This is a genomic window from Rhodococcus sp. HM1 (assembly GCF_023218075.1).
Classification (GTDB): Bacteria; Actinomycetota; Actinomycetes; order Mycobacteriales; family Mycobacteriaceae; genus Rhodococcus.
On the sequence record NZ_JALPTB010000028.1, the window covers coordinates 1 to 54,509 of the forward strand.

Here is a 54,509-nt window from a genome sequence, read left to right on the forward strand (position 1 = left end):
CGAACAGCTTGCGGATCTCGTAGAGCTCCTTGCTCGAGCACTGCAGGATGTCCGTGCCGTCGATGACGATCGATCCCTGCTCCGGGCGGAGCAGGCCGATCAGCGACTTCAGGAACACCGACTTACCCGTACCGGACGGGCCCAGCAGCGCACTGACCTCACCCGCGGGCAGCGTCAGCGTGACGTCCTGCCAGATCCTCTGTGAGCCGAACGACTTGGTGAGCCCCTCGACCGCTACCTCAACTCCCACCGTTACCTCCACACCTCTCCGACACGGTCCCCACCTGTGGGTCGCGTCACTCTATCGCATCGGAGTGGTACCTGTGACACCGGATCCTACCCAAGAGTAAGAAAGGTGGTCAACGCCGGCGACATACCCTGACTTATGTTGTGACCTGCGCTGATGCGACGCACGTCACTCGGTTCGTCGCCAACATAGCGCCACGGGTTCGATCCCGCAGGCCAACCCGCCGGAGAGCCGGAAAACACGAAAAAGGGCCGTTTCCCGCGGACCTCACGGTCCGGGGAAACGACCCTGTTCACACTCGAACGCCGGTCACCCGGCGAGCAGCGCAGGAACAGCCGTCTTACTTGACGGTGACCTTGGCGCCTGCCTCCTCGAGCTTCGCCTTGGCAGCGTCGGCAGCGTCCTTGGCGACCTTCTCCAGGATCGGCTTCGGAGCACCCTCGACGAGGTCCTTGGCTTCCTTCAGGCCCAGGCCGGAGACGATCTCGCGGACGACCTTGATGACCTGGATCTTCTTGTCGCCGGCACCCTCGAGGATGACGTCGAACTCGTCCTGCTCGGACTCGGCCTCGGCAGCGGCGGCCGGAGCGCCGGCAGCGGCAACGGCGACCGGAGCAGCAGCGGTGACCTCGAAGGTCTCCTCGAATGCCTTCACGAACTCCGAGAGCTCGAGCAGGGTCAGTTCCTTGAACGCGTCGAGCAGCTCTTCGGTGGTGAGCTTCGCCATGATGGCGGTCCTTCCTGTAAGTCCCTCGTCGCTGATCCGCGACCGTGGGATGGTGCGTGCCGGAGCACGCGTGGATGTGTCAGTGATTCGCGGTGACGCGGATCAGCTTCAGGCGGCCTCTTCGGCCTTCTTCTCCTGCAGGGCGGCCGCCAGGCGAGCCACCTGCGAAGCAGGAGCGTTGAACAGGCCTGCGGCCTTTGCCAGGTTGCCCTTCATCGCGCCTGCGAGCTTGGCCAACAGCACCTCGCGGGACTCGAGGTCCGCGATCTTGTTGACCTCGTCCACGGACAGCACAGCGCCGTCCATGTACCCGCCCTTGACGACGAGTGCCTTGTTGTCCTTCGCGAAGTTCTTCAGAGCCTTCGCGGCGTCGACGGGCTCACCGGCGATGAACGCGATCGCGGTGGGTCCGACGAACAGATCGTCAAGGCCCTCGACGCCTGCCTCAGCGGCAGCACGCTTGACGAGGGTGTTCTTGGCGACGGAGTAGGTGGCACCCTCTCCGAGAGCGCGTCGCAGCTGGGTAAGACTTCCGACCGACAGACCGCGGTACTCCGTGATCACGGCGGCCGTCGAGTTCTTGAACTGCTCGGTGATCTCCGCAACCGCGGAAACCTTCTCGGGCTTTGCCATACTTCGCCTCCTCTCAGTAACAGTCGTTTTCCCGTCCGTCCCGTGCGGGACGTCCCACTTACGAAAACCGCACGGCCGGAAACGACGAACGCCCCGGTGCAGGACACACGGGGCGCAGAAGGAGAAGGCTCACACGATTCGCGCGTCGCCGCGCGATATGTCCACATCTCCCCTTACCTCGTTCACCTGCGTGGGCCGCCGGACGATTCTCCGGACCTTCAACCGAATCCGCACGCGGACCCGGTAACCAACGGTCTTGGGTAGAACATGATCGGGGTGAAGATCGGCACAATGCCGAACTACGCAGGAAAGAGTACCGGACTCCGTCCCGGGAATGCAAAACGGGCCCCGGACGCCCCCTGCAATGCGAACGGCCGGCCCGGACGCGAGGTCCGGGCCGGCCGTTCGTGCTTCGAGAGCGTGTCGTCGACCTTACTGGTCGGCGTCCTCGAGGAGGTTACGCGTACGCGCCGGATCCACCGGGATGCCCGGGCCGGTGGTCGTCGCGATCGTGACCTTCTTGAGGTAGCGACCCTTCGCGGAGGACGGCTTGGCCCGCAGGACCTCGTCCAGCGCAGCCGCGTAGTTCTCCACCAGCTTGGCGTCGTCGAACGAGGCCTTGCCGATCACGAAGTGCAGGTTCGCATTCTTGTCGACGCGGAAGTTGATCTTGCCGCCCTTGATGTCGGTGACAGCCTTCGCGACATCCGGGGTGACCGTGCCGGTCTTCGGGTTCGGCATCAGACCACGCGGGCCGAGGACACGCGCGATGCGGCCGACCTTGGCCATCTGGTCCGGGGTGGCGATCGCGGCGTCGAAATCGAGCCAGCCGCCCTGGATCCGCTCGATCAGGTCCTCGGCACCGACGACATCGGCGCCGGCGGCCTCGGCCTCGGCGGCCTTCTCGCCGACCGCGAACACGATGACGCGGGCGGTCTTACCCGTGCCGTGCGGCAGGTTGACCGTGCCGCGCACCATCTGGTCGGCCTTGCGGGGGTCCACACCGAGACGCATCGCGACCTCGACGGTGGCGTCGTAGTTCTTCGACGACGTCTCCTTGGCCAGCTTCGCAGCCGCGAGCGGGCTGTAGAGGGTGGAGGCGTCGATCTTCTCAGCGGCGGCGAGGTACGCCTTGCTGCGCTTTGCCATGTTCTGTCCTAACTTCTCACCGTACGGTGAATGGTTCGGTCGTGGTAACGGGCCTGGCAGGCCCTCCCACGGGTTCCTGCTGTGGGCGTCAGCCCTCGACCGTGATGCCCATCGAGCGCGCGGTGCCGGCGATGATCTTCGCGGCGGCCTCGATGTCGTTGGCGTTCAGGTCTTCCTGCTTGGTCTTGGCGATCTCGCGCACCTGGTCCATGGTGACCTTGGCGACCTTGGTCTTGTGCGGCTCGCCGGAGCCCTTCTGCACACCCGCAGCCTTGAGCAGCAGCTTCGCCGCCGGCGGGGTCTTCAGCTTGAAGTCGAACGAACGGTCCTCGTAGACCGTGATCTCGACCGGCACGACGTTGCCGCGCTGCGACTCGGTCGCGGCGTTGTAGGCCTTGCAGAACTCCATGATGTTGACGCCGTGCTGACCCAGCGCGGGGCCGACCGGCGGAGCCGGGTTGGCCTGACCGGCCTGGATCTGGAGCTTGATGAGCCCGGCAATCTTCTTCTTCTTCGGGGGCATCTCTATTCCTAGTTTCTTGCTCGGTGTGGTTCTTGCGTATTGCTACTGCAAGTTCTGTGGGGTCCGATCCCGGAGCAGGTCAGATCTTGGAGACCTGGTTGAACGACAGCTCCACGGGGGTTTCGCGACCGAAGATCGACACCAGGACCTTGAGCTTCTGCTGCTCGGCGTTGACCTCGCTGATCGACGCGGGCAGCGTCGCGAACGGCCCGTCCATCACGGTCACGGACTCGCCGACCTCGAAGTCCACCTCGATCGTGGGCTTGGCGGCGGCCGCGGTGGCCTCGCCGGTCGTCGCCGCGCCGGCGGCCGGCTTCTTCTTCGACTGCTGCGGCAGTAGGAACTTGACGACCTCCTTGATCGTCAGCGGCGACGGACGCGAGGTCGCGCCGACGAAGCCGGTGACGCCGGGGGTGTTGCGCACCGCGCCCCACGACTCGTCGTTCAGTTCCATGCGCACCAGGATGTAGCCGGGCAGCACCTTGCGGTTGACCTGCTTGCGCTGGCCGTTCTTGATCTCGGTGACCTCTTCCGTCGGCACCTCGACCTGGAAGATGTACTCCGCGAGGTCCAGGTTCTGCACGCGGGTCTCGAGGTTGGCCTTCACCTTGTTCTCGTAACCGGCGTACGAATGCACGACGTACCAGTCGCCGGGCTCGAGGCGCAGCTGCTTCTCGAGAGCCTCGGCGGGATCCACCTCGGCCTCGGCTTCGGCCGCTTCTTCGACGGTCTCGATGCCCGCCTCTGCCGACTCCTCGGCCGCTTCCGCGGTCGCGGTGTCGTCGACAAAGACCTCGTCCGAAACGCTCTCCTCGGCCGAAGGCTCGTATGAGTCGTTCTCGGGGGTGCTCACCGGGGCACTTTCCTCTCGTCGATCACAATTCGCCGGCACGCGTACGCGCTAGCCGAACAACCAGCTGACGCCCTTCACGAACGCCAGATCAATTCCAAAGATGAATGCGGTCATGACCGTCACGAAGACCACGACGACCGTCGTGTAGGTGACGAGCTGCTTGCGATTGGGCCAGATGACCTTCCGCAGCTCGGCGATGACCTCGCGGAAGAAGCGCCGCAGACGCTTGAAGATGTTCTCGGGCTTCTTCGCGCCGGATTTTCCGGACTTTCCGGCGGGGGCCTTCGTGGCGACCGCGGTAGCCGAACGTCCCGACCCGGCGGCAGCGCGCGGGGAATCGGGGGAACGTCGACCGGAACGCTTGCCGCTCGGCCGGGAGGACGGAGAGGAAACGCCGGGGGTTGCGTCGGTTGCAGTCCGGCCGTCGCGGGGATCGGTGATCCCGGCGGTGTTGCCGTCGCGCGTACCGCGCTCCTCGCTCACATCGTTCCTCTCGGTCGCTGGCCGTCCGGGTGCAGGGGCGACAGGACTTGAACCTGCAACCTGCGGTTTTGGAGACCGCTGCTCTGCCAGTTGAGCTACGCCCCTTTGGTCGACCTCACCGGAGAACCGGCGTCTTCGGTCGACCCATCCGTGACCACATGACACGCGCGCCACCCAATCGGTCTGTACAAGCACCGAAGAGCAGCGCGCTGCGCTATGCGATCCCAGAAGCCTTAGTGTACTTCATAGCCCCGGAACAAACCCAATCCGCCCGGCACTCAGGCCAGACGAACCGTTGCGGTGGCCCGTCCGAAGATCTTACGCCCCTCGGACTTGGCCACGATCGCGACCACTGCTGTCTTGCTGGCTTCGTCCACCGACCTGATCTTGCCGGTGAACTCCACCTCGGCGGCCTTGTCGGCCTCCACGTAGACCGGGCTGGTGAAACGGACGTTGTATTCCGTTACCGCACCCGGATCTCCGAGCCACTCTGTCACGAAGCCGGCCGCGATGCCCATGGAGAGCATGCCGTGACCGACGACTCCGCGCAACCCGGCAAGTTCTGCAACCTTGTCGCTCCAGTGGATCGGGTTGGGATCACCCGACACACCCGCGTAGTTGACGAGGTTGCCGCGGGTCAGCGTGACGACCCGCGGGGGCAGCTCGTCTCCGACCGAAACGTCCTCGAACCTACGAAGCGACATGCATCATCACATCCTTGACCGCGTGGGCGATGTTGGCGTCCACCTCGCCGCCGGTGCGACCGACCAGCGTCGTCCATGTGGTCAGCACGAGGTTGTCGTGCTGGTCCGTGATGATGTTCTTGGTGGTGATGATGTCACTGCCGGCAGCCTGACGGAAATCGTCGAGGTGCACATCGCAGAACAGTCGATCACCGACCTGGATCGGGCGATGGAACACGATCCGTTGATCGGTCTGCATGATCTGGCTCAAGTCGTAGCCGACGACGATCTCTTCGAACAACTTGCGCTGGGCGATCATGCCGATGATCGAGACGAAGGTCAGCGGGGCGATGAGACCGTCGTAACCGAGGCCCTTCGCTGCTTCCTCGTCGTAGTGTGCCGGATTGGGATCCAGCACGGCGCGTGCATACTCGCGCACCTTCTCCCGGCCGACCTCGTAGAAGTCCTCGACCCGGTAGTGGTGACCGACCATGGACGCAGCGTGAGCCGCGACATCGAACGGGATCCCGGCCTGTTCGGTCACGTCCACGATGTTCTCTTCACTCACCAGTGTGTCCGTCATACGAAAAACCCCCCGCAAATCCACCCTGACGTCTGTGACGTGGGCAGTTCTGCGGAGAGCTCACGCGTCGACGTCGACCTGTTGACTACTTCGACTCGCGGTGCGCCTGGTGGCTGCCGCAGTTCGGGCAGAACTTCTTCAGTTCCAGCCGGTCGGGGTCGTTGCGACGGTTCTTCTTGGTGATGTAGTTGCGGTGCTTGCACACCTCGCAGGCCAGAGTGATCTTCGGCCGAACGTCAGTTGAGGAGGCCACGGGATGCCTTCTTTCGCGTAAATCCGATCTTCGTCAGATCAGGGTGGTTCATTCTACTTTGGTAGCGGTGACCGGACTTGAACCGGCGACGCAACGATTATGAGTCGTTTGCTCTACCAACTGAGCTACACCGCCTCGGTGTCGAGTGTCGCGCGAAATAGGGCGGCACCACAATCCAGCGAGCCCCCTGACGGAATCGAACCGTCGACCTTTTCCTTACCATGGAAACGCTCTGCCGACTGAGCTAAGGGGGCGTGGCCGCCGTTCGCATCTCTGCTCCCTGCGGCCTCCAAAAGATTACACACACTCGCCCCCAGTACAAAATCAGCAGGTCAGAGCGCATAAATCGGGCATTCGACCACCCTGTCCGATGTGCCCGTACGAAGCTTCGTGCGTCCGTCCGGCAGCCCGGCGTGCCGGCTGCACCGCACTCACCCACCACCGGTGCTCACCACCGGTCCACCGCCGCCCGATCGTCGTCCCCGATGCGCCCGGCGCGGGCCGGAGAGGTGGCAGGCGGGGATGCAGGAGTCGGGGCGACGCACCGGCTCGGAAAGACGGAGTTCGGGATACGGAAACGACCCGGAAATGCAGAACGGCCCCGATCCGTGAAGATCGGGGCCGTTCCGGTGGCAGGTGTAGGATTCGAACCTACGTAGGCGTAAGCCGACGGATTTACAGTCCGCTCCCATTGGCCGCTCGGGCAACCTGCCTGGTGTGCGATCCGGGACCGTGTCCCTGACGCGTTGGAAGAATACAACGCACACCCCCCTGGAATGCAAACCGGGTGGATACGGGGGGTTACGACCCGATAGCGTCGGCATGGAACCTGTACAGAACTCGATCCGAAGTGGAGTGCCTCGTGGCTGATTCGTCGTTCGATGTGGTGAGCAAGGTCGACCGGCAGGAGGTGGACAACGCGCTGAACCAGGCCGCGAAGGAACTCGCGACCCGCTTCGACTTCCGCAACACCGATGCCTCGATCGAATGGTCCGGTGACGAGTCCATCACTCTCACCGCGAACACCGAGGACCGTTTGCTCGCCGCCCTCGACGTCTTCAAGGAGAAACTGATCCGCCGCGACCTGTCGCTCAAGTCGTTCGACGCGGGCGAGCCGTCCCAGTCCGGCAAGGTCTACAAGCTGACCGGCACCCTCGTGCAGGGCATCAGCCAGGAGAACGCGAAGAAGATCTCCAAGCTGATCCGCGACGAGGGCCCGAAGGGCATCAAGGCGCAGATCCAGGGCGACGAACTGCGCGTCTCCGGCAAGAAGCGCGACGACCTGCAGGCCGTGATCGCGCTGCTCAAGAACGCCGACCTGGACGTGGCCCTGCAGTTCGTCAACTACCGCTAGGCCCTGTACCGGGCACACAGACCGCCCGGGCGCCGTTCGCGGCCTGCGCTGACCCCGACCGTCAGCGCAGGCCGGCCAGGCGCTCGAGACGCTCGATCCGGTCCGCCATCGGCGGATGCGTCGAGAACAACTGGCCGACCTTGTCGCCCGCCCGGAACGGGTTGGCGATCATCATGTGCGACTGCGCCGCGATGCGCGGTTCCGGCGGCAGCGGAGCCGCCTGCGTGCCGCGCTCGAGCTTGCGCAGGGCCGACGCCAACGCCAGTGGATCGCCGGTCAGCTCGGCGCCCGACTGATCGGCCTGATACTCCCGCGACCGGGACACCGCCAGCTTGACCACCGTCGCCGCGATCGGACCCAGCAGCGACACCAGCAGCAACGCAAAGGGATTCGCGCCGTCCCGGTTCCCGCCGAAGGCGCCCGCGAACATCGCGAAGTTCGCCAGACCGGAGATCACCGCGGCCATCGCCCCCGCCACCGACGAGATCAGGATGTCCCGGTTGTAGACGTGGGAGAGCTCGTGCCCGAGCACCGCCCGCAACTCCCGCTCGTTGAGGATGTCCAGGATCCCGCTCGTGCAGCACACGGCCGCATGCCGCGGATTGCGGCCGGTCGCAAAGGCATTGGGCGCGTTGGTGGGGCTGACATACAGGCGCGGCATCGGCTGGTGCGCCGTCGTCGCGAGTTCCCGCACGATCCGGTAGATCACCGGGGCCTGCACCTCGGTGATCGGCTGCGCGTGCATCGCCTTGAGCGCCAGCTTGTCGCTGTTGAAGTAGGCGTACGCGTTCATGCCCACGGCGAAGACGATGGACAGGATCAGGATCGTCGGATTCCGGAACAGGGAGCCGATGAACACGATCAGCGCCGACATGCCGATCAACAGCACGGCCGTCTTCATACCGTTCGCATACCCGTGCACCTGGCACCCCTTCCCGATCCCACAGAGCCCTGTGCCGTTCAACGACCCTGTGTCGTTCAACGAACCGGGGCACGCACCGGGTTCCCGGGGAGTGGACCCCGCCGAATTATCCGACCCGGGCGATCGTGTAGTCCACCAAACGAGACAAAGCGTCGTTCGCCGGACCCTGCGGGAGCGCCGCCAGTTCGGCGTGCGCGCGATCCGCGTACTCCTTCAGCGTGCGCTTGGCCGCCGCCATGCCCGGTGAACGCACGAGCAGCTCGAGAGCCTCGGCGACGAGATCCTCGTCGCTCACGGGTCCGACGAGAATCTCACGCAGACGATCGGCATCCGGCCCGGACTCCCGCAGCGCGTACAGCACCGGCAGGGTGTGCACGCCCTCGCGCAGGTCGGTTCCCGGAGTCTTCCCGGATTCGGTGGACACCGACGCGATGTCGATGATGTCGTCGGCGATCTGGAAGGCCGTGCCGACCGCGTCCCCCAGCCGCTCGAGCCTGGCGATGTGCTCGGCGTCGGCACCGGAGAAGGTTCCCCCGAAGCGACCGCACGCCGCGATGAGCGAACCCGTCTTCTCCCACACCACCCGCAGGTAGTGCTCGATCGGGTCCTGTTCCTGCCGCGCCCCGATCGTCTCGCGCATCTGACCCGTCACCAGCTCGGCGAACGTCTCGGCGATGATCTGCACGGCGGATGGCCCCAGCGTCGACACCAGCCGCGAGGCGTGCGCGAACAGGTAGTCGCCCGCGAGAATCGCGATGCTGTTGCCCCAGCGGGCATTCGCGCTCGGCGCGCCCCGGCGCATCGCCGCCTCGTCCATCACGTCGTCGTGGTACAGCGTCGCCAGGTGCACGAGCTCCACGACCGTCGCCGCCGTCACCAGCGACGGATCCGTCGGATTCGGCCCGAGCTGACCGGTCAGCACCGTGAACAGCGGGCGGAAACGCTTACCTCCCGCCTTCGCCAGATGCAGTGCTGCCTCGGTCAGGAAGTCTTCGCCGTCGGACAGTTCCTGCACGAGCAGTTCCTCGACCCGGACGAGTCCGTCCCGCACGGTGGCCGCCAGGTCCGGATCGCCGAGATCGACCCCGGCCACCACGGTTCCCGACACCGAGCCGGACGAACCGGCGGTCTGCGCCGCCCCCTCAGTGCTCACGATGAAGTACCCATCCTGTTCTGTCGCCTCGGCTCCACCGTAGTGAACCTAGCCGTTCCCCCGGTCGGCCACCTCGTCGAGGCACCGAACCTACACCTGACAAGATGGGCACGTGGTGGAACAACCCTCCGCGCGCGCGTCGCGCCAGGCCGACAATGCCCTGCCCGAAACCACCGATGTCCTCGTCATCGGTGCTGGTCCCGCCGGTTCGTCCGCCGCGGCCTGGGCCGCCCGGAAGGGACACGACGTATTGCTCGTCGACGCGGCGACCTTCCCGCGCGACAAGACGTGCGGCGACGGCCTGACCCCGCGTGCCGTCGCTGAACTCGACCGCCTCGGGCTCGGCGACTGGCTGCGCACCCACACCGTCAACCGCGGCCTGCGCCTCGAAGGTTTCGGGCAGCGCCTCGAACTGCCGTGGCCCGACGGCTCGTTCCCCACCCAGGGCAGCGCGGTCCCGCGCACCGAACTCGACGACCGCCTCCGCCGCGCCGCCGTCGACGCCGGGGCACACATGGTCGACGGCGCGAAGGCCGTCTCGGTCGACCGCGACGGCGACCGCATCACCGCCGTGACGATGCGCACGTCCGCCGGACTCCGGACCGTCGCATGCCGGCGCCTCGTCGTCGCGGACGGCGTCCGCTCCCCGCTGGGCAAGATCCTCGGCCGGACCTGGCACCGCGACACCGCCTACGGCGTCGCGGCCCGCGCCTACGCCGCCTCCCCGCGTAGCGACGACCCGTGGATCACCTCGCACCTCGAACTGCGCGATCCCTCCGGCGCGCTGCAGCCCGGATACGGCTGGGTCTTCCCGCTCGGAACCGGCGAGGTGAACATCGGCGTCGGAACCCTCGCGACGTCCGCCCGTCCGGCGTCGGGGTCGCTGCGCCCGCTCATCGACCTGTACGCCTCGCAGCGCCGCCCCGAATGGGGACTCGGCGAGGTGACCCGGGTGGCGTCCGCGCTGCTGCCGATGGGTGGTGCCGTCAGTGGGATCGCCGGACGCAACTGGGCCCTCATCGGCGACGCCGCCGCGTGCGTGAACCCGCTCAACGGCGAAGGCATCGACTACGGACTCGAAGGCGGCCGTCTCGTCGCCCGGGTCCTCGACTCCGACGACCTCACCCACCTGTGGCCGGCGCTCCTGCGGGAACGCTACGGACGCGCATTCTCGGCGGCCCGGCGGCTCGCGGGCCTGCTCACCATCCCGCAGTTCCTGCCCGCGACCGGGCCGATCGCGATGCGCTCGCGGGCACTCATGACGGTCGCGGTACGGGTCATGGGCAACCTCGTCACCGACGCCGACGCCGACCTCGTCGCCCGCGCGTGGCGGACGGGTGGGCGCACCTCGATGTACTGGGACCGGCGGCCCCTGTTCGCCTGAAGCGCTCTACCCGAGCGCCGTGCAGCTCTATCGGACTGCGCTGTGCAGCGCTCTATCGGACTGCGCTGTGCAGCGCGACGATCCCACCGGTGAGATTGCGCCACCGCACCGACTTCCACCCGGCCGCCTCGATCCGCAGCGCCAGTTCCCGCTGGTCCGGCCAGGCGCGGATGGACTCGGCCAGGTAGACGTACGCATCCGGGTTGCTGCTCACCGCGCGGGCGACGCGCGGCAACGCCCGCATGAGGTACTCCATGTACACCGTGCGCACCGGCTCACGGACCGGCGTGGAGAACTCGGACACCACGAGCCGTCCACCCGGCTTGGTGACCCGCGCGATCTCGCGGAGCCCGGCATCGAAGTCGGAGACGTTCCGCAGCCCGAACGAGATGGTGGCGGCGTCGAAGACGGCGTCGGCGAACGGCAGCTTCATGGCGTCCCCGGCGACCATCGGCACCTGACGGAAACTGCCGGCCTTCAGCATGCCGATCGAGAAATCGGTGGCGACGACCCACGCTCCGGAGCGTCCCAGTTCGACGGTCGACACGCCGGTGCCGGCGGCGAGATCGAGGACCCTCTCCCCCGGCTTCAGATCCAGCGCCGCGCGCGTCGCCCGGCGCCATCCGCGGTCCTGCCCGAACGACAGCACCGTGTTGGTCAGGTCGTATCGCTCGGCGACACCGTCGAACATGGACGCGACCTCGCGCGGATCCTTGTCGAGGGATGCACGTGATCCGTGAGTAGTTGCCACGGCCGAAACGTTACCCGCTATGCCCGACGGCGCAGGTACAGCAGTACCGGCGTCGCGATCAGCCAGGTGACGACGATCACGGACCCGGCGGGCACGATCGCGACGCGCGCGTCCCGGCCGGTGACACGGACCAGGTCCGGTTCGCTGCGGGCGTATTCGACGGCGATGCGCTGCCCGACCGTGAGGCCGGTCGGATAGAGCACCCCGAGTTCCGGGTTGTGGGTGACGCCGTCCGGTGTGACGAAGCTGATCGCCGAGCGCAGGGAACCGGCCGAGAGCACCTCGGCGGTCGCCGTTCCGGTGTCGGCGCCGATGATCCGGTCGTTGCGCCACGCGCCGAGCACGAGGATCACGGCGAGCACCGAGACGGCGATCGCGACGGCGAGCACCGCACGGCGGGCCCGCACGTCGGCGGTCGGGCCGGGCACGGCGGCGGCTGGGGTGGCGGTCACGCCCGCGACCTCACAGCTGCGCCCGCACGGCCGCGTGGAGTTCACGCAGGCCGGCGCGGTCGGTCGCGACCTCGAGCACGCGGATGCCACCGGCGGGAACCGTCGGGTCGGCGAGCGCGGCGGTCAGTCCGGGCAGATCGACGCGGGTGTGCGGGACGCGGTAGGCGGCGCACAGCGCGGCCAGGTCCATGCCGTGCGGGGTGCCGAAGACGCGTTCGAACACCCCCGCGTACTGGGGGTCACCCTGTTCGAGCAGCTCGAAGATGCCGCCACCGTCGTCGTTCGCGACCACGATCGTCAGATCGCGGGGACGCGGTTCGGCGGTGCCGATCAGCAGACCGGACGCGTCGTGCAGGAATGTCAGGTCGCCGAGCAGCGCGACCGTGCGGCCGTCCTCGTAGGCGAGGGCGGCACCGACCGCGGTGGAGACGGTGCCGTCGATTCCGGCGACCCCGCGGTTCGACAGCACGGTCACGCCCTGCTTGGGGTAGCTCACGAGCGCGGCGTCGCGTACCGGATTCGACGCGCCGAGCAGGAGCTGGTCGCCGGGGCGCAGCGCGTCGGTGACGGCCGCGGCGACGTGCAGGCCGGTCGCTTTCGGATGCCGGTCCAGCTGGGTGCGCACCGCCTTGTCGGTGTGCGCGGTCAGCCGCCGGCAGCGGTCGAGCCATGCCGGATCGGGGGTGCCGGTGACGACCGCACGGGTGCCGGTGGCCAGCACGTTGCCGGACACGTCGGGCCAGCGCGGCCCGGTGGTGAGTGCGTACACCTGCACGGACGGGTCCGCGAGCAGCTTCGACACGGGCCGGTGCAGCGTCGGCCGGCCGGTGACGACGGCCTGGCGGGGCTGAAGCTGCGGCAGGGCCATCGGGTGGACGGGGATGCCGTGCATCGGCGCGGTGGGTTCGGCGACGGTGGGCAGCCCCGCCAGTTCCGGCCGGTATGCCGAACCGTGCCCGGAGATCACGACGGTGTCGTCGGTGACGTCGAGTTCGAGCGGCACGTCGAGGGTGGCGTGCGTCGTGGTGGTCCAGGCGCTGCCGTCGGCGCGACCTTCCGGCACCGGCCCCTGCGCGTGCACGTCGGGGACGAGCGGTTCACGCAGCGGAATGTCGAAGTGCACGGGACCCGCGTTGCCGGAGCGGGTGCCGCGCGCGGCGGCGAGGACGCGGCTGACGGCCGACCGCCACTGGCTGTTCTGTTCGAGACCCTCGGCCAGGCCCAGGCTGATCGTCGCCCTGACCTGGCTGCCGAACAGTCCGAGCTGCTCCACGGTCTGGTTGGCGCCGGAACCGAGCAGCTCGTACGGCCGGTTCGCGCTGAGCACGACGAGCGGCACGCGGGCGTAGTTCGCTTCGAGGACGGCCGGCCCGAGGTTCGCGACCGCGGTGCCGGAGGTCATGACGACCGGCACGGGCCGGCCGGACGAGAGCGAGAGGCCGATGGCGAGGAACCCGGCGGTGCGCTCGTCGATGCGCATGTGCAGCCGCAGCCGGCCGGCCGTGTCTGCCGCCTGCAACGCGAACGCGAGCGGCGCGTTGCGCGAGCCCGGGCACAGGACCACGTCGCGAACACCGCCTCGGGCGAGTTCGTCGACGACTGCGGTGGCCTGGGCGGTGGACGGATTCACGGCGTCCAGCGTAGTTCGGCGTTCGCTGCGGACAGCCGTCCCCCGGCCGATCGGGAGGGGTGTCACAGTACGAATGTGCGCGGAGCCCGGCGAGAATGGGCGCATGCGCACAGTCTTCGAGCCCGCCGAGCTCAGCCCCGGTCGCTTCTACCGGCTTCTCACGGCGACGATCGTCCCGCGTCCGATCGCGTGGGTGTCGACGGTCTCGGCCGACGGTGTGGCCAACGTCGCGCCCTACAGTTTCTTCACGGTCGCGAGCGTCGCGCCGCCGGTGGTGCAGTTCACGTCGGTGGGCCGCAAGGACAGTGTCCGCAACATCGAGGAGACCGGCGAGTTCGTGATCAACATCGCGACCGTGCCGTTGATGGAGCAGGTCAACGAGACCTCGGCCGGGTTCGCGCACGACGTCGACGAGTTCGCGCAGGTGGGTCTGCGGGCCGAATGCAGCGAGCGGGTGCATCCGCCGCGGGTCGCCGAGTCCCCGGCTTCGATCGAGTGCACGCTGCACCGGATCATCGAGGTCGGTGACTGTTTCGTGGTGATGGGTGACGTGGTGGCGGTCACGGTACGGCCCGACGTGCTCGCCGAGGACGGGGCGCCGGATTTCGCCGCGCTCGCCCCGGCCAGCCGTCTCGGGCGCACCGAATGGGGATTGACACCACAGGTCCGCACGCTCGAGCGTCCCGAGTTCTGAGCGTCCCGGCTGGCACACTCCGGTCGTGGACAGTCGCGTCGTACTCGGTTTCATCGCAATCTTCGCCGGCCTGATCGCCGGTGCGGCGCTGTTCGTGCCATTCGTCGCGGTGAGCTATCGCCGCCGGGGCAGGGTCTCGGTCGGGCGGCTGGCGGTGTGGGTGGCTGCCCTCGTCTATTTCTGGGCGCTCTGGGCCTACACCCTGCTGCCGTTGCCCGATCCGCAGACGCTGATGTGTGCCGGGACCAACACGGACCTCTTCGCGTCGGTCGACGATCTGAGGGGCGCGTGGTCGAATGCCGGGGGCCGTCCCACCGCCCTTCTCGGTGACGCGGCATTTCTTCAGCTGGCTCTGAACGTCCTGTTGTTCGTTCCCCTCGGTTTCCTTGTCCGGATACTCGGGGGCCGCGGACTCGCGGTGGCGGCCGCGCTCGGGTTCGCGACGTCGCTGTTCGTCGAACTCACCCAGCTGACCGGGATGTGGGGCGCGTACGACTGCGCGTACCGGGTGTTCGACGTCGACGATCTGCTCACGAACACCGTCGGTGCGGTGCTGGGCTCGCTGCTGGCTCTCGCGGTTCCGCGCGGGCTCGCGGGCCGCTCCGGCGACGCCGACCCGGGGGAACCGCGGCCGGTCACCGTGCCGCGCCGGTTGCTGGCGATGGCGTGCGACTGGATCGGCTACGTGCTGACGACGTTCACGGTGGCGGTCGCGGTGAGGGCCTACCTGATCTATCTGGCCGACGATCGCGCGACCGCGGTCGACGGGCCGGTGTCGACGATCGTCGGCGGTGGCGTCGCGCTCGCGGCGTGGTTGCTCGCCACCCTCGTCACCGGCGCCTCTCCCGGCGATCACGTGGTGCGGCTGCGGTACACGGGCGGGTCGATGCCCGTGGCGTTCTCGCGGCTGCTGCGGTTCCTCGGCGGCATCGGCGGGTACGGCCTGTTCGACCTGCTCCCCGAGCGGTGGAACGGCCTGGTCACCGCGTTCGCGTGCGTCGCGGTCCTGGCGGCGGTGTTCACCCGCAACGGCCGTGGTCTGCCGGGTGTGCTGACCGGGCAGGAACTCGTGGACAGTCGCGCACCCGAACGGACACCGGTCGACATAGGTTAGGCTCGGCTGACCTCAGGAGGTGGACATGGCCGATCGAGCCCGGACCGCGGCGCGCAGGACCTCGAAGTTCCTCAAACCGGCCACGCGCGAACTCGTGCGCGCCCGGGTGCTGGCGTCCGAGCGGATCAGCCCCTCCTTCGTCCGCCTCACCGTCGGCGGGGAACGCCTCTCGAGCATCGCCCCGATGGGGTTCGACCAGTGGTTCCGCATGCTGTTCCCGGACGCCGGGCAGAGCGAACTGCATCTGCCGATCGCGGACGACGACCAGTGGTGGCCGGGGCTCCAGGCCATGCCCGCCGACATCCGCCCGGTGCTGCGCAACTACACGATCCGCCGCTACCGCCCGGCCGGCGCGGGACGGTTCGGGGACACCGCGGAGATCGACATCGACTTCGCCTCGCACGGCGATCCGGGCCCGGCGTCGGTGTGGGCCGACACCGTCCGGCCCGGCGACGAGCTGGCGCTGCTCGACGAGGGCATCATCTATCAGCCGGTTCCCGAGGCGCGGTGGCAACTTCTCGTCGGCGACGAGAGCGCCCTGCCCGCGCTGGCGGGGATCCTGGATTCGGCGGAGTTCGACATGCCGGTCGAGGTGTTCGTGGAGGTCGCCGATCCGGACGACGTCACGGCGCAGAATCTGCAGACCGCGCCCCACGTGCGGGTGCACACGGTCGTGCGGCCGGATCCGGACACACGCCCGGGCACCGCGGTGATCGAGGCGGTGCGGGCGGCGGATCTGCCGGACGGGCCGGGTTATGCGTTCGTGGCCGGTGAATCCGAGCTGGCCACGGGTGTGCGGCGGCACCTCGTGCGCGACCGCGGACTACCGAAGTCGGCGGTGACCTTCACCGGGTACTGGAACCACGGCGCGGCCGCCTACTGAGCCGACGACGAAAGAGGTGATGCCTTCCCGGACCCGTCCCCGCCCCGAGACCGGAAAGGCATCTACTGCTCAGCTCAGCCGGCGTGCTTCTGGATGAGCGCACCCAGGCGCGGCAGCGCCTCGGCGACGTGCTTCTGTGCCGACCCGCGCAGCGAGTCGTACACCTTCTTGACGGCGGTCTTGGACGAGCCGGCGATGCGCTCGTCCGTCACGCCCAGGAGCGCGTTCGAGACCTCGTCCTCGCGGGCGACGAGGAAGTCGGCGAACGATCCGTTGCCGCCGAACTCGTTCCAGAACGGCTGGATCTTCTCGACGAACTCGGGCAACAGCCCTTCGATCGCACCCGGCACGATCGACGGTCCCACCTTCTTCACCGCGGCGTATCCACCCTTGAGGGCGAGACCCGAGGCGCCCTTCTTGTCCGAGACCTCAGCATCGATCAGAGCCTCGACATCGGCGATGACTGCCGGGAACTTGTCGGCGCCGAGCAGAGCATCACCCAGAGCTGCAACCACTTTCACTGCCTCCATACATGGGACTTGTGTGACCATTGGGACGCCCGAACGATATACGACGCCGCAGCTGCAACATACTCCCGAGTTATCCGAGCAGCGCGTGGCAGCGCCGGAGCCGGTCCGTCCACCACCGGACCCGCTCGCCGGAAGCCCTCACCTCGGCAAGCCTGGCCGGATCGGGCGCGATCGCGCCGACCGGGATCACCCCGTCGGCCATCGCCCTCACCGGTGCCACATCGGCTGTGAAGAAGTTACCGGTGCCCAGGCCACAGGCGTACGGCAGGTCCGGCAGTGCTGCAGCGGCGGCCAGTCCCGAGCCCATGCCGACCGCGGAATCGAGCGCGCTCGACACCACGACGGGCACCCCGTGCTCGGCCAGCTCGGCAGCGAGGGCCAGGAGCCGCCGGGCCCCACCGAGAGGTGCGACCTTGACCACAGCGACGTCGGCACCACCCGCGCGGACCACCCGCAACGGATCCTCTGCCCGCCGGATGCTCTCGTCCGCCGCAACCGGCACGTCCGGCAGCCGGCGTCGCAGCTCGACGAGTTCGGGCACGGTGGCGCACGGCTGCTCCGCGTACTCGAGAGGCGCGTCCGCGGTGAGGGCGGTCAGCGCGGTCACGGCCTCGTCGACCTCCCAGCCGCCGTTCGCGTCGACGCGCACGTTGTCGATCAGCTCGCGGACCGCCCGCACCCGCGCAATGTCCTGCGCGAGGTCCTGCCCCTTCTCGGCGACCTTCACCTTCGCGGTCCGTGCCCCGGGGAACCTGGCCAGGATCTCGGGCACGCGGTCCGGGTCGACCGCGGGAACGGTCGCGTTGACCGGCACCGCCGTGCGGCGCGGTTCGGGATCGCCGAGCCAGGCGGATTCGATCGCCGACCGCAGCCAGTGCGCGGCCTCGTCGTCACCGTATTCGGGGAACGGACCGAACTCGCCCCAGCCGGCCGGGCCCTGGATCAGCACGACCTCGCGGGTGGTGATCCCCCGGAACCGCACCCGCATGGGCAGCGACACGACGACCGCGCCGGCGAGGAGCTCGTCGAGCGGGGGCAGGTCGAGCGGAGGCAACACCGGATCGGTCACGGCTGGCCGGGCAGCAACTGGATCATGAGGGCTTCGCAGTCGCACAGCAGCGTGCCGTCGGGTGTGCGCAGCTCCGCGGAGCAGAAGATCTTGCGGCCCTCCACCCGGTCCACCCGGCCCTCGACGACCAACTCGCTTCCGATCGGGGTGATCTTGCGGTAGTTGACGTGCAGATAGCCGGTGCGGGAGATCGGATGTCCGGAAGCGTGCACGACCATGCCGAACAGATCGTCGAACAGCAGCGGGATGACGCCGCCGTGCACGGCGTTGTTCCCCCCGCGATGGAACAGGCGGAACGTGCCGCGCTCGCGGACGCCCTCGGCGTCGAACTTCTCGATGAGCCACGGCGGCTGCAGCAGGCTTCCGCGGCCGGGCAGCTCCGGATTGAACCCGGCCGGCGATTTGCCTTCCGGAACCTGATGCGGCTCGAGGAGGTCGCCGAGGGCCTCGGCCTGCGCGATCGCCTGCTCGACCACGTCGTCCGGAGGGTTGGTCGAGACCGCGAGATCCTGCAGGCGCCGCAGTGCTTCGACGAGCCGCCCGTAGTTCGGACCGGCCTTGACGGGCGTGTACACGGGGAACCCGCCGTGGTGTTCGTGTTCCGTGTCCACCGACCGGTCCGTTTGTTCGCTCATACCGAGCACGTTATCGGCCGCCGAGGATCGGGTCGTGGCGAACCCCACCCTCTAAGGTGACGACGTGACCTTCAATCCTGAGTTGTGGCGCCCGGTCCCGGGCTTCGAGAACCTCACCGACATCACGTACCACCGGCACATCACGCAGGGCACCGTCCGCGTCGCGTTCGACCGGCCCGAGGTGCGCAATGCGTTCCGCCCGCACACCGTCGACGAGCTGTACCGGACGCTCGACCACGCGCGCATGACGTCGGATGTCGGTGCGGTTCTGCTCACGGGCAACGGTCCGAGCCCGAAGGACGGCGGCTGGGCATTCTGCTCGGGCGGCGACCAGCGCATCCGTGGCCGCAGCGGCTACCAGTACGCGAGCGGCGAGACCGCCGACACCGTGGACAAGGCGCGGGCCGGGCGGCTGCACATCCTCGAGGTGCAGCGGCTGATCCGGTTCATGCCGAAGGTCGTGATCGCACTCGTCAACGGCTGGGCCGCCGGCGGCGGGCACAGCCTGCACGTCACGTGCGACCTGACCCTCGCCTCCCGCGAGCACGCCCGCTTCAAGCAGACCGACGCCGACGTGGGCAGCTTCGACGGGGGGTACGGCAGCGCTTACCTCGCGAAGCTGGTCGGGCAGAAGTTCGCCCGCGAGATCTTCTTCCTCGGCGACACCTACACCGCCGAGGAGATGCACCAGATGGGCGCGGTGAACCGGGTCGTCGACCACGACGAGCTCGAGAACGTCGCGCTCGAGTGGGCGGCCAAGATCAACGGCAAGTCCCCGCAGGCGCAGCGCATGCTCAAGTACGCGTTCAACCTGCAGGACGACGGACTCGTCGGGCAGCAGTTGTTCGCGGGTGAGGCCACCCGCCTGGCGTACATGACGGACGAGGCCGTCGAAGGTCGCGACAGCTTCCTCGAGAAGCGCGACCCGGATTGGTCGCCGTTCCCCTGGTACTTCTGACCTCCTCTCCGGTTGCTCGTCTCCGGGCGAGCAACCGGAGAAAGCCGGGCGTTTCGTTCGGCGAATCGGTCGCGAATCCCGGCCGGTCCGGCACACTGTGGTCCATGACCGACCGCGAGCGCCCGGCACCCGAACACACCCGGCCGGACGGAGTCGACGACGCGACGATCGAGGCAGTGGGCAAGCTGTCCGAGGCGCTCGAAACCATCGAACAGGCCCGCGGTCACCTCTATGCCTTCCATCAGCTCATGGGCCGCGGTGATCTGCAGGCCGGCGACGCCGCCGATCTCCTCGAGGCCGCCGGGCACACCGAACTCGCCGAGAAGGTGCGCACCGAACTCGTCGGCCGCAACGTCATCGAGGGGCGGTGGAGTTTCCAGCTCGTCGAGGAGTTCGACGACGGCTACTGGTCGGAGTTCCGGGCTCTGGACTCGGACGTGCGCAGCAAACTGGTCGACGGTCGCCGGCACCTGTTCGAGGCCGAGATGAAAGAGGAACGACGGACCCACGGCCGGCGAGGTCACGAATCGTGCCCCGGCACGCACGAGTAGAGGAAGGAACCCGGAACGTGGAGGTGCTGAGCAGCCGGACGATCCTGCGTCCGCGCGACTACGACGCCGCGCTCGAGTTCTACGGGAAGACGCTCGGTCTCGCGATCTCCCGTGAGTACCCGGGCGGCACGGTGTTCTTCGCCGGGCAGGGGCTGATCGAGATCGCGGGGCACGGCGCGTCCGACGAACCGACCCACTTCGCCGGCGCCCTCTGGCTGCAGGTGCGGGACGTGTACGACGCCGAGGCGGAACTCGTTCTCGCCGGCGTCGAGATCGTGCGGGAGGCCAAGCAGGAACCGTGGGGGTTGCACGAACTGTGGATCGCGGACCCCGACGGCATCCCCATCGTGCTCGTGCAGATTCCCCCGGACCACCCGATCCGCCGCGACACCCGGTAGCGCGGGCGGTGCCGGGAAACCGGGCCGAGGACCGGTCCGGGGCACCCGGGAAAGTAACGATGAGAACAAGATCACATCGCTCGGCGAGTGACTCCTCCCACACGCTGCGACCGGCACCCTCCCGCGACCTCGTGTAACACGTTCGAAACGCTTCGACGTCATCAGAGCTTCGCTGTACTTTTACCTCCCCGCTACAGCAGAATCATGAGATGTGACCGCTGAGCTTGTTGTCCTCCTGGTAGTGGTCGTCACTGCCCTCGCATTCGACTTCACCAACGGATTCCACGACACCGGCAACGCAATGGCCACATCCATCGCCACGGGTGCACTGAAGCCGAAGGTCGCGGTCGCGCTCTCCGCCACCCTCAACCTGGTGGGTGCATTCCTGTCCGTCGAGGTCGCCGCGACCGTCGCGAAGGGCGTCGTCGATCTGGACAGCACCAGCGGTGAGGAACTCCTCATCATCGTCTTCGCAGGCCTCGTCGGCGGCATCCTCTGGAATCTCGCGACCTGGCTGTTCGGCCTGCCCTCCAGCTCGTCGCACGCCCTGTTCGGCGGCCTGATCGGATCGGCACTCGCGGCCATCGGCATCAACGGCGTCGTGTGGGACGGCGTGCTCGGCAAGGTGATCATCCCCGCGTTGCTCGCGCCGGTGGTCGCGGCCCTCGTCGCAACGGTCGGCACCTGGGCGGTGCATCGGCTCACCCACGACATTCCCGAGGATCACCGCACCCGCGGCTTCCGCATCGGGCAGGTCGGGACCGCGTCACTCGTGTCGCTGGCTCACGGCACCAACGACGCCCAGAAGACGATGGGCGTCATCTTCCTCGCGCTGGTGGCCCACGGCACCATCACCGCCGACGCCGAGATGCCGTTCTGGGTCAAGCTCGCCTGCGCGGTCGCGATCGCGCTGGGCACCTACCTCGGTGGCTGGCGGATCATCCGCACCCTCGGCAAGGGCCTCGTCGAGATCTCCCCGCCGCAGGGCATGGCCGCGGAGTCCTCGTCGGCCGCCATCATCCTCACGTCCAGCCATTTCGGTCTGCCGCTGTCGACCACGCACGTCGCGACCGGCTCGATCCTCGGCACCGGACTCGGCACCAAATCGGCCGACGTCCGCTGGGGTGTCGCCGGGCGCATGGCCGTGGCCTGGCTGATCACGCTGCCGTCGGCCGCGCTGGTCGGCGCGATCTGCTGGGGCATCGCAAACCTGATCGGTGGCCTCCCCGGTGTCCTGGTGGTGTTCGCGATCCTCTGCGCTCTGGCACTGTTCATGTATCTGCGGTCGCGTAAGCAGCCGATCGACGCCTCCAACGTCACCGCCGAGTGGGAGGGCGGAAACAAAGGCACCGCCTCCGGCGCCCACACCGTGTCGACGGATCCCGACGCGCGGCCGGCCGGGTCGAAGGGGCGCCTGTGAATCTCCTGGTCCACACCCTGAGTTCCCTCTGGCAGGTCGTGCTGGTCGGACTGATCTTCGGTGCCGGTCTTCCGGCACTGTTCGCCCTCGGAATGCGGTCGCTGGCGTCGGGCGGTACCGATGAGAACGCCGGTCCCACCCTCATCGGCAAGGCCGGTGCAATTGTCTGCTTCGCTGTGGTTGTGATTGCCATCATTGCGGGAATACTGCTGTTGACTGCCGACTTCCTGTCCAGCAGTTTCGGCATCAACCTGTTCTGATCGCACACCACGAAAGAAGCCCAGTGTCCAAGTATTCGCTCCGCTCGGTCCTCGACTGGCTGCGCGCCGGCTACCCGGAAGGCATTCCGGCAAAGGACCACTTCGCGCTGCTCGCGGTGCTTCGGAGACGGCTGACCGACGAAGAGATCGCCCAGGTCGTCGAACTGTCCATCGCTACTGCGCACGAACGTCCCGATCGTCACGTCGACTACGACACCCTCAAACAAATCATCGCGGGGGTCCTGCACGAGGAGCCCACGGAGGAGGATGTCGAGCGGGTCACCGCACGTCTCGCCGAAGGCGGATGGCCGGTGACGTCCGGCGAGGACGCCGCCTCTGCCGAGGACACCGCCTCTGCCGAGAACACCTCTTCCACCGAGGGCACCGCCACCGGCGGAGCGGCCCCCGCTCCCGACACCGCCGTGGCCGACGAACCCGCCCCGGGCGACGACCCGGCCTCCGACGACACGACCCGGAACGACACCGCCCGGAACGACACGACCGGGAACCACACGAGCGGGAACCACAGGACCGAGGACGAAACGGCCCAGGACGGCACGGCCGAGAAGGAAGAAGCCGCCCACGGACCGGCGCGAGGGGCGCCGTGATCTTGCCTCCGTTCCTCTCCTCGATCATCGAATGGCTCCGCGCCGGCTACCCCGAAGGAGTGCCGGAGCAGGACTACGTTCCGCTGCTGGCGTTGCTCACCCGCCGCCTGTCCGAGGACGAGGTGGACCAGGTCGCCGATGCGCTGATCGAGGCCGGCGACCTGCCGATAACCAAGACCGACATCGCGGTGCTCATCACGAAGGTGACCAACGAGATGCCGCTCGACCAGGACGTGGACCGGGTCCGGAAGCACCTGGAGGCCGGGGGCTGGCCCCTCACCGGCCGCGACCTGTGAGTGACGTCCTCGAAGTCCTGCCCGTCCCGCCGGGGCGGGACGTCGTCGCGATACTTCCCGCGCTGCGCCGCATGCTCGACGGTGACGGTCCCGCTCTGCTGCCCGTGCCCGCCGCGGACGAGCGCGAGACCCGCCGCCTGACCGACGCGCTGCGCCCCGGCGAGCCGATCGACGACGGCATCGGGCTGGTGATGGCGACGTCCGGCACCACCGGAACCCCGAAGGGCGCCGAGCTGACGGCGGCGGCCCTACGTGCCAGCGGGGACGCCACGCACGAGCGGATCGGTGGAACCGGATCGTGGCTCCTCGCGCTGCCCGCTCACCACATCGCAGGAATGCAGGTGCTGCTGCGCAGCCTGCTGTCGGGCACCGATCCGGTCGTGGTGGACGTCGCGAACGGATTCGATCCGGCAGCGCTTCCCGCGGCGGTCGCCGCGATGGACGGGCCGCGGCGGTATTCGTCGATGGTGCCGACCCAGCTGATCAAGACCCTCGAGCATCCGGAGGCCACGCGCGCCGCGGCCCGACTCGACGCGATCCTGCTCGGCGGTGCCGCGACCCCGGCGCCGGTGCTGCGCCGCGCCCGCGAGGCCGGCATCACGGTCGTGCGCACCTACGGGATGAGCGAGACGTGCGGCGGCTGCGTGTACGACGGGGTGCCGCTGACCGGGGTGGACGTTCGGGTCGACGCCGAATCGCGGGTGTGGCTCGGCGGCGCGACCCTCGCGTCCGGGTACCGCGGCCTGCCCGACCATCCCGGGTTCGCCACTCCCGGCTGGTTCCGGACCGACGACGCCGGGATCCTCGACGACGGGGTGCTCCGCATCCTGGGCCGGCTCGACGAAGCCCTGTCGACGGGCGGGCTCACCGTCGTGCCGCAGGTCGTCGAAGCGGTCCTGATCGAGCATCCCTCGGTGCGGGAGGTCGCGGTGATCGGCCTGCCCGACGCCCGCCTGGGGCAGCGCGTGGCCGCCGTCGTGGTCGCGACACCCGGCTGCTCCCCCGCTCTCGACGAGTTGCGCGACCACGTCGCCGCGACACTCGACCGCACCGCCGCTCCGCGCGAACTGCACGTCGTCGACGCCCTGCCGCTGCGGGGACCGGGCAAGGTCGATCGCCGCGCGCTCGTCGCCCGATTCTCCTGACCACCGGGCAGGGTGCAAAGATCGATCCATGGCAACCGCAGGTCAATGGCTCGAAGGCGCCCGCCCGCGCACCCTCCCCAATGCGATCGCTCCGGTCGTCGCCGGTACCGGCGCCGCCGCCGCCATCGACGGCGCGGTGTGGTGGAAGGCGCTGCTGGCGTTGTGTGTGGCGTTGCCCCTCGTCATCGGGGTGAACTTCGCGAACGACTATTCGGACGGTATCCGCGGTACCGACGACGATCGGGTCGGTCCGCTGCGCCTGGTGGGTTCGGGTCTGGCCTCACCGGCGAGCGTCAAGCGCGCGGCGTTCGTGTGCTTCGGGATCGGCGCGGTCGCGGGCCTCGTGCTGGCGGCGACGAGCGCGTGGTGGCTGATCCTCGTCGGCGCGGTGTGCATCGTCGGCGCCTGGTACTACACCGGTGGCCGCAACCCGTACGGCTACGCCGGCTTCGGTGAGGTCGCGGTGTTCGTGTTCTTCGGTCTCGTCGCGGTGCTCGGCACGCAGTTCGTGCAGGCCGGCCGGGTGACCTGGGCAGGTCTGGCCTGCGCGGTCGCGGTCGGGTCGTTGTCGACGGCCGTGCTGGTGACGAACAACCTCCGGGACATCCCGACCGACACGGTCAGCGGCAAGCGCACGCTGGCGGTGCGGCTCGGCGATCCGCGCACCCGCACGCTGCATCTGATTCTGGTCGTGGTGCCGTTCGTCGCGTCCCTCGCGCTGGTCGCGGTGACACCGTGGGCCCTGGCGGGTCTGCTCGCCGTGCCGTTCGCCGTGCGCGCCCACGCCCCGGTCCGCGCCGGAGGTCTGGGCAAGAGCCTGATCCCGGCGTTGCAGGATTCGGGGCTCGCCATGCTGGTGTGGGCGGTGGCGACCGCGCCGGCCCTCGCGTTCGGCTGAGCATTCGGCTCGGCCTCCGGCGGGGGCGCGGCGCGGTGGCGGTCAGTCGCCGGGCACGAACGCGCCGAGCACGAGATTGACGATGGAGATGATCAGGGCGCCCCACACGGCCGCCCAGAATCCGCTCAGGGTCAGGCCGTAGTCGGTGAACGAGCTGATCCACGAGGTCAGCCACAGCATCAACGCGTTGATGACCAGGGTGAACAGTCCGAGGGTCAGGATCAGCAGCGGCAGCGACAGCAGCTTGACGAACGGCTTCACGAGGGCGTTGACGATCGTGAAGATCACGGCGAGCACCAGCAGAGCCAGAACGGTGCGGCCGGTGAGCCCGTCCTCGCCTTCCATCGCGCCGATCCGGACGCCGTCGATGAGCGTGGCGGCGAGCCATAGCCCGATGGCGTTGATGACCAATCGCAGGATCAGTGATGTCATACCGCCACTGTTACACACGTCGGCCGCTGTGGCGGGTGGGACCGGCGGGGCGATCAGGCAGCGCGGTCGAGGCGCGCGGCAAGTAGTTGCCGCAGGTCCCCGCGCGTGATGTGCTTTTCGATCAGCCCGAGCGCGGTCGGGTCGTCGGAGCGCAGGATCCCGAGGAGCAGGTGTTCGGCGGTGATGGATCGCTCTCGCCGGGCAATGGCTTCGCGCAGGGCCAGTTCCAGCGACTTCTTGGCGCCGCGGGCGAATGGCATGTGGCCCCACCGGCCCGGGCGTCCTGCAGCGGGCGATCGGCGGTCGAGGATCCCTTCTCCGAAGGTGCTCTCGAGTCGTTCGCGGATGGCGTCGAGGTCGATGCCGATGCTTTCGAGGGCGTCGGCGTCGTCCGGTCCGAGCACGCCGTCTGCGGCTTCGAGGTCGGCGAAGACGGCGTCGCCGGTGAGTCCGACACCGGCCAGTTGCGCGCGCAGCGATCGGTCGGCGGTCGCGAGCACTCCGAGCAGGAGGTGCTCCGGGCGGATTTCGGTCGCGTCGAGCGCTCGGGCCTGGGCCTGGGCGTCGACGACAGCGGCACGGGCGCTGTCGGTGAATCGTTCGAACATCGCGGTCACCTGCGCTTCCGGTTGTACTTCTGGTGGACGGCCTGCCGGCTCACCTCGAGTTCGTCGGCGATGGCCTGCCAGGACCAGCCCTGGGTGCGGGCGTTCTCGACCTGGATCTCTTCGAGTCGTTCGAGCAGTCGCCGCAGCGCACGTACTGCCCGTAGCCCTTCGGCGGGATCGGGGCTGGCGGCGGATGCGGCGAGCGCCGTTGCTTCGCTCATGTTGTCAATCTAGGTTGACAACCCCACCGTGTCAACGAATGTTGACGATTCGTTGCCGATTCCGCCCACGCGAAACTCGGGCGAACGCCGCCCGATCACCCGGAGACCGCGTCGCCGGAACGGTCACCCTCGCACTGCACCTGCCGCTCGGCCGCCTCGGCGTAGGCCTCGGTGAAGACTTCGAGGTTCCGGACGAAGTCGTCGCGCGCGTCCGCTGGGAGCGCGTCCAGCGCGGCCGCGAAGATCGTCATCTTGCGTGCGAGTTCGGTTTCGAACATGCCCCGGCCCTCGGCGGTGGCTTTCAGGGTCTTGGCCCCGCCGCCGGCCTGGTCCAGGCGCTCGACCAGGCCGCGGGCCAGGGCGGCGTGGACCTGACGGTTCACCGTGGACTGTTCCAGCCCGAGAGCCTCGGCCACCTGGCGCATCGTCTGTGGCCCCTGCGTGGTGAGCAACCACAGCAGGCGGTTGTCGGCAGCGTTGAGCTGATTCAACGACTGCGCGGCGCGCTGTCCTCGTTCGAAACGTGAGGTCGCCACGACGAGTGCCCACTCGGGCATCGCGCGCACCGAATCGACCAGGCCTGTGATAGGAACCACCCCTATTCGAGTACTTCTTCACCCGCGGACATGTGTATTCTACACATCTAAATATGTAACTTACATATCTCGTTACGTCAGGAACTCATGGACACCACCGCCGCGAAGAGCGCGCCGGCACCGCTCATCTCGTCGAGCCGCGCCACCGCCGTCATCATCACCCTGTGCTTCGGTTCCCTGGCCGGAGCACTCATGCAGTCGCTGGTCATCCCGATCCAGTCCGAACTGCCCGAACTGCTGAACACCACGGTCGCCAACGCGTCGTGGGCGATCACCGCCACTTTGCTGGCCGCCGGCGTCTCGATGCCGGTCACCGGCCGCCTCGCCGACATGTACGGCAAGAAACGCGTCATGGTCGGCTCTGCTGCCGTGCTCGTCGTCGCCTCGCTGCTCTGCGCACTGGGTTCCGGCCTCGTGCCGTTCCTCGTCGGTCGCGCGCTGCAGGGTATCGCGATGGGTTACATCCCGGTGGCCATCTCGGCCGTCCGTGAGCTGGCCCCGAAGGAGAAGCAGGGCACCGCGGTCGCCACCGTCTCCGCCACCCTCGGTGTGGGCGGCGCCATCGGTCTGCCGCTGTCGGCCTGGATCGCCCAGACCTTCGACTGGCACGCGCTGTTCTACGTCTCCAGCGCCCTGGCGATCATCGTCCTCGTGGCCACCGCACTGGTCGTCCCGGCCACCCAGGACACCCACCCGGCCCGCCTCGACTACGTCGGCGTCCTGCTCCTGGCAGTCGGCCTCGTCTCACTGCTCGTCGGCGTCTCGAAGGGCTCGACCTGGGGCTGGGGCAGCAGCACCACCTGGGGCTGCATCATCGGCGGCGCGATCGTCCTGGTCCTCTTCGGTGTCTTCGAGCTGCGTCACCACGACCCGCTGGTCGACCTGCGCACCATGGGCCACCGTCCGGTCCTCTTCACCAATATCGCCGCCATCCTGATCGGCTTCGGCATGATGGCGTCCTCGATCGTCGTGCCGCAGCTCCTGCAGATGGACGAGCGCACCGGCTACGGCCTCGGACAGACGATCCTCCAGGCCGGCCTGTGGATGTTCCCCGGTGGCCTGATGATGATGATCTTCGCCCCGATCTCCGCGAGGCTGATGTCCGCCATCGGCGCCCGCCTCACCCTGGCCATCGGCGCCACGATCGTGGCCTGCGGCTATGTCTTCGGCGCCGTCATGATGGACGCGCCGTGGAAGCTGATGGTCAGCGTCGTCATCTCCTCCGCCGGCGTCGGCATCGGCTACGCCGCCTTCCCGACCCTCATCCTGGACAACGTCCCGATGGAGGAGGCCGGTTCGAGCGTGGGTGTCAACTCGCTGATGCGCTCGGTCGGCACCACCGTGGCCGGCGCCGTCATGGCAGCCGTGCTCACCAGCAAGACCATGGACCTGGGGGGCCACTCGATCCCGACCGAGTCCGCGTTCCACCTCTGCCTGTTCGTCGGTGCGGGTGCAGCCCTGGCCGGCGCCCTGGTCGCACTGCTCGTCCCGGCCCGCACCAAGCAGGCCCCGGCCGAGCCGAGCACCCCGGATCAGGAGGCCGTTCCGGCCCACGCCTGACCCGGACGGGTCGGCTTCATGCACCCACCACGGCACACGACGGGCGCCTCCCTCACCCCTCGAACTGGGGCAGCGGGGCGCCCGTCGCGTATCAGCCGGTCCGGTACACCCGTCCGGCTTCGTCGAGATACTCCCGGAGCGCCCCCAAGATCGGCCGCTGCCCCTTCACCAGCGCGGATTCCGCCACGGGCAGCGTGACCCAGCGGGCGTCGTCGACCTCGGGGAACTCCTGGAGCCGTCCCGACCGCGGCGGCCATTCGAGTTCGAACGTGTTGCTGCGGACGAACGCGAAGCCCTCGGCGTCCTCGTCGGCCTCACCCACGTACACGGTGACGACCTTGCCGGAGGGCTGCCGGAACCTCCCCAGGAGCGAGGTCGGCACCTCCGGGGCCGGGAATCCGCACTCCTCCTCGAATTCGCGCAGTGCCACGACGAGGGGATCCTCGTCCGCGGTGTACTCCCCCTTCGGGATCGACCACGCCGCCTCGTCCTTCCCCTTCCAGAACGGACCGCCGGGATGAACGAGCCACACGGTGAGCAGGCCCGACGGATCGATGCGGTACAGCAGCAGACCCGCGCTCGTCACCGCCATGGCCGTCCCTCCCCGACTCCGTGTGGAAACCGTGCGATGTGGATACCGTACGGCGGCGTCAATAGCGTGCGACGGCGCCGTCGACCGCCCGCTGCAGTTCCTCCGCGACCCGGTGGGTGACCTCCCGCGGAGTGCCGGTGAGCCCGAGTACCGGCTGGGTGATGAAGACGCTCGCGGGTTTCCGGGGATCGTTGTCCGGTCCGTAGCAGATGCCGACGGTCACCAGCGCCGGTTTCGCGCCGAGCCCGTCGGCGCGGCGCACGATGTGGCCGATGCCGGTGCCCATTGCCTGCACCCGGGCCAGGTCGACGGTGTTGCACGTTCCCTCCGGGAAGATCGCCAGCGAATCACCCCTGCTCAGGCGCAGCGCAGCGACATCCATCATGCGGCGGCCCGCCTCGGCGGCGGCCCGCACCCCGTAGTTCTTCGCGCGGAACACCGGGATACCGCCCATCATGTCGACCTCGCGACGCTGTCGCGGCTCGCGGAACAGTTCGTCCTTCGCCAGCACCCGGGTGCGGCCGATCAGCGTGCGCAGCGGGGACCGCCATGCGGTGGCGGCAAGGGTGTACTGGTCGCTGTAGGTGAGGTGATTCGCGACGATCACCAGAGGCGTGCCGTCCGCGATCACCGCGCGCAGCGCATCGCGGGCCCCGCCTCGATAGTTGACGCGGGGCCGGTAGCGGGCCGCGAGCATCGCGTAGGCGGCCAGGGCGAGCAGGCGGGGCTGCCGGTGGTCGCGGTAGAAGTCGTAGACGGCGTCGGCGTTCGCCAGGGTCACCTCGGGGCGATCCATGCGTCCACGGTACGCGGGTGCCTTCGGCCGGTGTGCCTATGTGGCGGTCCCAGCCGCCATTAAGGCACACGGGCGGCGGAGCCGCACAGTGTCAGGGAGCCCAGCTCCCGGTCTTCGCGAACAGCTCCAGGGTCTCGGCCGGGCCGGTCAGATCCAGGCCTTCGGCCGCGACCCACTCGTCGGAGTAGTAGGTCTGCGCGTAGCGTTCCCCACCGTCGCACAGCAGGGTCACGACGCTGCCGCGGCGACCCTCGGCGAGCATCTCGGCGACGAGCCCGAACGCACCCCACAGGTTGGTGCCGGTCGACCCACCGACGCGCCGGCCGAGGACCTCGCTCGCGTGCCGTGCCGCGGCGATGGACGCGGCGTCGGGGACGCGGATCATCCGGTCGACGACCTGGCCGACGAACGACGGTTCGACGCGCGGCCGTCCGATGCCCTCGATGCGGGACGGCATCCCCGTCGTGTAGTCGGCCGATCCGGTGGCATAGCCGCCGAAGAAGGCGGAGTTCTCCGGGTCCACAACCGCGAGCCGGCTGCGATGACGCTGGTACCGCAGGTAGCGGCCGATCGTGGCGCTGGTGCCGCCGGTGCCCGCGCCGACGACGATCCACTCCGGCACCGGATGTTCCTCGAGCTGCAGCTGCGCGAAGATCGACTGGGCGATGTTGTTGTTGCCGCGCCAGTCGGTGGCGCGCTCGGCGTGGGTGAACTGGTCCATGTAGTGGCCGCCGAGCTCGGTGGCGAGGCGCTGGGCCTCGGAGTAGATCTCCGGGGGCCGGTCGATGTAATGGCAGCGCCCGCCCTGCGCCTCGATCAGCGCGACCTTCGCGGCGCTGGTGCTGCGTGGGACCACCGCGACGAAGTCCAGTCCCAGCAGGTTCGCGAAGTACGCCTCACTGACCGCGGTCGATCCGGAGGACGCCTCGACGATCGGGGTGTCCTCCCGGATCCAGCCGTTGCACAGCCCGTAGAGGAACAGCGACCGCGCGAGCCGGTGTTTGAGGCTGCCGGTGATGTGGGTGGACTCGTCCTTGAGGTAGAGCTGGATGCCCCAGTCCGCGGGCAGGGGGTACCGGAGCAGATGCGTGTCCGCGCTGCGCTGCGCGTCGGCCTCGATGAGCCGGATCGCGTTGTCGACCCAGTCCCGCGGCGCGCTGTTGTCGACGACGACCGGCTCGCCGGGTTCGGTCACTTGCCGTCCCGGCCGCGCAGGCGGGCCTCGAGGTCGGCTCGTTCGGCGCGACGGCGGGCGTCGACGTCGGCGATGCCCGCGTTCACCCGCCGCCGCAGCGGCGCGAACAGCACGAGCGACAGCGGCATCGCGATGAGGACCGCGAACAGGGCCGCGATGAGGAGCGGGATTTCCACCCCGAAGGAGCGCGGAACGTAGAGGATCAGGACTGCGAGCACGAGAACCAGCAGCATCCGGGCGAGCGAGTACACGACCACGTCGCGGGCGAGTGCTCCCTTGCCGGTGGCGGTCGGTCGGTCCTGGTCGGGGCGGTTGGCGGCTGCGTCGTTCACGCATCCAGGGTAGCCGTCCGCGGCAGCCCCGAATTTTCGTGCCGCGTCCCCCTCCGGGACGGAAGACAAAACGTCCGTTTTGTCTATTACTTCCGCTTTACCAACCGTAGACCGTTCGAGCAACCAGGGGTTTCGGTGTCAACATGGCTGGGAACAACCGATCGAATCACCCGATCACGACGAAACACCCGGAGGACTACAGCAATGAGTGCACCCGCTTTCAACGGCGCCAAGGAATCTCTGCTGACGCCCGGTCAGGTCGCCGCCCTCTTCCACGTGGATCCCAAGACCGTGACCCGGTGGGCCCACGCCGGCCGGTTGGGCTCCCTGCGCACCCCGGGCGGACATCGCCGCTTCCGGGAATCGGAGGTCCTGGCGTTGCTCCGCTCGCTCACCACCGAGGCGACCCGCTGACAGCACCTCTTCTCGACACCACACCGAGAGTCGCATTCCGACCTTTCGGACGAACCCGGCACCTCGGGTCGCCGGGGGCGTCGGGGACGCCTGACCGTGTCCCCGCTGGTCGGGGCGCATAGACTGGCGGAAGAGTCGCCCACGGCCCGGTCCGGACCGACAAGGGGCGCGTCCACGGCAAGGAGGTGCATCGTGCTCTATCTGCTGGCATTCATCGGTGCGGTAACACTCGCGGTTCTGCTGTGGAAGGCGTTCGGTCCGGCAATGCACACGCAATCCGGACGCGCTCTCGGTCCGGACGACGATCCCGAATTCCTATGGAAGGTCGATCGCGAGGTACACCGGCGTCGCACCGAAGGGCCGGCCGCCCCCGATCAGGACCCCGGCGACTGATTCCCCGACCGCCGCGGAAAATCCGCGGTCACATCCGCCGCGAGCCCCAGCAGCGCGCGGCGGGTGGTTGCGTGCAGGCAATCGAGATCGATCTCGGCGCCCTCTTCGAGATGCGGGTCGAAGGGCAGCACGTGGACCGCGCGGCAGCGCTGCGCGAAGTGCCCGACGAGCCGATCGATGTCGACCTTGCCCGACCGCGGCCGCACTGCGTTGACCACCGCCACCGACTCCGCCACCAGCTGCCGATAGCCGTGCGCGTCGAGCCAGTCCAGCGTCGCGGAGGCACTGCGCGCGCCGTCGACCGAACCGGAACTCACGACGATCAGCGCGTCGGCGTTCTCGAGGATCGCGCGCATCGCCGAATGCATCAGCCCGGTTCCGCAGTCGGTGAGCACGATGCTGTAGAACCGCTCGAGCGTCGACAGGACCTGCTCGTAGTCCTGCGCGCTGAACGCCTCGGATACCGCCGGGTCGCTGTCGGAGGCGAGCACCTCGAGCCGGTGCCGGTTCTGGGAGGTGTAGGCGCGGACGTCGCCGTAGGTGCGCACGCGTGATTCGTCGCGCAGCAGGGTGCGCACGGTCGCCGGGGTTTCCGACGGCACCTTCTGACTGAGCGTGCCCCGGTCCGGGTTCGCGTCGACCGCGATCACCCGGTCCCCGCGCAGCGCCGCGAACGTCGATCCGAGCGTGACCGTCGTCGTGGTCTTGCCGACCCCGCCCTTGAGGCTGAGCAGTGCGATGCGGTAGCAGCCGTGCAGTGGCTGCCGGACCTGGTCGGTCAGTTCGCCGCGGTTGCGGTCGCGGCCGTTCTCCCCGACGTTGATGCGACCGCCCGTACCCCGGTAGAGCGCCCGCCGCCAGCCCCGCGCCGGGGGTGGCGCCACCCGCCGCACCAGCAGCGACGCATCGAGATCCTGCGCCGACGGCCCCCGCTTCGTTCCGTCCGGCATCGCCCGTTCCCCCTTGTTCTCGCCCCCACCAACGATCGCGGAGACGATAGCAGGATCAGGTCAGGCCGGCGTACGAGTGCAGACCGGACACCACCATGTTGATGATGAACAGGTTGAACAGCATGGCGACGAACCCGGCCACGTTGATCCAGGCCGCACGGGTGTTGCGCCACCCGGACGTCGCGCGGGCGTGGAGGTAGGCCGCGTAGACGACCCAGGTGATGAACGAGACGGTTTCCTTCGGATCCCAGCCCCAGAACCGACCCCACGCGGCCTCGGCCCAGATCGCACCGAGGATGATGCCGGCACCGAACAGCGGGAAGGCGATGATCGTCGTGCGGTAGGCCAGGCGGTCGAGGGTTTGCGCGTCCGGCAGGCGCTGGGCGACGCGGCCGAACACACCGCTCCCCTCGGCGTCCTTCGGGAATCGGATGCGCAGCAGGAACAGCAGGCTGGCAACACCGGAGACGAGGAAGATGCCGCTGCCGATACTGATGATCGTCACGTGGATCGGCAACCAGAACGAACGCAGAGCCGGCACGACGGGCGCGGCGTCCGCATAGAGGACGGTCGCGGCGAGGAACATCAGGATCAGCACCGGCACCAGCAGGTAGACCCACATGATGCGGTAGGCGGGCTTGCGGAGCGCCACCAGGCCGAACAGGACCGCGGCGGTGCAGGCCATCGCCACGAACTCGTACATGTTGCCGAGCGGGAAACGCTCGGTGGCGAATCCGCGCAGCACGATCGAGGCGACCATCAGCGCGGCGACGACGACCACGAGGGCGCGACCCATGTTGCCGAGCCGCTCCGACATCGTCCGGCTCTGCGGACCGTCGACGCGGCCCGGGCTCTGCGGACCGTCGACGCGGCCCGGGGTCGGCGGGCCGCCGACGCGGCCCGGGACCTGCGTTCCCCCGGAGGGGGCACCGGCGGTGACGAGTTCGCGCTCGGCGACCCGGTCGGCCCGGTGGGTCGCGTACTCGGCGACGAGCAGCACCAGCGCCAGCACCAGCACGGCGAATGCCGATTCGAAAGCCCAGTCGCTGTACCGCGCGAGCGTCTCGTGAGCAATCATCTGTTCTTCTCCTCTGCCGAACCGGCAGCGTCGTGACCGAGCAGGCGCGCAACCAGACGGTCGAACTCGTCACCCCAGCCGGCCTGATCCGTGCGGGCCAGACCACCGAGCTCTACTACGGTTTGTCGTTCGCCGCCTGCCACTGTACCGGCCGGATACACCCGGACCCAGACGCGCCGCCGCTTGACCAGCAGCGACACGAGCAGTCCCGCCATCATCGCCAGCGCCGACACGAGCACCCACTGCTGCGCCGGGTCGTGCGAGACCTGCAGGTTCACGAAATCGGTGGCGCCGTCGAAGCGGACCTGGGTGCCGTCCGCGAGCGTAGCGCTCTCCCCCTGCTTCAGGTTCACCCGATCCTGCTTGACCAGGCGACCCTGGTTGATCAGCTCGCCGTTGAGCGAGAACAGCGACTGCGGGCTGCCGGTGTCGAGGCCGGCGTCGCCCTTGTAGATGTCGATCGCGACGGCCGGATCCAGCATCTTCGGGAATGCCGACGACAGCAGCGACCCGTGGAGTGCGGCCGTCGGCGCGAACAGGCCCTCGATCGCGATCTGGTTCCTGCGGCGTTCGTCGGCATCGGGGAACATGCCGCCCGGCGGGTCGAACCGCATCGCGCCGCTGCTCAGGAACGTCCTCGGATCGTCGGGGGCGAACTGCAGCGTCTCGGTGCGGGTCTCGCCGTTCGGCCAGGTCACCGTGAACGTCGGCGCGAATCCGTGACCCTGCAGGTACACGCGGTCGCTGCCGACGCGCAGCGGATGGTTCACCTTCAGCTCGGCCTGACGCCACGTGTTCGAGGTGATGTCGTCGCCGTACTGGTAGTCGATGTTCGAGGTGAACATCTCGGCCTGACCGTTGTCGAGGTAGTCCGCCTCGAAATCGTTCACGCGGATGCACATCGGGTTCAACCCGGTGCCGTCCAGGGTGACACCGGCACGGAACGAATCGAACGACGCCGGGGAGGTCGTGCAGAACTCCTCCCCGTGCGCGATGAGGATCCGCTGTCCCTCGTATCCGAAGAGCTTGCCCATGGCGACGGTGAAGAGCAGACCGACCAGGGAGATGTGGAAGACCAGGTTGCCGAACTCGCGCAGATAGCCCTTCTCGGCGGACAGGGTCAGCTCGCAGTCCTTCGCGCGCGGTCCCCCGGCACGTTCGGCGATGCGCCAGCCCTTCAGCTGCCCACGGACCCGGGCGAGAACCTCCTCGGGGCTCCCGCCGACGGTCGTCTCGGCGTGGTGCGGCAGCCGGCCCAGGTTCCGCGGCGCCGGCACCGGGCGGGTGCGCAACGCCCGGAAGTGCTCGACGCACCGCGGCAGGATGCACCCGACGAGCGAGACGAACAGCAGCACGTAGATCGCGGTGAACCAGAAACTGCCGAACACGTCGAACAGCTCGAGCTTGTCCATGAACGGTCCGAGGGTGGGCCGCGCGGCGATGTACTCGTCGACCTTGCCGGCGTTGAGGCTGCGCTGCGGCAGCAGGGCACCCGGGATGGCGGCGAGCGCGAGCAGGAACAGCAGCACCAGCGCCGTGCGCATCGACGTCAGCCCGCGCCATGTGTTGCGCACGAATGCGACGGCGCGCCCGGTCGGACCCTGCCGAGGCGGCACCGGCTGCGGCGTGGTGGTCGGGGTGTCGGTCGCGGTCACCGGCGCCCTCCTGCCGGGACGCCGGGGTTGCCCGCGGGGACCATCTGATCGGGCTGCATGTACTGCCTCTCGAAACGTTCGGAACTGGTGGCGACCTCTGCCGTCAGATCGGCAGCGTCACCTCGGAGATGAAGGCGTCCCGCACCCAGGACACGAACATGTCCCACGCGCCGGTGACCAGGGCGACCCCCACCGCGACGAGCATGATGCCGCCGAAGATCTGCACGGTGCGGGCGTGCGATCGCAGCCAGCCGACCCCCCGCAACGCGCGCGCCGACCCCAGGGCCAGCACCACGAACGGCAGACCCAGCCCGAGGCAGTAGAAGACGATCAGGGCGACACCCCGCGCGGCCGTCGTGCCTTCGGTGCCGGCCGCCAGCGAGATCACCCCGGCCAGCGTCGGCCCGAGGCAGGGGGTCCAGCCGAGCGCGAAGACGCCGCCGAGCAGCGGCGCACCCGCCAGGCTCGACAGCCGACGCGGTTCGGGCCGCGTGTCGCGCTGCAACGCCGGGATCAGGCCCACGAACACCAGGCCCATGACGATGGTGACGACCCCGCCGACCCGCATCAGGACGTCACGGTTGACCGAGAGCAACGAGATCGCGCCGAAGACGGACGCGGTGGCCAGGACGAACACCACGGTGAACCCGGCGACGAACAGCGCTGCGGCGCCGGCGACCCGCAACCGGCCGTCGCTGCGCAGCGTCGTCGTGCGGGCCTGGGCCTGCGCCTCGGTGACCGCCGGTGCTTCTGCACCGACGACCCCGGCCAGGTACGACAGGTAGCCGGGAACGAGCGGCACCACGCACGGCGACGCGAACGAGACGAGCCCGGCGAGCAGGCACGCACCGGCGGCGAGCAGCAGCGGCCCGCTCGCGGCCATCGACTGGAAGGTGTCACCCACCCCGGACGCCAGCACCGTGTCGGCGTCGGTCGCGGAGAACGCTGCGGTACTCGTCGTCACTGCCGTACTCGTCATCACTGCTGTCCGGCCGGTTCGGCGGCGATCCGCTCGACCACCGGCTGCAGGTCCTCGGCGAGCAGTTCGGTGAGGAACACCGCGGCGACGCGATGGTCGCGGTCGAGCACCACGGTCGTCGGCACCACTGAGGTCGGATAGTTGCGGCCCAGCGCGAGCAGCGACCGCATCGCCGGGTCGTAGATCGACGGATAGGCCACCTTGTTGTCGACGACGAAGTCCTGCGCCTTGTCACGCTGGTTGTCGCGGACATTGATGCCGAGGAACTGCACGCCCAGGTCCTTGGTCGACTCGTACACCTGCTCGAGGTCCCCGACCTCGCTGCGGCAGGGAGCACACCACTGACCCCACACGTTCAGCACGACGACCTGGCCCTCGTAGTCGGCGAGCGAGAGCGTCTGCCCCTCGTTCATCAGGTCCTCACCGGACAGGTCACCGAGGGTGCCTCGTTCGGCCGGCGGATCGTAGAAGATGCGGGTCTGACCGCCCGGGGAAACGAAATCGAACGTGCCGCCGGTGGCGACGGCGTCGTCACCGGTCGCGCACGACGTCAGAGCCGCGACGCTGCACAGCAGCGCCGCGACGACCACGAAGATCCTTCTCATGCGCCGTGCACATTCGGGTCGGAGGCCCCGGCCGGCTCCGAGTACACGATGTCGACGAGGGTGTCCCCGTCGTACACCAGAGACGTCAGAGACGCGAGACTGCACTGCCGGTTCCGCGGGTCGTGCCACAGCCGCTCCCCTTCGAGGAATCGGCGCAGCGTCCACACCGGAAGCTGGTGGCTCACGCACACCGCCTCGCGGCCGACCGCGGCGACGCGCGCGGCGTTGACGGCGGCGAGCATGCGATGCGCGATCTGCAGGTAGGGCTCGCCCCACGAGGGGGTGAACGGGTCGCGCAGCTTCCACCAGTGCCGGGGACGGCTCAGCGCGCCGTCGCCCACCGCGACCTTCAGGCCCTCGAACTGGTTGCCCGCCTCGATGAGGTTCTCGTCCGTGAGGACCGGCAGTCCGTGCTTCTCGGCGATCGGCGCGGCGGTCTGCTGCGCGCGCTCCAGCGGGGACGCGACGACGTGCGCGATGTCGTGGTCGGCGAGCACCGCCGCCACCGACCGTGCCTGCGACTCACCGGTGACGGACAACCGGTAGCCCGGCAGCCGGCCGTAGAGGATGCCGGTGGGGTTGTGCACCTCGCCGTGCCGCAGCACGTGCACGATGGTGCGCTTCTCGGACGGGACGGTTTCGGTCACGTGGGTATTCCTCGCGTCGGGCGTCAGCGGATCGGGATGGAGGCGGGTCGGGTCAGGTCAGGGGGCGGTCGCCGCCGCGGCGGCCTTCGCGGCGTGCGGCAGGGCGTCGGCGATCCGCGAGAAGGCGTCGTCGTCGAGGGCGGACGAGACGAACCAGGTCTCGAAGGCGCTCGGCGGGGCGTACACGCCGTGCTCGAGCAGGGCGTGGAAGAACGCCGGGAAGCGCCAGGTCTGCGCGGCCTTCGCCTCGTCGTAGTTCGTCACCGGCGCGTCGGTGAAGAAGACGCTGAGGAGGGTGCCGGCGTTCTGCACGCGGTGCGGCACGCCTTCGGCGGTGAGGGCCTCGTCGAGCAGCCGGCCCAGGGTCGCGGCGTTGCGGTCGAGGGCCGCGTACACGTCGGCGTCGGCGGCGCGCAGGCTCGCGAGACCCGCGGCGACCGCGACCGGGTTACCGGAGAGGGTGCCGGCCTGGTAGACCGGGCCGGCGGGGGCGAGACGGGCCATGACGTCGGCGCGGCCACCGAATGCGGCGGCGGGCAGGCCACCGCTCATCACCTTGCCGAAGGTCATCAGGTCGCCGGCCACCCCGTCGATGCCGTGCCAGCCGGTGGCGCTCGCGCGGAACCCGGTCATCACCTCGTCCATGATCAGCAGCGCGCCGTGCTCGCGGGTGATCTCCCGCAGTCCCTCGTTGAACCCGGGCAGCGGCGGGACGGTACCCATGTTGCCGGCGGCCGCCTCGGTGATGACGGCGGCGATCTGCCCCGGGTTGGCGGCGAACGTGGCACGGACGGCCTCGAGGTCGTTGTACGGCAGCACGAGGGTGTCCTCGGCCTGCGCGCCCGTCACGCCCGGGGAGGTGGGCAGGCCGAAGGTCGCGAGACCGGAGCCGGCGTCGGCGAGCAGCGCGTCGACGTGACCGTGATAACACCCGGAAAATTTGACGATCTTGCTGCGGCCGGTGAATCCGCGCGCCAGACGCACCGCACTCATCGTCGCTTCGGTCCCGGAATTGACGAGCCGGACCTGTTCGACGGGCGCGATGCGCGCCACGATTTCCTCGGCGAGTTCGACCTCACCGGCGGTCGGCGCACCGAACGACAGACCGGACGTCGCGGCGGTGCGGACCGCCTCCACGACCGCGGGATGCGCGTGGCCGAGAATCATCGGCCCCCACGAACACACCAGGTCCACATAGGAATTGCCGTCGACGTCGGTGAGGGTGCTGCCCGAGGCCGAGGCGATGAACCGGGGGGTTCCGCCGACCGAACCGAACGCTCGAACCGGCGAGTTGACGCCTCCGGGCGTCACCTTCGACGCCCGGTCGAACAGGGCGGCGGAAGCAGTGTCGTGGGTGCGGGAGGCATCGGGGGTCGCAGTCACGACCTCCAGTGTCCCAGTTTCGGCGGATTTGCCAAAAGGCACCCGGGCGTGCGTGACCTCCGTCTCGGTCCGGCGGGAACACCGGTTGTCCGGCGGGAACGCCGATTCACGGCACCCGGTTCACGGCGTGCCGCACGCGGAACCGCAGCACCAGCAGGGGCACCGCCCTAGGGTCGGATTCATGGCGACCACAGCTGATCATCTCCGTGACACTCTCGACGGCGCGTGGCGGCAGGCCCGCTCCCGGGCCCGCACCGACCTGGCACGGGAGGAATTCGCTCCCCATCACATCCCCGATCTGGACCGGGCCCGCGCGACCGTCCTCGACCAGATGCGGCTGCTCGCCGAGGCCGGCTACGCGTCGGCCGGTTTCTCGGAGGCGAGCGGCGGCACCGGCGACCCCGGCAGCGCGGTCGCGTCGATCGAGATGCTCGCGATGTCGGACCTGTCGCTGATGGTCAAGTCGGGCGTGCAGTGGGGCCTGTTCGGCGGTGCCATCGAGAACCTGGGCACGCAGCGGCACCACGAGCGCTACATCCGCCCGCTCATCGACCTCGAGTTGCTCGGGTGCTTCGCGATGACCGAGACCGGCCACGGCAGCGATGTGCAGGCGCTCGAGACGACCGCGACATACGACCCGGCCACGCAGGAGTTCGTCATCGACTCCCCCACCCCGTCCGCGCGCAAGGACTACATCGGCGGGGCGGCACAGCACGCGACGGTCGCGGCGGTGTTCGCGCAACTGATCACCGGCGGCGTGACGGAGGGTGTGCACTGCTTCGTCGTGCCGATCCGCGACGAGCACGGCAACGACCTGCCCGGCGTGACGACCTCCGACTGCGGATACAAGGGCGGGCTGCCCGGCGTCGACAACGGCCGCATCAGCTTCGACGGGGTGCGGGTGCCGCGGGAGAACCTGCTCAACCGGTACGCGGACGTGGACCCGGACGGCACCTACCACTCGCCCATCGAGAACCCGAACCGCCGGTTCTTCACCATGGTCGGCACCCTCGTGCGCGGCCGCGTCACGGTCGGCGGGTCCGCCGGGGCCGCGGCGCGCGTCGCGCTCACGATCGCCACGCAGTACGCGCTGCAGCGCCGCCAGTTCTCCGCGCCGAACGACGAGCAGGAGGTGCTGCTGCTCGACTACCTCGTCCACCAGCGCCGGCTGTTGCCGCTCATCGCCCGCTCGTACGCGCTCGGGTTCGCGCAGAACGAGCTGATCTCGACGATGCACCGCATCCAGACCACCCCCGTCGAGGACGTCGACCCGCAGGAGCAGCGCGAGCTCGAGGGCCGCGCGGCGGGCCTGAAGGTCGCGAACACCGAGCACGCGACCCGCGCGATCCAGGAGTGCCGGGAGGCGTGCGGCGGCGCCGGCTACATGGCCGAGAACCGGCTGACGTCGCTGCGGGCGGACACGGACGTGTTCACCACCTTCGAGGGCGACAACCACGTCCTGACCCAGCTCGTCGCGAAGGAACTGCTCACCGCGTACGCCGACGAGGTGCGTGGCATGAGCCCGGTCGAGTGGATGCGGTTCGCGGCGACCACCGTCTCCGACATCGTCAAGAAGCGCACCGCGGCGCAGCAGATCATCCAGACGCTCGTCGACACCCGGCAGGACAACGAGGAGGACGGCAGCCTGTTCAACCGGGGCACGCAGCTCACGATGTTCGAGGACCGCGAGCAGTACCTGCTCTCGACGGCGGCGCGGCGGCTGCAGGCGGCGTCGAAGCGGGAGGAGAGCCAGTTCGACGCGTTCAACTTCGTGCAGGACCACGTGTTGCACGCGGCCCGCGCACACATCGACCGGGTCGTGCTCGAGGCGTTCGTCGCCGGGATCGAGTCGTGCGAGGACGAGACGGCCCGGGAACTGCTGTCGGACGTGTGCGATCTGTACGCGCTGAGCGTCATCGAGGACGACAAGGCGTGGTTCATGGAGCATCGGCACCTGTCCGTGGAGCGGGCGAAGGCGGTGCTGCGCGGCATCAACGAGCGGTGCCGGACGTTGCGCCCGCACGCGGCGACGCTCGTCGAGGGACTCGGCGTGCCCGAATTCCTGCTGGGGTCGGCGATGCTCGACGGGCCGGGAACCGACGCGGGCCGGGTCTGAACCTCAGTTCGGAATCACCCGGAGGATGCGGTCGTCGTCTCCGTTGTCCGTGGTCACCAGCAGGGAACCGTCGGGCAGCGGGGTCAGCGACCGCAGCCGCCCGTAGGTGTCTTCGAGCAGGGTCGCGGAATCGACGACGCTGCGCCCGTCCTCGGACAGCTTCAACAGGATCAGCCGGGCCGCCTGCTGACTGCTGACCACGAGGGCTCCCGACCACGGCCCCCACGCATCGCCGGTGACGAATGCGAGGCCCGGTGTCGCGATCGTCGGGGACCCGGAACTCCACACCGCACCGATCGCGCCGGGCACCCGGTCGGGGTCGGTCATGGGCACCGACTCGTCGTAGCGGCCGGGTTCCCGGTCGGGCCGGTAGCCGTAGTTGCCGCCGGGTTCGAGCAGGTTGACCTCGTCGTCGCGGCGAGTGCCCTGTTCGACGGCGTAGATGCGCCCGGTGCCGGGCTGCAGTGCCAGTCCCTGCACGTTCCGGTGGCCGAGGGTGTAGATCGGGCTGCCGGGATCCGGGTTGCCGGCAGCGGGTGTTCCGTCGGGGTTCAGGTGCAGCACCTTGCCGCCGAGGCTCGCCCGGTCCTGCGGGACGGTGGGGCGGGCGCTGTCGCCGGTGCCCACGTAGAGGGTGCCGTCCGGGTGGACGAGGATCCGGCAGCCGGCGTGGCGGCCGCCCGCGGCGACCGGCATGCCGGAGACCACGGTGCGGGCCCGGGTGGCGGTGGTCCAGTCGGGGTCGACCGTCCAGGCGAGCACGCGCACGTCGTCCGGGTCACGGTGGCCCTGGCACGAGTAGAAGGTCCGGTCGGTGGCGAAGTCGTCGGACAGCGCCAGCCCCATCAGGCCGGTCTCCCCGACCGCGTAGAGGTCGGACAGGTCGGCCTGCAGCGCGGTGACCTGCCCGTCCGGGCGGCGGACGACGAAACGCCCGCCGCGCTCGCCGGTGAGGAGCGTGCCGTCGGGAGCCCGGACGACGTCCCACGGATGGTCCAGCCCGTCGATCAGTATCTCGACGGTGACCGACGGCGGGGCGCTCACGGCGGGGACCGTCACGGAGGTTTCCTCCACCGTATCCCCGGGCGGCTTAGCCACCGGTGTCCTGGGCGGCTCCGCGTTCGTGCACGAGGCCGCCGCACACACGAGTGTGGCGGCGGCCAGGAGGGACCCGGCGGTCCTGCGCAGTCTGCTGCTCATGATGCCGGCCGGGTCACGGGATCAGGCGACGAGCGCGTATCCGGCTTCGTCGACGGCATCCGCGACGGCCTTCGGATCCAACTCGATGTCGCTGACAACCACGACGGTGCCGGTCTCGAGGTTCACGTCCACCTCGGAGACACCGGGGATCGCGGAGATCTCCTCGCGCACGGCGGAGACGCAGTGTCCGCAGGTCATGCCCTCGACACGGTAGGTGTTCTGCATTGTGGCTCCTTCGAGTCTCGACATCACCACCGACGATACCCCCAGGGGGTACCTGCCGTCATCCGGTCCGTCAGCGCGCACGCCCGCTCACGAGGCCGTCGAGGCAACTGCGCAGCTCCGCATCGTCCTTCGCCCACGCCCTCACGAACGTGCCACCGCGCAACCGCAATCCGACGGCGGTGCGCTTGCGCGGTACGCCGGACAGCTCCCCGAGGGTGCGCGCATTCTCCCAGCGGGCCGGGTCCCGCGACGCGGGATCTGCGGGTGGCAGGACCGCCTCGATGTCGGCGACGGGCAGCTCCTCGGTCCCCTGCCGCAGCACCGTCTCGGTCAGTTCGACACTCACGTGCCGACGGCCTGCGACGACCATGATGTACGCGAAAACGGCCAGTACCACCGCCATCACCGGCAGCGCGAACCAGTGCACGACCGGCCCGGTCGCCACTTCGATCAGCAGACCGACGAGGCAGAACAGCGGACCCGACGCGACCGCCCGCCAGCGGGCGCCGGGTTCGTGGAACAGCGGCGCGGGCGCACTGCCGTTCAACGTGAGACGCCGTTCAACGTGAGCCGTCCGTCGGGTGCAGCAGTCCGTCAGGCCGAGAAGGTGCCGGGAACGACCAGGAGCACGAGCGTCACGAGACCCAGGACTGCGATGAGGCCGATCAGGAGCGCCTCACGTCGACGGCTGTAGGGTCGCGGTTCCACGTACGGGTGTTCCACCTGCATGAGTCCTCACGCTCGTCGGGTACGGCCACAGACCGTTGGTCGAGCCCACCGTACTCCCTACGCGCGCAAGGTCAAATAGCCGGATGAAACCCTCTCCGTAAGCTCAATTATTAGGAATCCGAAGGAAGTACAGATTTGCGTCGCGCCGATGCATGAGTACGATCGCGCCCACCGTCAGCACCGACTGGAGGATGCCGACGATGCCGAGCACCCAGCCTTCGACGCCCGTACCGGCGCCCACGCCGAACAGCGTCGGCACCGTCGACAGGGTCATGAAGACCCCGACCAGCGTCAACAGCATGCGCGCCCAGTTCTTTCCGCGGCGCATCTGTCGCACGACGAGATAGAGCAAGCCGAGAATCACGAAGCTGCCGACCGCCGCCACGCCCAGACCGAACGGAATCAGCGCGAGGAAATCGTCGCGCGTCATCGCCTCGGATCCGGACATCTCCGGCATCTGATCCATCAATCGATCGACGAACGCCTGACGATCACGCCACATCACGGCCAGACTTGTGACCGCCGACACAATTCCGAGAATCAGGACGCCACACCACAATTGGTACGCCGTTCCGACGTCGACGGGCATCGGACGCTGTTCACCGACCGGCCTCTGCCCCGGCGTGGGCATCGGCATGGGCCCGGTCACGACAACCAGCCTGCAGCCTCGGCGGCCCAGTAGGTCAGGACGATGTCGGCGCCGGCGCGACGGATGCTCGTCAGCGACTCGAGGACGGCGGCGTCACGGTCGATCCAGCCGTTCTGCGCGGCGGCCGTAATCATCGAGTACTCTCCCGAAATCTGGTACGCCGCAACGGGAACGTCGGAACGATCCGCGACCTCGCGCAGGATGTCGAGATAGGACATCGCCGGCTTGACCATCACCAGGTCCGCCCCCTCGGCGAGATCTAGGTCGACCTCCCGGAGCGCCTCGCGCCGGTTCGCCGGATCCTGTTGGTAGGTACGGCGATCACCTTCGAGCGACGATCCGACGGCCTCGCGGAACGGGCCGTAGAACGCCGACGCATACTTGGCCGCGTACGCCAGCTGCCCGACGTCCTGGAAGCCGGCCGCATCGAGAGCCGCGCGGATCGTCGCGACCTGCCCGTCCATCATTCCGCTCGGACCGAGCAGATGCGCACCCGACTCTGCTTGCGCCACAGCCATTTCCGCGTAGCGCTCGAGTGTCGCGTCGTTGTCGACCCGCCCGGACTCGGTGAGCACACCGCAGTGCCCGTGATCGGTGAACTCGTCGAGACAGGTGTCGGCCATGATCACCGTCGCGTCACCGAGTTCGTCGCGCAGATCCCGCAGCCCCCGGTTGAGCACCCCGTCGGGATCGGTGGCGCCGGATCCGCGCGCGTCCTTGTCCTCCGGGCGCGGCACACCGAACAGCATCAGACCGCCGACGCCCGCCTCGACCGCCGTCGTCGCCGCGGCCCGCAGCGAGTCGAACGTGTGCTGGAAGACGCCGGGCATCGACGAGATCTCGCGGGGTGCGCCGATCCCGTCGGCGACGAACATCGGCAGCACCAGATGTCTTGGCTCGAGCGAGGTTTCGGCGACGAGTCGCCGCATCGCCGGGGTGGTACGCAGCCTGCGGGGACGAAATTCCGGATACACGGTTCACACCTTCCGATACGAGTCGTGCGCGGTTCCGGTAGCGGTGGCTACCGAAACCGCGCACGAGTGGAGTCAGCGCCGGGCTCGGGACTTCTTGCGCGGCGGCGGCAGAGCGCCCTCGGCGCGCAGCCGGGCGGCGTGCTCGGCGAGCGCCTCGACCAGCGGACCGACCTGCGCGGTCTCGGGCTGCACGTCGACCCGCAGACCGAACTCGATCGCGGTCTCCGCGGTCTTGGGACCGATGCAGGCGACGATCGTGCGCGCGTGCGGCTTACCGGCGATACCGACGAGATTCCGGACCGTCGACGACGAGGTGAAGCACACCGCGTCGAAACCACCGGTCTTGATCATCTCGCGGGTCTCGGCCGGCGGCGGCGCGGCCCGGACGGTGCGGTACGCGGTGACGTCGTCGATCTCCCAGCCGCGTTCGCGCAATCCCTCGGCGAGCGTCTCGGTCGCGATGTCGGCGCGCGGCAGCAGGATCCGGTTGACCGGGTCGAACACGTCGTCGTACGGCGCGAACTCGGCGAGCAGGCCCTCGCTGGACTGCTCCCCCGTCGGCACCAGCTCCGGGGTGATACCGAACGACCGCACCTTGTCCGCGGTGGCCTGACCGACGCAGGCGATCTTCACGCCGGAGAACGCACGTGCGTCCAGACCGAACGCTTCGAACTTCTCCCACACCGCGCGCACCGCGTTGGTGGAGGTGAACACCACCCACTGGTAGCGACCGTCCACCAGGCCCTTGACGGCCCGCTCCATCTGGGCGGGGCTGCGCGGCGGCTCGACCGCGATGGTCGGCACCTCGATGGGAATCGCACCGTGGGTGACGAGACGATCGCTCATCTCACCGGCCTGATCCTTGGTGCGCGGCACCAGCACCGTCCAGCCGTACAGGGCGCGCGATTCCCACCACGACAGCTTGTTGCGGTGCGAGACGACCTTGCCGACCGTGACGATCAGCGGGCCCACCAGCTCGGATCCGGCGTCGTTGAGGGTCGCGAGGGTCGCTTCGACGGTGCGCTGCTGACGGGTCGTGCCCCGCACCGTGATCGCGGCCGGGGTCTGCGGCGCGAGACCGTGCTCGACGAGGGCACTCGCCGTCTCGGCCAGGTGACCGGAGGTCGCGTGCAGCACGAGCGGGCCGGGTGCGGCGGCAAGCGCAGCCCAGTTCACCTCGCCGCGGACGTCGACCTCGGTGTGGCACGAACCCAACGCCATGCCGGCGTAGCTGGGGACGGCCGAGCCGGACGGCAGGCCCGGCAGGACCTCGAACACCACCTGGGTGCGGGAGACGGCGTTGACCTCGGCGATCACCGAATCGGTCGTCATCGGATCCCCGGCGACCAGACGCACCACGTCGTGGCCGTTCCTGGCCTCGGCGACCAGCGTCTTCGCGACCTCGGCGGGCTCGCCCAGCGCGGGACGGACCTCGGCGATCGGTTCCCCGGTCTCCGGGTAGCGGCCGGCGTCGCGGCCGACGAGCGCGACGACGGCCTTGTCCACGTCGGGGTCGGTGAAGGCCATGGTGGCGCTCGTCAGCACGTCGCGTGCGCGCACGGTGAGCAGCGCCGGGTCGCCCGGCCCCGATCCCACGAACAGGATCCGTCCGGGAGTGTGCTTGCGGACTCGGCTCATCGGTGATTCTCCAGTGCGATCAAATCTGCGGTATCGGGAAATCGGAAACGGGAAGGCAGGGCGTCAAACATCTGCTGCACTTTCTTCTGCCGGTCTGCCGGCACCTTCGTCGGCGGCCATGAGGTCGCGGGCTCCGAGGTCGAGCAGCTCCCGGGCGACGGCGCGACCGAGCTCGGTGGCACGCTCGAGCGGTCCGACCGCGCTCGCGCGGATCGCGTCGGAACCGTCGATCGCGGCGGCACAGCCACGCACCGACAGCTCCTCGAACACCCGGCCGTCGTCGTCGAGGGATTCGACGACCTCGGCGAGCGCCCCGACGGGCGCGGTGCACCCGGCCTCGAGTTCGGCGAGCAGTGCACGCTCGGCGTCGACGGCGGCGCGGCTGGCCGGGTCGTCGAGCTCGGCGAGCACGGCGATCATCTCCGGATCGTCGGCACGGCACTCGACGGCAAGTGCCCCCTGCGACGGTGCCGGCAGCATCTGCACCGGTTCGAGGGACTCGGTGATGCGGTCGGTCCGGCCGATGCGGGAGAGACCGGCGCGGGCGATGACGATCGCGTCGAGCTCGCCGGATTCGACCTTGCCGAGCCGGGTGTCGATGTTGCCGCGCAGCGGCTGGATGTCGAGGCCGAGACCGAGCGCGGCGAGCTGCGCGCGGCGACGCGGCGCCGACGTGCCGACCTTCGATCCGGGCGGCAGTTCGCCCAGCACCAGGCCGTCCCGCGCGACGAGCGCGTCGCGGGGATCCTCGCGCGGCGGGACCGCGGCGATGACCAGGCGCGGATCCTGGAAGGTGGGCAGGTCCTTGTACGAGTGCACGGCGAGATCGACCTCGCCGGCGAGCAGCGCCTCACGCAGTTCGGCGGTGAACACGCCGACGCCGATCCGCTGGACCGGGCCTGCGGTGACGTCGCCCTTGGTCGTGATGATCACCAGCTCGGCGGGATGCCCGGCGGCGATCAGTGCGTCTCTGACGGTGCCCGCCTGCGTGGTCGCGAGGAGGCTGCCGCGCGTTCCGATACGCAACGTGCGGCTGCCGGCCCGGTCGTCGCTCCGGGTGACCGATGCGGCCTCGGCGCTCATGCCTGCCTGTCCTTTCGTGGAGTCCGCAGCTCCGTTGTGAGGGCGGGATCGAGAGCTGCGGACAGGTCGGTGCCGACCGGCTCCGCCAGGGCACCCGGTTCCTTCGTCATGGGCATGGCGACGGCCTCGACCGCACCCGGACGCAGTTCGAACAGTTCACGCAATGCCTCGGCGTACTGGTCGCCGCCGGGAGTGGAGGCCAGTTGTTTCACGCGCACGGTCGGCGCGTGCAGGAGTTTGTCGACGACGCGACGGACGGTGCGCGCGACCTCGCCGCGTTCCCCCTCGTCGAGATCGGGCAGCCGGGATTCGAGACGCATCAGCTCGGCCTCGACGACCTCGGCGGCGCGCTGCCGCAACGCGGTGACGGTCGGGGTGACCTCGGCGAGACGCTGAGAGGTCAGGTAGTCGGACAGTTCGGCGGCGACGATCGCGCGGGCGGCCTCGGCATCCGATGCGGCCGCGCCGGCGGCGGGATCGTTCTGCAACGCCTCCATGTCGAAGACGGTGACGTCGGGAAGACCCGAGACGGACGCGTCGACGTCGCGCGGCAGGCCGAGGTCGCAGATGACGAGGGGGCGGTCCGATCCGCGGCCGGGCTCGGCGAGCGCGCGGTGTGCGTCGGCGAGGGTCACGACGGTTCCGACCGCGCCGGTACAGGTCACCGCGACATCCGCGCAGGCGAGCGCGGACGCGAGATCACCGAACGCGACCACCTCGGCCTCGACGCCGTTGCCGCGGGCCGTTTCGGCGAGTCGTTCGGCGCGCTCGCGCGTGCGGTTGGCCACGATGATCCGCCCGATCCCGGCCCGGGTCAGATGCGCGACCGCGAGACCGCCCATCGCACCGGCACCGACGACGGCGGCGGTGCGGCCGGCGAGACCACCGAGCCGGGCACCGGCCTTGTCCAGCGCGACCGACACCACCGAGGCGCCGGCGGCGTCGATACCGGTTTCGCTGTGGACGCGCTTGCCGACGCGCAGCGCCTGCTGGGCGAGTTCGTGCAGTGCCCGGCCCGCGGCCTGCTGCGCGTCCGCGCTGGCATAGGCGGCGCGGATCTGGCCGAGAATCTGCTGTTCCCCGACGACCATCGAGTCCAGGCCGCTGGCGACCGAGAACAGGTGCTCGGCGGCGGCCTCGCTGTACCGCACGTAGGCGTGCCGGTGCAGATCGGACAGGGTCAGACCGGAATGCTCGGCCATCAGTGCGCTGACGTCGGCCAGGGCGCCGTGGAACGCGTCGACGACCGCGTAGATCTCCACCCGGTTGCAGGTGGAGACGATCATCGCCTCGGAGATGTGCCCGGAGGACATCATCTTGTCGGTCAGCTTCGGTCGGTCGGTGTCGGTGACCGCGACCTTCTCGAGCACTGACACCGGGGCACTCCGGTGCGAGATCCCGACGAGGAGAACACTCACGGCGCGATCACCGATCCGTTTCTTGTCACGGTCGAACCCAGCGGGCCCGACTTCCCGGACGAGGCCCGGTGCGGGGCGCTCGTTGCCTTCACCGCGGTAGCGCGGGAACTCATCGGCTGCCCCATTCCGGTGGGACGTGCGTCCCCGGCAGCGTGTGCGAGTTCGTCGTTGCGGGCGCTGTTGAACGAGAGCACCTGCATCTCGACGGAAAGATCGACGCGGCGGACCTCGACGTGTTCGGGCACCTCGAGCGGCGTCGGAGCGAAGCTCAGGACGCTGCGCACCCCGGAACGGACCAGGACGTCGCACACCTGCTGGGCGGCCTCACCGGGTGTCGCGACGACCCCGATGGTCGCGCCGAGTTCGCGGGCACCGGACTCGAGGCCGTCGACGTGGCGGATCGTCAGATCGCCCACACGGGTGCCGACGATCTGCGGATCGGAGTCGAACAGGCCGGCCATGGTGAATCCGCGGCGGTCGAAACCCGGGTACCGGGCGAGCGCACGACCGAGATTGCCGACGCCGACCAGCACCACGCGGTGTCCCTGGTCCAGGCCGAGCGCGTTCTCGATGCGCGCCTGCAGGCGCAGCACGTCGTAGCCGACGCCGCGAACCCCGTTGGGGCCGAGGAACGACAGGTCCTTGCGGAGTTTGGCGGATCCGACCCCGGACGCGGTCGCGAGTTCCTCGCTCGAGACGATGAGCGTCCCGGCGTCCGCGAGCCCACCGAGGACCCGCAGATAGGTCGCGAGACGCGTCACAGTAGCCTGAGGGATGTCGCGCACCGGAACTCCGGGAGAGGCACCCCCGCCGCCCCCGGCGTTGTCGCGGGCGTCGTCGCCCTGCGGGGGGTGCAGCTCTGTCACGTTCGTGGCTCCTCGTCCGGCCGACGGATACACGTCGGTCCTCACGGTGATCCGGGGTTTCGTTCACACCACGGTAACCGCTTGTGAAGCCATGCACAAAGTTGCTCGAAGGGCCCCGAATGTGCTCGCTACCTGCGCGACGGACCGCGCCGACCGTGGTCAGCGAGCGAGATCGGCCCTGAGTCGCGGCTCGTCCACCTCCCAGTAACTGTGCTCGCGGCCGTCGAGTAGAACGACCGGCAACCGGTCCCCGAATTCGGCGCGCAGCTCGGGATCCGTTGCGGCAGCGGCGTCGACGTCGACGCATGTCGGAGTGAGCCCGAACTCCTCGCACACCTGCTCGAGCCGAGCGCGTGCGGGCGCGCACGCGCCGCAGCCGGCGCGGACGAGGAGAGTGACTTCGTGGGCGGGTGCGGAGGCGCCGGCGGCGTCCTGTCGAGGCTCTGTCATTCCCCTACTGTGCGCCATCGCCGGTCGAGATGAACGTCACACCCGGTCCGTGCGTTCGCTCCCGCCCGGAATGCGGTCCGGTCGCGGGCTAGGCTGGGCGCGTCGTCCGTTGCCCGCGGCGACACGGCCGTCGTGACACGGAGGTGCGAGTGCCTGGACGTTCATTGCCGTACGGGTGGGGAATCGGCGAGTTTCTGTCCGGCCTCATCCGACCGGGACGCCGCCGGTGGTTCAGCAAGTTCGGTCCCAGCGAGGCCGAGGTGCGCGCGAACCTGGCCGGTGAGGCCAGCGCCGACGCCGCACTGGCGCTGCACGAGGCGCGCGCCGAGGCCGAGGTCGAGGCCGGGATCGAAACCGAGGCCGCGACCCCCGCGCCGCGCGATCTGACCGCGGCGGCGTTCTTCGACGTCGACAACACGATGGTGCAGGGCGCCTCGATCATCCATTTCGCCCGGGGTCTGGTCGCGCGGGACTACTTCCGCAAGACCGATCTGCTCGAGTTCGCCTGGCAGCAGGTGAAGTTCCGGGTCACCGGCAAGGAGAACTCGAACGACGTCGCGAGCGGCCGCGAGAAGGCGTTGTCGTTCGTGCAGGGACGGTCGACGGAGGAACTGCGCCGCCTGGGAGAGGAGATCTACGACGAGATCATCGCCGACAAGATCTGGCCGGGCACGCGCGCGCTCGCGCAGATGCACCTCGACGCGGGCCAGCAGGTGTGGCTGGTCACCGCGACCCCGGTGGAACTGGCCGACGTCATCGCCAAGCGGCTCGGGTTGAGCGGCGCCCTGGGTACGGTCGCCGAATCGAAGGACGGCGTCTTCACGGGCCGGCTCGTCGGCGACATCCTGCACGGGCTCGGCAAGGCGCACGCGGTGCGTGCCCTGGCGATCCGGGAGGGCCTGAACCTCAAGCGGTGCACGGCCTACTCCGACAGCCACAACGACGTGCCGATGCTGTCGCTGGTGGGTACGGCCGTCGCGATCAATCCCGACGCGGACCTGCGGGAACTCGCAAAGACCCGCGGCTGGGAGATCCGGGATTTCCGGACCGCCCGCAAGGCCGCGCGGATCGGTGTGCCGACCGCGCTGGGGATCGGTGCGGCGGGCGGAGCGCTCGCGGTCCTGCTCGGGCGGCGGCGGGACCGCGCCGCGTAGTTCCGGTTCCGGTGCGCGTCACCCGAGGAAGACGTTGCGGCGCCGGGTGAGCAGCTTGTACAGCGTCTGCTGAATGGTCTCCCGCACGTGGTCGGTGACCTCGAACAGCACCATCGGGTCGTCGGCGGCCGCGTCGTCGTACACGTCGGTGGTGATCGGGGTGCCGAACTCGATGTACCACTTCGACGGCAGCGGCACGAGGCCGAGCGGACCGAGGGCCGGGAACAACGGCGTGACGGGGAAGTAGGGCAGGCCGAGCACCCGCGCGAGCGACGTGAGGTCGGCGATGTTCGGGTAGATCTCCTCCGAACCGACGATCGAGCACGGCACGATCGGGGCGCGCGTCTTCAGTGCCGCGGACACGAATCCACCGCGGCCGAACCGCTGCAGCTTGTACCGCTCGCGGAACGGTTTGCCCAGGCCCTTGTAGCCCTCGGGGAACACCGCGACCACCTGGTCGTCGCGCAGCAGCCGCTCGGCGTCCGGGTGGCAGGCGAGTGTGTGGCCGGCCTTGCGGGCGACGTTGCCGATGACCGGCATGTCGAAGGCGAGGTCGGCGGCGAGCATCCGCAGCGGCCGGTGGGCCTGGTCCCACACCGCGACCGAGGTCATCAGCGCGTCGAGCGGCAGGGTGCCGGCGTGATTGGCGACGACGAGGGCGCTGCCGTCGGCGGGGATGTTGTCGATGCCACGGACCTCGACGCGGAACCACTTGTCGAACAGCGGCCGCAGCACCGGCATCACGACGTGCTCGGTGAAGTGCGGATCGAATCCGAAGTCGTCGACGTCGTAGTCACCGGTCATGCGGCGCCGCACGAACTCGGCGGTCCCGGTGACCTGCTCGATCAGGGTCCGGCGGAGGTCGTCGAGGAAACCGTCCGCCGGGGTGTGCTGTTTCGGCAGATCGAAGGGCTCGAGGTCGCGGCCGGCGGGATGACCGCTGCCGGGTCTCGCACCGCCGCGGCGCTGCGCATTCGGTCCGCCGTGCAGCGGAATGACCTTTGCAACCTGCGTCATCGCGCCTCCGTCCTCTCTCCCAGTGCGGAGAGCACCATCGATTCGGCTCGATCGACCCATTCGGTCTTCACGATGCGGCTCAGCCCGATGCTGCGGGCGAAGTCGTCGAGTGCGTCCATCGTCGTCCAGCGCGGCTCGAACCCGAGTTCGGTACGCATCCGGGTGGTGTCGAGTCCGCAACCGAAGTGGAAGTAGTCGAGTTCTTCCTTGGTGAACGATTTCATGACGGATCCCATGAGGGCCTGTCCCGCCGTGCGGAAGAGCCCGTACGGCATGGGAACCGGGATCCCGCCCGCGCGGCGGACGGCCTGCGAGACCATCACGACGCCGTCCCCGGCGATGTTGAAGGTCCCGGCGGGACCGGCGACGGTGGCTCGTTCGAGTGCGCCCAGCGCATCCTCTTCGTGCAGCAATTGCAGCCGGGCGTCGCGCCCGAACACGGTCGGCACCAACGGCGAGGTCAGATATGTGGACACCGAACCGGGCATCCGGTTCCCGACGGTCGGGGCGAGCCGCAGGATCGTGGTCGAGATGTCGCTGCGCCGGCGGGCCAGACCCCGCAGATAACCTTCGATCTCGATCATGTCGCGGGCGAAGGCGCCGGTCGGCCGACGACGGGCGCTCATCTCCTCGGTGAACTTGGCGGGGTCCTTGGCGCTGGATCCGTACACCACCGACGACGACCGCAGCACCACGCGCCGGACGGACGGCACCTTCTGGCACACCGCGAACAACTGCATGGCACCGAGGACGTTCATGTCCTTCATGGCGGTGCGGCTACCGGACTTGGGGGCCTTGGTCACCGTCGACGCGTGGACGACGGTGTCGACGTCCATGTTGCGGATGACCTTGCCGATCAGGGGGTTCCGGATGTCGGCGAGGACGAACTCGGCGCGGCCCATGCGGCGGAGCATGTCCTTGGTGGGCGACTGGGTGTCGACCGCGATGACCCTTTCGATCGCCGGATTCTGAGCGAGCCGGGTGACGAGGAATCCGCCGAGGAAACGGCTGGCACCGGTCACCAGAGCTACCTTCGGCGGCTCGATGTCAGCAGTCGAAGTCACGCACAACCCCCTGTTTCCAGACCTACCGGCTCTCCGGACCCCACGTGCTCGGCGAACCGGCGCTCGTCATGTCGGCAGACCGACCTCGTGGTGTCGACCGAATCGACTCGTATCACGGAACGACTCTCGCGCGGTATGGGTCCCAACAATACGGTGAGTTGCGCGACACCGCATTACACAGAGGTCAACACTCTTCCCGAAGTCCGCACAACGGACGAATCACCCCCGGAATGCCGGATGCCCGCCACCGA

General features: G+C 69.1%; 64 protein-coding genes, 4 tRNA genes and 1 pseudogene. 19 read left to right on the top strand and 50 right to left on the bottom strand.

Translation table 11 applies throughout. The features are described 5' to 3' along the window. The 14 genes from M1M07_RS15765 to M1M07_RS15830 all read right to left on the bottom strand — a co-directional run. Positions 1–250 (bottom strand): ATP-binding cassette domain-containing protein (locus tag M1M07_RS15765; RefSeq protein ID WP_248674848.1); only part of this gene is annotated, 250 nt, incomplete at its 3' end. 337 nt (positions 251–587) lie between these two features. Beyond that, the gene (gene rplL, locus M1M07_RS15770) at positions 588–974 is read right to left on the bottom strand and encodes a 50S ribosomal protein L7/L12 (protein ID WP_003937621.1); all 387 of its coding nucleotides are present in this window, start codon (positions 972–974) and stop codon (positions 588–590) included. Positions 975–1,082: 108 nt separating this feature from the next. Next, positions 1,083–1,607, bottom strand: a complete 525-nt coding sequence (rplJ, locus tag M1M07_RS15775; protein WP_197250541.1) for a 50S ribosomal protein L10 — start codon at positions 1,605–1,607, stop codon at positions 1,083–1,085. Positions 1,608–2,039: 432 nt separating this feature from the next. After that, a complete protein-coding gene (gene rplA, locus M1M07_RS15780) occupies positions 2,040–2,756 on the bottom strand; it encodes a 50S ribosomal protein L1 (protein WP_197250542.1) in 717 nt (238 codons plus the stop codon). Between the two features lie 88 nt (positions 2,757–2,844). After that, the gene (rplK, locus tag M1M07_RS15785) at positions 2,845–3,279 is read right to left on the bottom strand and encodes a 50S ribosomal protein L11 (RefSeq protein ID WP_006552290.1); all 435 of its coding nucleotides are present in this window, start codon (positions 3,277–3,279) and stop codon (positions 2,845–2,847) included. A gap of 79 nt (positions 3,280–3,358) precedes the next feature. Continuing rightward, on the bottom strand, positions 3,359–4,132 hold the full coding sequence (nusG, locus tag M1M07_RS15790) for a transcription termination/antitermination protein NusG (protein ID WP_248674849.1): 774 nt from the start codon (positions 4,130–4,132) through the stop codon (positions 3,359–3,361). 48 nt (positions 4,133–4,180) lie between these two features. Next, entirely contained in the window at positions 4,181–4,615 is a 435-nt protein-coding gene (gene secE / locus M1M07_RS33030; protein ID WP_248674850.1) for a preprotein translocase subunit SecE, read from the bottom strand. A gap of 32 nt (positions 4,616–4,647) precedes the next feature. Further along, positions 4,648–4,720: transfer RNA gene (locus M1M07_RS15800), tRNA-Trp, on the bottom strand. Between the two features lie 173 nt (positions 4,721–4,893). After that, positions 4,894–5,319, bottom strand: coding sequence for a (3R)-hydroxyacyl-ACP dehydratase subunit HadB (gene hadB / locus M1M07_RS15805; RefSeq protein ID WP_197250543.1), 426 nt, complete (start codon positions 5,317–5,319; stop codon positions 4,894–4,896). Next, entirely contained in the window at positions 5,306–5,881 is a 576-nt protein-coding gene (gene hadA / locus M1M07_RS15810) for a (3R)-hydroxyacyl-ACP dehydratase subunit HadA (RefSeq protein ID WP_197250544.1), read from the bottom strand. Before hadA ends, hadB begins: the two co-directional genes overlap by 14 nt. A gap of 85 nt (positions 5,882–5,966) precedes the next feature. Then, positions 5,967–6,134, bottom strand: coding sequence for a 50S ribosomal protein L33 (rpmG, locus tag M1M07_RS15815; protein WP_068156180.1), 168 nt, complete (start codon positions 6,132–6,134; stop codon positions 5,967–5,969). A 59-nt stretch (positions 6,135–6,193) separates the two neighbouring features. Next, positions 6,194–6,269: transfer RNA gene (locus tag M1M07_RS15820), tRNA-Met, on the bottom strand. Between the two features lie 46 nt (positions 6,270–6,315). Further along, positions 6,316–6,388, bottom strand: a tRNA-Thr gene (locus M1M07_RS15825). A 376-nt stretch (positions 6,389–6,764) separates the two neighbouring features. Continuing rightward, positions 6,765–6,847, bottom strand: a tRNA-Tyr gene (locus tag M1M07_RS15830). 149 nt (positions 6,848–6,996) lie between these two features. Here M1M07_RS15830 and M1M07_RS15835 point away from each other — a divergent pair. After that, positions 6,997–7,488 carry a YajQ family cyclic di-GMP-binding protein gene (locus tag M1M07_RS15835; RefSeq protein WP_197250545.1) on the top strand — a complete coding sequence of 164 codons (492 nt, stop codon included), beginning with the start codon at positions 6,997–6,999 and terminating at the stop codon, positions 7,486–7,488. A 61-nt stretch (positions 7,489–7,549) separates the two neighbouring features. Here M1M07_RS15835 and htpX read toward each other — a convergent pair whose 3' ends face one another. Continuing rightward, positions 7,550–8,410 (bottom strand): zinc metalloprotease HtpX, encoded by an 861-nt coding sequence (htpX, locus tag M1M07_RS15840; RefSeq protein ID WP_308200806.1) that lies wholly within the window; start codon positions 8,408–8,410, stop codon positions 7,550–7,552. Between the two features lie 106 nt (positions 8,411–8,516). Then, positions 8,517–9,563 (bottom strand): polyprenyl synthetase family protein, encoded by a 1,047-nt coding sequence (locus M1M07_RS15845; RefSeq protein ID WP_197250547.1) that lies wholly within the window; start codon positions 9,561–9,563, stop codon positions 8,517–8,519. A 112-nt stretch (positions 9,564–9,675) separates the two neighbouring features. Between M1M07_RS15845 and M1M07_RS15850 the strand changes: the two genes are divergently transcribed. After that, positions 9,676–10,947 carry a geranylgeranyl reductase family protein gene (locus tag M1M07_RS15850; RefSeq protein WP_308200807.1) on the top strand — a complete coding sequence of 424 codons (1,272 nt, stop codon included), beginning with the start codon at positions 9,676–9,678 and terminating at the stop codon, positions 10,945–10,947. A gap of 52 nt (positions 10,948–10,999) precedes the next feature. Here M1M07_RS15850 and M1M07_RS15855 read toward each other — a convergent pair whose 3' ends face one another. Genes M1M07_RS15855 through menD form a run of 3 tightly spaced genes read right to left on the bottom strand, consistent with a single transcriptional unit; the run spans position 11,000 to position 13,780 of the window. Beyond that, positions 11,000–11,698 carry a demethylmenaquinone methyltransferase gene (locus M1M07_RS15855; protein WP_197250549.1) on the bottom strand — a complete coding sequence of 233 codons (699 nt, stop codon included), beginning with the start codon at positions 11,696–11,698 and terminating at the stop codon, positions 11,000–11,002. A 17-nt stretch (positions 11,699–11,715) separates the two neighbouring features. Further along, entirely contained in the window at positions 11,716–12,150 is a 435-nt protein-coding gene (locus M1M07_RS15860; RefSeq protein ID WP_248674852.1) for a DUF3592 domain-containing protein, read from the bottom strand. 10 nt (positions 12,151–12,160) lie between these two features. Beyond that, positions 12,161–13,780, bottom strand: coding sequence for a 2-succinyl-5-enolpyruvyl-6-hydroxy-3-cyclohexene-1-carboxylic-acid synthase (menD, locus tag M1M07_RS15865; protein ID WP_248674853.1), 1,620 nt, complete (start codon positions 13,778–13,780; stop codon positions 12,161–12,163). A 103-nt stretch (positions 13,781–13,883) separates the two neighbouring features. On the opposite strand from menD, the gene M1M07_RS15870 reads away from it, so the two are divergent. The 3 genes from M1M07_RS15870 to M1M07_RS15880 are packed head-to-tail and all read left to right on the top strand — an operon-like array spanning position 13,884 to position 16,471. Then, the gene (locus M1M07_RS15870) at positions 13,884–14,474 is read left to right on the top strand and encodes a flavin reductase family protein (RefSeq protein ID WP_197250550.1); all 591 of its coding nucleotides are present in this window, start codon (positions 13,884–13,886) and stop codon (positions 14,472–14,474) included. A gap of 25 nt (positions 14,475–14,499) precedes the next feature. Continuing rightward, the gene (locus M1M07_RS15875; RefSeq protein WP_197250551.1) at positions 14,500–15,588 is read left to right on the top strand and encodes a VanZ family protein; all 1,089 of its coding nucleotides are present in this window, start codon (positions 14,500–14,502) and stop codon (positions 15,586–15,588) included. A 25-nt stretch (positions 15,589–15,613) separates the two neighbouring features. After that, positions 15,614–16,471, top strand: a complete 858-nt coding sequence (locus tag M1M07_RS15880; RefSeq protein ID WP_248674854.1) for a siderophore-interacting protein — start codon at positions 15,614–15,616, stop codon at positions 16,469–16,471. Between the two features lie 74 nt (positions 16,472–16,545). On the opposite strand, the gene M1M07_RS15885 is transcribed toward M1M07_RS15880, so the two are convergent. The 3 genes from M1M07_RS15885 to M1M07_RS15895 all read right to left on the bottom strand — a co-directional run bounded on the left by M1M07_RS15885 (position 16,546) and on the right by M1M07_RS15895 (position 18,705). Further along, complete coding sequence (locus M1M07_RS15885; RefSeq protein ID WP_197250552.1) at positions 16,546–16,986, bottom strand: hypothetical protein; 441 nt, start codon at positions 16,984–16,986, stop codon at positions 16,546–16,548. Positions 16,987–17,071: 85 nt separating this feature from the next. After that, the gene (locus M1M07_RS15890; protein ID WP_307845992.1) at positions 17,072–18,070 is read right to left on the bottom strand and encodes an o-succinylbenzoate synthase; all 999 of its coding nucleotides are present in this window, start codon (positions 18,068–18,070) and stop codon (positions 17,072–17,074) included. Further along, the gene (locus M1M07_RS15895; RefSeq protein WP_197250553.1) at positions 18,067–18,705 is read right to left on the bottom strand and encodes a PaaI family thioesterase; all 639 of its coding nucleotides are present in this window, start codon (positions 18,703–18,705) and stop codon (positions 18,067–18,069) included. The genes M1M07_RS15890 and M1M07_RS15895 overlap by 4 nt, the downstream gene beginning before the upstream one ends. 64 nt (positions 18,706–18,769) lie before the next feature. Between M1M07_RS15895 and M1M07_RS15900 the strand changes: the two genes are divergently transcribed. The 9 genes and pseudogenes from M1M07_RS15900 to M1M07_RS15940 all read left to right on the top strand — a co-directional run bounded on the left by M1M07_RS15900 (position 18,770) and on the right by M1M07_RS15940 (position 25,239). Further along, positions 18,770–19,663: a 1,4-dihydroxy-2-naphthoyl-CoA synthase gene (locus M1M07_RS15900; protein WP_197250554.1), complete on the top strand. Its 894-nt coding sequence runs from the start codon at positions 18,770–18,772 to the stop codon at positions 19,661–19,663. Between the two features lie 104 nt (positions 19,664–19,767). After that, positions 19,768–20,214 carry a hypothetical protein gene (locus tag M1M07_RS15905; protein WP_197250555.1) on the top strand — a complete coding sequence of 149 codons (447 nt, stop codon included), beginning with the start codon at positions 19,768–19,770 and terminating at the stop codon, positions 20,212–20,214. A 17-nt stretch (positions 20,215–20,231) separates the two neighbouring features. Beyond that, positions 20,232–20,612: a VOC family protein gene (locus M1M07_RS15910; RefSeq protein ID WP_197250556.1), complete on the top strand. Its 381-nt coding sequence runs from the start codon at positions 20,232–20,234 to the stop codon at positions 20,610–20,612. 211 nt (positions 20,613–20,823) lie between these two features. After that, positions 20,824–22,032 (top strand): inorganic phosphate transporter, encoded by a 1,209-nt coding sequence (locus tag M1M07_RS15915; RefSeq protein ID WP_248674855.1) that lies wholly within the window; start codon positions 20,824–20,826, stop codon positions 22,030–22,032. Beyond that, a complete protein-coding gene (locus M1M07_RS15920) occupies positions 22,029–22,292 on the top strand; it encodes a hypothetical protein (protein WP_197250557.1) in 264 nt (87 codons plus the stop codon). Before M1M07_RS15915 ends, M1M07_RS15920 begins: the two co-directional genes overlap by 4 nt. Positions 22,293–22,315: 23 nt before the next feature. Next, positions 22,316–22,606: pseudogene (locus tag M1M07_RS15925) on the top strand (DUF3349 domain-containing protein); the annotation flags it as partial. 290 nt (positions 22,607–22,896) lie between these two features. Further along, on the top strand, positions 22,897–23,196 hold the full coding sequence (locus tag M1M07_RS15930; RefSeq protein ID WP_197250558.1) for a DUF3349 domain-containing protein: 300 nt from the start codon (positions 22,897–22,899) through the stop codon (positions 23,194–23,196). Next, the gene (gene menE / locus M1M07_RS15935; protein WP_248674856.1) at positions 23,193–24,341 is read left to right on the top strand and encodes an o-succinylbenzoate--CoA ligase; all 1,149 of its coding nucleotides are present in this window, start codon (positions 23,193–23,195) and stop codon (positions 24,339–24,341) included. Before M1M07_RS15930 ends, menE begins: the two co-directional genes overlap by 4 nt. A 28-nt stretch (positions 24,342–24,369) precedes the next feature. Then, positions 24,370–25,239: a 1,4-dihydroxy-2-naphthoate polyprenyltransferase gene (locus M1M07_RS15940; protein ID WP_197250559.1), complete on the top strand. Its 870-nt coding sequence runs from the start codon at positions 24,370–24,372 to the stop codon at positions 25,237–25,239. A gap of 42 nt (positions 25,240–25,281) precedes the next feature. On the opposite strand, the gene M1M07_RS15945 is transcribed toward M1M07_RS15940, so the two are convergent. From M1M07_RS15945 to M1M07_RS15960, 4 genes are all read right to left on the bottom strand, one after another. Continuing rightward, the gene (locus M1M07_RS15945) at positions 25,282–25,671 is read right to left on the bottom strand and encodes a phage holin family protein (protein WP_197250560.1); all 390 of its coding nucleotides are present in this window, start codon (positions 25,669–25,671) and stop codon (positions 25,282–25,284) included. Positions 25,672–25,724: 53 nt separating this feature from the next. After that, entirely contained in the window at positions 25,725–26,279 is a 555-nt protein-coding gene (locus tag M1M07_RS15950) for a Clp protease N-terminal domain-containing protein (protein WP_197250561.1), read from the bottom strand. A 5-nt stretch (positions 26,280–26,284) separates the two neighbouring features. After that, positions 26,285–26,500 carry an HTH domain-containing protein gene (locus M1M07_RS15955; protein WP_197250562.1) on the bottom strand — a complete coding sequence of 72 codons (216 nt, stop codon included), beginning with the start codon at positions 26,498–26,500 and terminating at the stop codon, positions 26,285–26,287. A 95-nt stretch (positions 26,501–26,595) separates the two neighbouring features. Continuing rightward, complete coding sequence (locus tag M1M07_RS15960; protein WP_248674857.1) at positions 26,596–27,096, bottom strand: MarR family winged helix-turn-helix transcriptional regulator; 501 nt, start codon at positions 27,094–27,096, stop codon at positions 26,596–26,598. Between the two features lie 87 nt (positions 27,097–27,183). On the opposite strand from M1M07_RS15960, the gene M1M07_RS15965 reads away from it, so the two are divergent. Further along, positions 27,184–28,656 carry an MFS transporter gene (locus M1M07_RS15965; RefSeq protein WP_197250563.1) on the top strand — a complete coding sequence of 491 codons (1,473 nt, stop codon included), beginning with the start codon at positions 27,184–27,186 and terminating at the stop codon, positions 28,654–28,656. Between the two features lie 91 nt (positions 28,657–28,747). Here M1M07_RS15965 and M1M07_RS15970 read toward each other — a convergent pair whose 3' ends face one another. The 4 genes from M1M07_RS15970 to M1M07_RS15985 all read right to left on the bottom strand — a co-directional run bounded on the left by M1M07_RS15970 (position 28,748) and on the right by M1M07_RS15985 (position 31,571). After that, positions 28,748–29,248: an NUDIX domain-containing protein gene (locus tag M1M07_RS15970; protein ID WP_197250564.1), complete on the bottom strand. Its 501-nt coding sequence runs from the start codon at positions 29,246–29,248 to the stop codon at positions 28,748–28,750. Positions 29,249–29,306: 58 nt separating this feature from the next. Then, complete coding sequence (locus tag M1M07_RS15975) at positions 29,307–30,044, bottom strand: 1-acyl-sn-glycerol-3-phosphate acyltransferase (RefSeq protein WP_248674858.1); 738 nt, start codon at positions 30,042–30,044, stop codon at positions 29,307–29,309. Between the two features lie 91 nt (positions 30,045–30,135). Next, positions 30,136–31,239, bottom strand: a complete 1,104-nt coding sequence (locus tag M1M07_RS15980) for a PLP-dependent cysteine synthase family protein (RefSeq protein ID WP_197250566.1) — start codon at positions 31,237–31,239, stop codon at positions 30,136–30,138. Then, entirely contained in the window at positions 31,236–31,571 is a 336-nt protein-coding gene (locus M1M07_RS15985; RefSeq protein WP_197250567.1) for a DUF4229 domain-containing protein, read from the bottom strand. Before M1M07_RS15985 ends, M1M07_RS15980 begins: the two co-directional genes overlap by 4 nt. 204 nt (positions 31,572–31,775) lie before the next feature. Here M1M07_RS15985 and M1M07_RS15990 point away from each other — a divergent pair, with 204 nt between their 5' ends. Then, positions 31,776–31,985, top strand: coding sequence for a BldC family transcriptional regulator (locus M1M07_RS15990; protein WP_006935908.1), 210 nt, complete (start codon positions 31,776–31,778; stop codon positions 31,983–31,985). Between the two features lie 192 nt (positions 31,986–32,177). Continuing rightward, positions 32,178–32,378, top strand: a complete 201-nt coding sequence (locus M1M07_RS15995) for a hypothetical protein (RefSeq protein WP_197250568.1) — start codon at positions 32,178–32,180, stop codon at positions 32,376–32,378. Here the strand turns inward: M1M07_RS15995 and M1M07_RS16000 are convergent. From M1M07_RS16000 to hemL, 7 genes are all read right to left on the bottom strand, one after another. Then, on the bottom strand, positions 32,360–33,328 hold the full coding sequence (locus M1M07_RS16000; RefSeq protein ID WP_197250569.1) for a MinD/ParA family protein: 969 nt from the start codon (positions 33,326–33,328) through the stop codon (positions 32,360–32,362). The genes M1M07_RS15995 and M1M07_RS16000 overlap by 19 nt on opposite strands. Positions 33,329–33,383: 55 nt before the next feature. After that, positions 33,384–34,406 carry a c-type cytochrome biogenesis protein CcsB gene (gene ccsB, locus M1M07_RS16005; protein ID WP_197250570.1) on the bottom strand — a complete coding sequence of 341 codons (1,023 nt, stop codon included), beginning with the start codon at positions 34,404–34,406 and terminating at the stop codon, positions 33,384–33,386. Beyond that, positions 34,403–36,061, bottom strand: a complete 1,659-nt coding sequence (locus M1M07_RS16010) for a cytochrome c biogenesis protein ResB (protein WP_197250571.1) — start codon at positions 36,059–36,061, stop codon at positions 34,403–34,405. Before M1M07_RS16010 ends, ccsB begins: the two co-directional genes overlap by 4 nt. 103 nt (positions 36,062–36,164) lie before the next feature. Next, positions 36,165–36,944 carry a cytochrome c biogenesis CcdA family protein gene (locus M1M07_RS16015; RefSeq protein WP_248674874.1) on the bottom strand — a complete coding sequence of 260 codons (780 nt, stop codon included), beginning with the start codon at positions 36,942–36,944 and terminating at the stop codon, positions 36,165–36,167. A gap of 95 nt (positions 36,945–37,039) precedes the next feature. Continuing rightward, a complete protein-coding gene (locus tag M1M07_RS16020) occupies positions 37,040–37,645 on the bottom strand; it encodes a TlpA disulfide reductase family protein (protein WP_197250572.1) in 606 nt (201 codons plus the stop codon). After that, entirely contained in the window at positions 37,642–38,292 is a 651-nt protein-coding gene (locus M1M07_RS16025) for a histidine phosphatase family protein (RefSeq protein WP_197250573.1), read from the bottom strand. Before M1M07_RS16025 ends, M1M07_RS16020 begins: the two co-directional genes overlap by 4 nt. A gap of 57 nt (positions 38,293–38,349) precedes the next feature. Beyond that, positions 38,350–39,675, bottom strand: a complete 1,326-nt coding sequence (gene hemL, locus M1M07_RS16030) for a glutamate-1-semialdehyde 2,1-aminomutase (RefSeq protein WP_197250574.1) — start codon at positions 39,673–39,675, stop codon at positions 38,350–38,352. Positions 39,676–39,856: 181 nt separating this feature from the next. Between hemL and M1M07_RS16035 the strand changes: the two genes are divergently transcribed. Further along, entirely contained in the window at positions 39,857–41,791 is a 1,935-nt protein-coding gene (locus M1M07_RS16035; protein ID WP_248674859.1) for an acyl-CoA dehydrogenase, read from the top strand. Positions 41,792–41,794: 3 nt separating this feature from the next. On the opposite strand, the gene M1M07_RS16040 is transcribed toward M1M07_RS16035, so the two are convergent. From M1M07_RS16040 to M1M07_RS16085, 11 genes are all read right to left on the bottom strand, one after another. Then, positions 41,795–42,991 (bottom strand): sorbosone dehydrogenase family protein, encoded by a 1,197-nt coding sequence (locus M1M07_RS16040; protein ID WP_248674860.1) that lies wholly within the window; start codon positions 42,989–42,991, stop codon positions 41,795–41,797. Between the two features lie 21 nt (positions 42,992–43,012). Further along, the gene (locus tag M1M07_RS16045; RefSeq protein ID WP_197250577.1) at positions 43,013–43,216 is read right to left on the bottom strand and encodes a heavy-metal-associated domain-containing protein; all 204 of its coding nucleotides are present in this window, start codon (positions 43,214–43,216) and stop codon (positions 43,013–43,015) included. A 70-nt stretch (positions 43,217–43,286) separates the two neighbouring features. Continuing rightward, on the bottom strand, positions 43,287–43,763 hold the full coding sequence (locus M1M07_RS16050) for a hypothetical protein (protein ID WP_248674861.1): 477 nt from the start codon (positions 43,761–43,763) through the stop codon (positions 43,287–43,289). A 47-nt stretch (positions 43,764–43,810) separates the two neighbouring features. Continuing rightward, complete coding sequence (locus tag M1M07_RS32785) at positions 43,811–43,945, bottom strand: hypothetical protein (protein ID WP_269437511.1); 135 nt, start codon at positions 43,943–43,945, stop codon at positions 43,811–43,813. A 103-nt stretch (positions 43,946–44,048) separates the two neighbouring features. Next, complete coding sequence (locus M1M07_RS16055; RefSeq protein WP_248674862.1) at positions 44,049–44,594, bottom strand: hypothetical protein; 546 nt, start codon at positions 44,592–44,594, stop codon at positions 44,049–44,051. Then, on the bottom strand, positions 44,591–45,568 hold the full coding sequence (hemB, locus tag M1M07_RS16060) for a porphobilinogen synthase (protein WP_197250580.1): 978 nt from the start codon (positions 45,566–45,568) through the stop codon (positions 44,591–44,593). Before hemB ends, M1M07_RS16055 begins: the two co-directional genes overlap by 4 nt. Positions 45,569–45,640: 72 nt before the next feature. Continuing rightward, a complete protein-coding gene (locus tag M1M07_RS16065; RefSeq protein WP_248674863.1) occupies positions 45,641–47,206 on the bottom strand; it encodes a bifunctional uroporphyrinogen-III C-methyltransferase/uroporphyrinogen-III synthase in 1,566 nt (521 codons plus the stop codon). A gap of 63 nt (positions 47,207–47,269) precedes the next feature. Then, the gene (gene hemC, locus M1M07_RS16070) at positions 47,270–48,289 is read right to left on the bottom strand and encodes a hydroxymethylbilane synthase (protein ID WP_197250582.1); all 1,020 of its coding nucleotides are present in this window, start codon (positions 48,287–48,289) and stop codon (positions 47,270–47,272) included. Continuing rightward, positions 48,286–49,707, bottom strand: a complete 1,422-nt coding sequence (locus M1M07_RS16075; protein ID WP_197250583.1) for a glutamyl-tRNA reductase — start codon at positions 49,705–49,707, stop codon at positions 48,286–48,288. Before M1M07_RS16075 ends, hemC begins: the two co-directional genes overlap by 4 nt. Next, positions 49,704–50,573 carry a redox-sensing transcriptional repressor Rex gene (locus M1M07_RS16080; protein WP_197250584.1) on the bottom strand — a complete coding sequence of 290 codons (870 nt, stop codon included), beginning with the start codon at positions 50,571–50,573 and terminating at the stop codon, positions 49,704–49,706. The genes M1M07_RS16075 and M1M07_RS16080 overlap by 4 nt, the downstream gene beginning before the upstream one ends. Positions 50,574–50,732: 159 nt before the next feature. After that, entirely contained in the window at positions 50,733–51,023 is a 291-nt protein-coding gene (locus M1M07_RS16085; RefSeq protein ID WP_248674864.1) for a glutaredoxin family protein, read from the bottom strand. A gap of 149 nt (positions 51,024–51,172) precedes the next feature. On the opposite strand from M1M07_RS16085, the gene M1M07_RS16090 reads away from it, so the two are divergent. Further along, positions 51,173–52,177 (top strand): HAD-IB family hydrolase, encoded by a 1,005-nt coding sequence (locus tag M1M07_RS16090; RefSeq protein ID WP_197250586.1) that lies wholly within the window; start codon positions 51,173–51,175, stop codon positions 52,175–52,177. Positions 52,178–52,195: 18 nt separating this feature from the next. On the opposite strand, the gene M1M07_RS16095 is transcribed toward M1M07_RS16090, so the two are convergent. Both M1M07_RS16095 and M1M07_RS16100 read right to left on the bottom strand, forming a co-directional pair. Beyond that, positions 52,196–53,194 (bottom strand): lysophospholipid acyltransferase family protein, encoded by a 999-nt coding sequence (locus tag M1M07_RS16095; protein ID WP_197250587.1) that lies wholly within the window; start codon positions 53,192–53,194, stop codon positions 52,196–52,198. Next, positions 53,191–54,258: an NAD-dependent epimerase/dehydratase family protein gene (locus M1M07_RS16100; RefSeq protein ID WP_197250588.1), complete on the bottom strand. Its 1,068-nt coding sequence runs from the start codon at positions 54,256–54,258 to the stop codon at positions 53,191–53,193. Before M1M07_RS16100 ends, M1M07_RS16095 begins: the two co-directional genes overlap by 4 nt. Positions 54,259–54,509: the final 251 nt, after the last annotated feature.

What these genes read in the sequence shown, in the direction of transcription:
- rplL (WP_003937621.1), bottom strand. Translation starts at nt 974, where the DNA reads ATGGCGAAGCTCACCACCGAAGAGCTGCTCGACGCGTTCAAGGAACTG.
- rplJ (WP_197250541.1), bottom strand. Translation starts at nt 1,607, where the DNA reads ATGGCAAAGCCCGAGAAGGTTTCCGCGGTTGCGGAGATCACCGAGCAG.
- rplA (WP_197250542.1), bottom strand. Translation starts at nt 2,756, where the DNA reads ATGGCAAAGCGCAGCAAGGCGTACCTCGCCGCCGCTGAGAAGATCGAC.
- rplK (WP_006552290.1), bottom strand. Translation starts at nt 3,279, where the DNA reads ATGCCCCCGAAGAAGAAGAAGATTGCCGGGCTCATCAAGCTCCAGATC.
- hadB (WP_197250543.1), bottom strand. Translation starts at nt 5,319, where the DNA reads ATGTCGCTTCGTAGGTTCGAGGACGTTTCGGTCGGAGACGAGCTGCCC.
- hadA (WP_197250544.1), bottom strand. Translation starts at nt 5,881, where the DNA reads ATGACGGACACACTGGTGAGTGAAGAGAACATCGTGGACGTGACCGAA.
- M1M07_RS15870 (WP_197250550.1), top strand. Translation starts at nt 13,884, where the DNA reads ATGCGCACAGTCTTCGAGCCCGCCGAGCTCAGCCCCGGTCGCTTCTAC.
- M1M07_RS15880 (WP_248674854.1), top strand. Translation starts at nt 15,614, where the DNA reads ATGGCCGATCGAGCCCGGACCGCGGCGCGCAGGACCTCGAAGTTCCTC.
- M1M07_RS15895 (WP_197250553.1), bottom strand. Translation starts at nt 18,705, where the DNA reads ATGAGCGAACAAACGGACCGGTCGGTGGACACGGAACACGAACACCAC.
- M1M07_RS15905 (WP_197250555.1), top strand. Translation starts at nt 19,768, where the DNA reads ATGACCGACCGCGAGCGCCCGGCACCCGAACACACCCGGCCGGACGGA.
- M1M07_RS15940 (WP_197250559.1), top strand. Translation starts at nt 24,370, where the DNA reads ATGGCAACCGCAGGTCAATGGCTCGAAGGCGCCCGCCCGCGCACCCTC.
- M1M07_RS15945 (WP_197250560.1), bottom strand. Translation starts at nt 25,671, where the DNA reads ATGACATCACTGATCCTGCGATTGGTCATCAACGCCATCGGGCTATGG.
- M1M07_RS15950 (WP_197250561.1), bottom strand. Translation starts at nt 26,279, where the DNA reads ATGTTCGAACGATTCACCGACAGCGCCCGTGCCGCTGTCGTCGACGCC.
- M1M07_RS15955 (WP_197250562.1), bottom strand. Translation starts at nt 26,500, where the DNA reads ATGAGCGAAGCAACGGCGCTCGCCGCATCCGCCGCCAGCCCCGATCCC.
- M1M07_RS15965 (WP_197250563.1), top strand. Translation starts at nt 27,184, where the DNA reads ATGGACACCACCGCCGCGAAGAGCGCGCCGGCACCGCTCATCTCGTCG.
- M1M07_RS15970 (WP_197250564.1), bottom strand. Translation starts at nt 29,248, where the DNA reads ATGGCGGTGACGAGCGCGGGTCTGCTGCTGTACCGCATCGATCCGTCG.
- M1M07_RS15975 (WP_248674858.1), bottom strand. Translation starts at nt 30,044, where the DNA reads ATGGATCGCCCCGAGGTGACCCTGGCGAACGCCGACGCCGTCTACGAC.
- M1M07_RS15990 (WP_006935908.1), top strand. Translation starts at nt 31,776, where the DNA reads ATGAGTGCACCCGCTTTCAACGGCGCCAAGGAATCTCTGCTGACGCCC.
- M1M07_RS16000 (WP_197250569.1), bottom strand. Translation starts at nt 33,328, where the DNA reads ATGCCGGACGGAACGAAGCGGGGGCCGTCGGCGCAGGATCTCGATGCG.
- ccsB (WP_197250570.1), bottom strand. Translation starts at nt 34,406, where the DNA reads ATGATTGCTCACGAGACGCTCGCGCGGTACAGCGACTGGGCTTTCGAA.
- M1M07_RS16015 (WP_248674874.1), bottom strand. Translation starts at nt 36,944, where the DNA reads ATGGCCGCGAGCGGGCCGCTGCTGCTCGCCGCCGGTGCGTGCCTGCTC.
- M1M07_RS16020 (WP_197250572.1), bottom strand. Translation starts at nt 37,645, where the DNA reads ATGAGAAGGATCTTCGTGGTCGTCGCGGCGCTGCTGTGCAGCGTCGCG.
- M1M07_RS16035 (WP_248674859.1), top strand. Translation starts at nt 39,857, where the DNA reads ATGGCGACCACAGCTGATCATCTCCGTGACACTCTCGACGGCGCGTGG.
- M1M07_RS16040 (WP_248674860.1), bottom strand. Translation starts at nt 42,991, where the DNA reads ATGAGCAGCAGACTGCGCAGGACCGCCGGGTCCCTCCTGGCCGCCGCC.
- M1M07_RS16045 (WP_197250577.1), bottom strand. Translation starts at nt 43,216, where the DNA reads ATGCAGAACACCTACCGTGTCGAGGGCATGACCTGCGGACACTGCGTC.
- M1M07_RS32785 (WP_269437511.1), bottom strand. Translation starts at nt 43,945, where the DNA reads ATGCAGGTGGAACACCCGTACGTGGAACCGCGACCCTACAGCCGTCGA.
- M1M07_RS16065 (WP_248674863.1), bottom strand. Translation starts at nt 47,206, where the DNA reads ATGAGCCGAGTCCGCAAGCACACTCCCGGACGGATCCTGTTCGTGGGA.
- hemC (WP_197250582.1), bottom strand. Translation starts at nt 48,289, where the DNA reads ATGAGCGCCGAGGCCGCATCGGTCACCCGGAGCGACGACCGGGCCGGC.
- M1M07_RS16085 (WP_248674864.1), bottom strand. Translation starts at nt 51,023, where the DNA reads ATGACAGAGCCTCGACAGGACGCCGCCGGCGCCTCCGCACCCGCCCAC.
- M1M07_RS16095 (WP_197250587.1), bottom strand. Translation starts at nt 53,194, where the DNA reads ATGACGCAGGTTGCAAAGGTCATTCCGCTGCACGGCGGACCGAATGCG.